We start from the raw sequence: 57,671 nt of genomic DNA, 5'->3' as shown, positions 1-57,671 counted from the left end.
AGCTCTATTTTCTGTAATATTTATTTTTTCGCCAGCAAACATTTGATGGATCTTTTGCTTAAGATTTGAGTCATTCGCCAACTTTACTAGTTTATCAAAGATAATTTTATTTATGAGGTTTTTAGAATAATCAAAATATATCCCTTCATAAGCTAGAGAAAATTTTTCCACTCTTTTAGAGTCTTTCTCAAATTCTGATTTTAAATTAATATTCTCACTAGTATTTTTTTTTAAACTATCACAAAACATCTATTTTTCCCTTATATTCCCCATGTGATATAAACAATAAAATATCTCCTGTAGAGTAAGATATCTTTACAATATCTTCCACAGCGTAATTTCTTGTACCCATCATTGCGCCTAATGATAAACTTTCGCCATTAAGAGGATATTTTAAACCATTATAATATATATTAACTGCCGAGCCAAAAGGCATAACTGAAAACATCCTGCCCAAAACTCCACTGATAGTAAATTCTTTTGATATAAAAAAGTAACGCGAGTAAATATCAATAAATTCAATCTCTATTTTTTTCTTATAACTTTTAGCTGTAGAAATGTTACCTAAAAAATGATCCATTTCTCCCTCTGAAGCACCAAAAACGTAAACTTTGGTGAAATGATTCTCTAATAAAAAATCTAGACATTTCTCAAAATCTGTAGAATACTGGTCGTCCTTGATTAAAAACAAATCATTATCTATTACATTGTATGAGTCAAAATCTCCTATAACTTTTTCTATTTTTTTATTTATACTATAAGAACCTTTAACTTTAAGATACGCTCCATCAGCACAAAATATAGGCAAGTTAAGTTGATTATCAGCAATATACTTCTGACAAAAAGATAAATCAATTTTACCATCTAAAAATAAAATAGCATTTGACATTAGGAATTTCTCCTATTTATTCAGGGGTGCCGTAATTATAACTTTTTTTGCTAGATCAATATAGAATTAAGACTGGTAATTAGGGGGTTCTTTTGTAATAGTTATATTATGCACATGAGATTCATTAAATCCAGCCCCTGTTATTTGCACAAACTTTGGCTCTGTACGCATTGTAATTATATCTTTTGAACCGGTATATCCCATACTTGATCTTAAACCACCTATCAACTGATGAATAACAGCTGAAAGTAAACCTTTGTATGGTACACGCCCTTCAACCCCTTCTGGAACAAATTTTTTAGCTTCTGTGTTTCCTTGAAAATATCTATCAGATGAACCTTTTTCCATAGCTCCAAGAGAACCCATACCACGATAAGATTTATAAGAGCGACCTTGAAACAACTCAACCTCTCCAGGAGACTCTTCTGTTCCTGCAAATAAGCCTCCTATCATGACTACTGAGGCGCCTGCAACTATTGCCTTAGCAATATCTCCTGAATACCTAATACCTCCATCTGCTATCACAGGAACACCTGTATCTTTCAACGCCTCTGCCACGTTTGCAATAGCTGTTATTTGCGGGACACCAACACCTGCTACAATCCTAGTAGTGCAAATTGAACCAGGACCAATACCTACTTTTACAGCATCAGCTCCTGCTTTAATTAAATCTTTAGCAGCTTCTGCTGTAGCAATATTACCACCTATTACTTGGATGTGTGGGTATGTGTCTTTAATCCACTTAACCATGTCAAGTACACCTTGAGAATGCCCATGAGCAGTATCTACCACTATAATATCAACGTCTTCTTTAGCTAAAGCTGCTACTCTTTGTTTAGTATCAGCTGCTGTACCAACTGCAGCGCCAACTCTAAGACGTCCTAAAGAGTCTTTACATGCATTTGGTTTATTTTGTGATCTTTCAATATCCTTAGTCGTTATTAAACCTACTAATACACCATCATCATTAACTACGAGTAGTTTTTCTATTTTGTGCTCATGGAGTTTTTTCTTGATTGATCCTTGTGATGAGTTTTCAGGCACTGTTACTAACTTTTCTTTAGGTGTCATTATTGAACTAACTGGTTCATCAAGGTCCTTAGCGAATCTAAAATCACGCTTAGTGACTATACCGACCGTCTGGTTATTCTCATCAACTACAGGAAACCCAGAAAAGTTGTATTCTTTTGCTAGCTGCATGATTTGCTTAATTGAGTCTTGTGATTTTATCGTGATAGGGTCAATCACCATACCATTTTCAAACCTTTTTACCTTTTTAACTTCTTGGGCTTGTGCCTCTATAGACATATTTTTATGTACTATACCAATACCACCTTCTTGAGCTATCGCTATAGCTAATCGAGATTCTGTAACTGTATCCATAGCAGCTGATACAAGTGGTATATTTAACTGAATATCTCTAGTTATGTTTGTTCTTAAATCTACTTGGTGAGGAAGTACATTTGAGTATCTAGGTGAAAGCAATACATCATCAAAAGTAATTGCTTGTTGAGTAATTCTTAACATTAATGATCTCCGTAATTAAAATCTAAAGGTTTTGAATTTAATTACATCAAAATTGTATCACAGAATAAAAAATTTGCTATAGATGTTAAAAATTTAATTTAAAAGGACAAGAAGTTATTTTGCTTGAGATAATAAATAATGAGTCAAAAGTGGTACAGGACGTCCACTTGCTTTACAATTTGTAAAATCTCCCATTGCTGAGCCTGCTATATCCAGATGCGCCCATTCATAATCTTCTGTAAACTTAGACAAAAATAAAGCCGCTACAATAGACCCTGCTGATCTATCTCTATTACAGTTATCTATATCTGCTACCTTACTTTTAATTTTATCTAGATAAGGCTTATGTAAAGGCAACCTCCATACCAAATCATTAGAAGCTTGCGCTGCTTGCTGTAAACTATTTGCCAGCTTATCACTATTAGAAAATAAACCAGAAAAAGCATCGCCTAAAGATATAACCATAGCTCCCGTTAAAGTCGCCATATCTATAACTGCTTTTGGCTTGTATTTACCAATGTAAGTTAATGTATCACATAAGACAAGTCTACCTTCTGCATCTGTGTTACTAACCTCTACTGTTATACCTTTCATACTTTTAAGTACATCACCTGGACGATAAGATCTAGAATCTACCGCATTCTCTGCTAAAGCCATCACACCTACCACATTGATAGGAAGATTAAGCATTGCTAGAGTTTTCATAGTCCCCATGACGACAGCAGCGCCACCCATATCCATTTTCATAGTATCCATACCAGCAGCAGGCTTTATACATACCCCACCATTATCAAACACTAAACCCTTACCTACTAACACTATAGGAGCTTGATCCGCAGCGCCACCATTGTATTTCATAGATACAGTATAATTTGGCATATCTGAACCTCTACCAACAGCTAAAGCACAACCCATGCCCAGCTCTGCCATTGCATCTTGACCCAAATACTCCAAATCAAATTTGTCATATTTAGAGGTAAGCTCCCTAGCTTCATTAAGCATATAATCAGTATTACAAATATTAGCTGGTAAGTTCTGTAAATCCTTAGCATAATTTTGCCCACATGCTATAGCAGAACCTATTTGAGCAGCTTGCTTAAGGTCTTGATTACCTGAATAAACTAACTCTATATGGTTTAAACTATAATTTTCTTTTGTTGTTTTTAGCTCATCAAAAACATAACTTTCTGATACTAAAGCCCTAATGGTTTCAGACGCAAACTGCCTTATATCAAAGCTTTCAAATACATAATTTATATTGATTGCAACTTCTTCTATACTTAGTTTCTTCAAAAAATCACATGCTTTAGTAATAGCTTTATCATACTCTGAACTTAAAAAATCTTGTCTTAAACCAATTCCTAAAAGTATTACTGTTTTTTCACCATGTAATAAGGGAAGAGCTTCCCCAAACTTAGCCTTAAAAACTCTTTTTTCCAGTATTTTTTTTGAATTTGGACACTTAGTTTGAGCCACCAATTTTTGTAAATTTTCTTGAGCAACAATTATCACTTCTGAACTTAAGCTAACATTATCAGTTATAGTCAATTTCATATATTCTTATCTTTACTTTACTAGTTATTCGAATATAATACCAAAAAATGCTTATTAACGCATCCAATTTAAGAATGAAGCTTATTATTAGTTGCTGACTTTTATTGATAAAAATTATAGAATTATAAATAGCTTAATAAAAATTACCTGTGATAAATTTTGATTCTAGAAAAATACTATAACAGAGACATTGTAAACACTTTTACTTCCATAACCTTATTTATCATATCTATAGTATCTGCTAACTTACTTATTAGGCTTTTCCAAAAAGCTTATTCACAAGGCTTGGGTATGGATACTATCATAAAGTTTGTAATTTTAACATTACCTCAGAACGTAACTTTTGTTATTCCAGTAGCTATGTTCTTAGCTATAATTCTGTGTTTTGGTAAATATTTCTCAAACAATGAAATGTTTGTAACCTTAGCTGGTGGAGTTACATGGCTACAAATAGCTTTAAATACTTTAAAACCTACTATTGTTTTAACAATAGCTGCTTTTTTTTCATCTATGTATCTGATACCTTTAGCTAACCAAACGACTGATGTATTTCAAACCTCATTATCAGCACGTGCCTTAATATCCTCAATAACAGACGGAAAAGTACTTACTATACCAAACGGTAGAGTGTTATACATCAATAATAAATCTGGAAACAAACTAAATGACTTGTTTTTATACCAGCAAACTTTAAGGGATAAAGATTATAAAATTATTACCGCGCCGCAAGCTACAGTTAAAACAGATAAAACAGCCGCTTTTTTAAACTTCACAGATGTAAACATATACACACGTGAGTTAAACTCATTTAAAGCTACTTATGGTACTGCTGATAAAGCAATATATACGATTTATGATAACTCTATTCGTGATTATAATCACTATAGGATGGATAGATTATATTTTGGAGAATTAGTGACAAACTCTTTAAAAGGAAAAAATAGGTTTACTGCTGAACTTTTCTCAAGATTTAACAACTGTATCAGCATAATAATCGCTAGCTTACTTGCACTTTCACTATGTAGATTATATCCACGCCAGAACAAGTACGCCAAGCTTCTTCCGTCTGTGATAGTTTTAGCCTTATATTTGTGTTCGGTAATGTTTACTAACACACTGATGGCAAAAGGTAATATCCCAGCTTGGGTAGGAATTTGGCTACCACACATTTTCTTTGCAGTGTTTGCAATAAGAACTATCAAAAAACAAAATGGGACATCCAATAAAAGGTAAAAAGATATGTTTTTAAATCGCATTGATCGCTATGTCTTTAAAACAGTATTAAACAGTTTTTTGATTGTTACTACTATTTTTTGTATTTTATTTTTTATTTTTACATATTTAGCACAAGTTAGTAATAGCCATAACAACGCTAGTAACTGGGAGCTGATTGTAAATACCTTATACCAATTACCAGGAATCTTATATACCCTACTACCTGCTTGTGCTATGGTAGGCGCACTTATGGGCCTTAGCTTACTAGCAAATAACTCTGAAATTATTGTTCTTAGGTCTTCAGGACGTTCAACTTTTCAAATTGCTAAAGGAGTTATTATCGTTGGATTAATTGGTGCTTTTATTGCCGTAGTATTTGGAGGTTACGTAGCTCCTGTATTACAAAAACTTGCTGATACTAACACCGTACAATACAACAGTAATAATATATGGCTAAAAACATCTGATGGAATCACTCATATACAACATATCAATCCAGAAAAAAGGTCTGCTACTGCAATTAGTAAATTCATAATAGATGACAACCAACTAAAAGAAGTTCGTTTTGCAGCTACAGCAAAATACGCTACGGATAATGTAGCAAATGCTTACAATATTAACAAAATTATTTACCCAACCTCAGATAAGCAAAAACAACTCGACATTGTAAAAAATATAAGTCAAGACAAATGGACAAATCCTCTACCTTTATCTGTAGCTAGAATTATAACAATTAATGACAATGATTATTTAAGCTTAACGCAATTAACAAAATTTATGGTTTCCAACACTCAGGCTAACGATAATACTTTGTCTTTAAAATTCTGGCAAGAAGTGTTTCAACCTGTATCTTTAATGGTCTTAATACTAATTTCCGTACCCCTTAGTATCGGTTCTAACAGATCATCCACCCTTATTATCAAACTTATCTTGGGTGCGCTTTTTGGCTTTTCATTTTTTATAATCAATCAAATTTTTGGACCTATAGCACTTATACTACGTATACCGCCTATTTTTGGTGCAGCTGGACCAACCATAATTGCATTAGCTCTGCTAATATACTTATTTATCAAATCAAAAGAAACTTAAAATATGCAAATATACACATACTCCCTTAATAATGGCCTAAATATATATATAAAACCCAATAAACGAGCACCTGTTGTTTTATCCCAAATATGGTATAAAGTTGGGTCAACTTATGAGCCTCAAAAGTTAACTGGCATTTCCCATATGCTCGAGCATATGATGTTCAAAGGTACAGATAAATATTCTAAAAAAGATATGAACAGCTTAGTGGAAAATAATGGAGGTATTCAAAATGCTTTTACTAGCTTTGACTATACTGCTTATTACCAATTTTGGCATAAGAGAAACTTAGAATTAAGTTTATCATTAGAATCTTCTCGTATGAGTAACCTTATTTTTGATGAAAATGAGTTTATTCCAGAAAAAAAAGTAGTTTTAGAGGAACGTAACCTTAGGGTTGATGATAAACCTTTTAGCTATGCTTTTGAACAATTTATGAAACTAGCATACCAAACAAATTCTCGTCATACACCAATAATAGGTTGGCGTGAAGATATTGAAAATTACACTTTAAGTAGTCTAAAGAAATGGTACCAGAAGCACTATGCTCCAAATAATGCCAGTATAGTGATAGTTGGAGACGTTGATAAAGATTCAGCGCATTCTATGATAAGAGATTATTTTGATAGTATACCTTGCTCTACTATTTCAAAGCCTAAAGAAGAATATAGTTTAATCAATTTTGGTTACAGACAATTAGAAGTTAAAAAACCACCTAATGACACATCTGCTGTAATAATGGGTTATATAACCCCTTCTTTAACTACTGAATACCAAAAAAATGATCCTTTTGCGCTAATGATTTTAAACAGTATTTTAGGTAGTTCTGATGCTTCTATCCTCCAGCAAAAATTAGTTAGAGATGAAACTTTGTGCTGTCATATAGACAGTGAATATTCACCTTTTATAAAGGGTGAAGATATATTTATTATTACAGCAATAGCGAATCATGATCAAAGCTTAGAAAACATTCAAAATAAAATTGAAAAGACTATTCATGATTTAAAAACTAATGGTATAACACAAGAACAGCTTACACGTGCTAAAGTTACTATTAAAGCAGATAAAATATTTGCTATGGATTCATTAGAAACACAAGCAAACCTTATTGGTTCATTAGCTAGTATCAATTTGGATATTGATTATTATAAGCACCTTAACAAACTTTATGATGTAACCATTGAAGATGTAAATAGAGTGCTTAACGAATACTTTGACAAACCAAATCTTACATCTGTACATTTACTAAAGGATTAAAAAAATGATCCAAAAATTTAACATCAATGACACAAACATATACTTCCAAAAAGATACTAACCTACCTATGGTAGATATTCAGCTTAATTTTAGAGCTGGTTCTGCATTTGATGGCAAACTAAATGGTTTAGCTGACTTAGCAGTAGGCTTATTTGCCACAAAAACAAAGCTTTCTAGCGAACAAGAACTTATAAATAAAATTACAGATATAGGTGCATCGATTCATGCTGAAACTAGTAAAGAATTTTTTTGTATTAAGGTTAGAGTTTTAAGTGAGTCCAATATATTAAAACAGATAGTAGCTATTCTTAGAGAAATCTTTACAGATCCAGATTTTGATGAAAGTATCCTTGAAAGAGAAAAAATACAAACACTTACACATATTGACTATTTACATAAGCAACCTAACTACCTAGCATCATTAGAATTTTCTAAACAACTTTTTGCTAAAAACCCTTACAGTCATCCTACTATAGGTTATAAGAGTAGTATACAAAAAATAACTATCAAAGATATTACCAATTTCTATGATAAATATATATGTGCTAATAATGCTAATATTTGTATAGTTGGTGATATATGTGAATCTGACACTCAAAATTTAGCTAAAGAAATTATAAGCTCTCTACCCAAAGGTCAAACAAACACGCAAAATTTTATCCAGTTACCAGCTGAGCCTGCTATTATAAAAAAACAATTTAATAGTAATCAAACTTCAATTTTAGTGGGTCACCAACTTCTGCTGGATATATTAGATCCTTTATATTTCCCATTAAAACTTGGTAACGAAATACTTGGTGGTAGTGGTCTAAACTCTCTATTATTTAACAAAGTTAGAGAAGAGCTCGGATTAGTTTACAACATTGGAAGTGATGTAAATATTAACCCTGATTATGGTAGCTTTATGATATCAGCTCAAACAAGTAATCCAAATTTAGCTTTAAATACCATAAAAGAAGTGTATGAAGAGTTTATTCATAAAAAAATAGATGATGAGATAGTTGAAAATACAAAAAAGAATATAGAAGGTACACATTTATTAACTTCAGTAAAAAATAGCTCAAAACTTAATATGTTGTCATCTATCGCAAACAAAAAATTACCTTTAGATTTTTTTGATAAATATGTTGAAAATATAAACTCTATAACGCCAGCACAAATTAGTCAAGCTTTCCAGCAAATCCAAAAAAATGCTGTTGTAACGGTGATAGTTGGAGATGTCAAATAGTGAAAACTAACACTGTTCGTGTGATAGCTGGTAAATATAAAAACCGTAGACTTAAATTTCCTGACATCAGTGGTCTTCGTCCCACTTCAGACCAATTAAAAGAAACTATTTTTAATTGGTTAGCTCCATATATAGATAACAGTATCTGTATAGATGCTTTTGCAGGAAGTGGTAGTTTAGGAATAGAGGGTTTATCAAGAGGTGCTACAAAAGCTATATTCTATGAACTTAATATCAAAGCTATAAACCAACTAAAACAAAACTTACAAAACCTAGAAATTTCAAATTTTGAATTATATAAAACCGATAGTGTAAAAGCTCTTGGCACACTTAATATGCCTAACTCTCGCCTAATTATTTTTCTAGATCCACCTTTTAATAAAAACATTATTCCTAAAACACTTAATACTATACTTGAAAATAGCTTTATTCCTCAAGGAACTATCATCTATGTAGAAACTGAAAAACAAACTAATTTTAGCCTTGAAGGCTTTGAGATATTAAAAGAAAAAGAGACCTCTAACATCAAAGCTAAATTAATAATAAAAAATAATTTAAATTCTTAAAATAATCTCTACAATATATCCAAATCGAGCTTGCTCAAAATCAAGGAACAATATGCACAATTACCACATAGGAATAACGGGCCCTTTTATTTTTAGCATTATGTTTATGTTTGGAATAATCGCTGAGAGTATGACTGGTGTTATATCTTCTTCAAGACGCAATATGGATGCTTTTGGTGTAGTTGCTATAGCTCTAATCACAGCTTTAGGTGGTGGTGTAGTCAGAGATTTACTATTAGGAAACTTACCTGTAACAATTATATTGCATCCTTATTATATAGTCATATGTCTAGTTTTTTCAGTTATAGCTATCTTTACCCAAAAATATATAAATAAATTTTATAATATCTTTCTAATTCTTGACTCTATCGGTTTAATAGCTTTTGCATACATTGGTAGCAGTATTGCTTACCAAATTTGTTATGAAGTTTTTGAAATGAGCTTTGTAAGTGTACTGGTAGTTAGCACAGTCATAGCTATAGTTAATGGGGTTGCTGGTGGAATAATGCGAGATATGATTTGTAATGACATTCCTGTAGCTTTTAAATCAGAGCTATACGCCTCTGTTGCAGCTATTGTTGGTTTTTTAAACGCTGCTTTTATCTACTTTAATGTAGATTTATATGTTAGTACTGTAGTTATTATTAGCACAGGACTAACTATCAGAATTATGACGATACTTTATAAATGGAAATTGCCTATTATTTAAGCTTATAAAATTCCACCATGAAAACGAAATTCTGTGTCTGGAGATATAGCTAAATTAATATATTTTAGTTATAATATCTTTCATTTATAATTATGACTTACTCCTTAGATTTTCGTAAGAAAGTATTATCAATAAAAGAGTCTCAAGATTTAACCTTTGAAGCTACAGCCAATAGATTTGGCATAGGTAAAAATACAGTATACCTCTGGAGTAAAGAAATAAGCCCTAAAAAAGGTAAGTCAAGACCAGATATAAAGTTAAATAAACCAGAACTATTACAAGATATTAAAGCTAATCCTGATGCATATCAGTATGAACGAGCTAAAAAGTTTGGTGTAAGCCAAAGTTGTATATGTTATGCATTGAAGAAGCTTGAGATAACATATAAAAAAAGACTTATAGCCACCCTAAAGCAGATCCTATTAAGCAAAAGCAATTTAAACAAAAGTTAGAAGCTTATATTGCAGCAGGCAAAAATATAGTTTATGGTGATGAAAGTGGCTTTGCATATAGCATGCCTAGAACTCATGGCTATACTCTTAAAGGTGAAAAATGCTATGGAGTTAAAGATTTTGGTAATAAAAATAGAACCAATGCTATTGGTGCTTTATATAACGGTAATTTAATATGCGTGGGGTTATTTAATTGTAATGTTGATACTAGCTTATACACTCAATGGGTTAAAGATGAACTATTAAATCAATTACCTGATAACTCTGTTTACGTTATTGATAATGCTAGCTTTCATAAGGAAAGTGAAATTAAACCATTATTGGAATCTAAGGGGCATATACTTTTATATTTACCTCCATATTCTCCCGAATATAATAAAATTGAAAATAAATGGGCTCAAGCTAAGCATCTCAAAAGAAAATATAATTGTGATATCGATACTCTATTTAAACAATATATGTAACTAAAATATATTGATTTAACTATAATATCAAATCCCTCTCAACTTCGCCTATTCTTTTAATATCATTATAGATATCGCTAGATGAATACTTTTGAGCAAATTCTAAATAAATAGTAAAATGTCGCCTTTCAGACTCTAGTAAACCATTATAAAATTTTTGTAGCTCATTATCTAAAAAAGGAGCTATTTTGGCAAATCTCTCACAGGATCGAGCCTCAATATATGCGCCTATTATTAAAGCGTCTATAAAACGACCTTCTTTATCAGTACGCGCTGTTTTTATCAATTGGCTAGCATACCTAGATGCTGATATTGGTTCGTATTTAATATTGCGTTTTTTCAAAAGTCTCATAACTTGTTCAAAATGGACAAGCTCTTCTCTTGCAATTTTAGACATTCTAATAACCAAATCATGCTTATCTGGATACTTGTAAATATATGTCATAGCTGAAGAAGCTGCCTTCATCTCACAGTAGGCATGATCTAATAGCATAAGCTCTATATTCTCTAGGGCTACATTCACCCAAGTGTCAGGAGTTTCACATAAAAGAAATTTTTCTATAGTATTGTAATTTGCATACTTTTGACTCATATTAAATTTTAAAAGTAAGAAGACCTAAGCCGATATTATAAAGCATAGAAACACTAAAGAAATACTAGAATATCTTTTATTAACTAAATATTCGCTATATACTTTTATTTAAACATAACTACCCGTGAGAACAAAATATCTATGCCGAACCTTAATATTAGTAATAAAAGAGTTGATTCTAAAGAAATAATGTATCATACAAACCTGAACGAAAGCAACATACATAGTGCCAAAATCGCTATACTGCCAGGTGACCCAAACCGTGTTGAAATGCTAGCTAAAATGCTTGATGAAAATGCTTATTATTTAACATCAAATAGAGAATACACTTCCTGGCTAGCTAAAGTTGATAATGAGAATGTTCTTGTAATCTCTACAGGAATGGGGGGGCCTTCTGCTGCTATAGGTATAGAAGAGTTAGCTATGATCGGCATCAAAAAATTTATCCGAGTTGGAACTTGCGGCACAATTCAAGAAAATATAGAAGTTGGCGACCTGATTTTAACCACAGCATCTGTAAGGTTAGATGGTACATCTTATCATTATGCTCCTATAGAATATCCTGCTGTTGCTAGCTTTTTACTGAACCAATCATTACACAACTCTGCCAAAAAATTAAATATAAAATTACATACCGGAATAACAGCTTCATCTGATACTTTTTACCCAGGGCAAGAAAGGAAAGATAGCTACAGTGGCTACGTACGTAAAAGTTTTCAAGGTTCCGTAGAAGAATGGCGCAAGCTAAACGTCTTAAACTTAGAAATGGAATCCTCTGCTATATTAACAGTATGTGCAACGTTTGGTCTAGATGCTAGCTGTATATGTACAGTTATGGCAAAAAGAACCATGACTGAAACTATAGACAAAACCAAATATTTTGAAGGTATGACTGATATAATGGCTATAATAAAAGAATCTATTAAAAATAATTTTTATCAAGAAGATTAACAAGAATATGGAAAACACAAAGCTAATTGACATAGCAATTCAAGCATCTGAAAAGGCTTATGCTCCTTACTCAAAGTTTAAAGTTGGAGCTGCTGTGTTACTTAAAAATGGTAAAGTAATAACAGGTACTAATATCGAAAATGCTTCTTTTAGCTTAACTAATTGTGCTGAAAGATCGGCCTTGTTTTATGTATATAGCCAAGGTTACCGTAAAACTGACATCGCTAAAATAGTTGTTATCGCAGATACAAAAAGCGCAGTTTCACCATGCGGTGCATGTCGTCAAGTTATGTCAGAACTATTAGATTTAGATTGCCCTATAGTATTAGCAAATAAGGCTAAAACTGATATCAAAGAAACTAATATCCAAGAACTTCTACCATATATGTTTGTTCTATAACAAAAGTTATAAACAATTTTCTTTTTTACAAAGTATTATCATAAAACTTGCTCGAGTTGCGAAGAAAATAAATAATATAGCAATCGATAGAATTTAGATCCACTTAAGGATTTATATAGATTATGGTTAACTAGGAGATAATATTATTAAAGTGCTATAACGTCGTATGCTTCTTTACCTTTATTACCATCTTTGACTTGGAAGCTAACTTGTTGACCATCTGCAAGAGTACCATTTCTAATATTTGAAACGTGTACGAATACATCTTTGCTTAAAGACTCACAGTTGATAAAACCAAAACCTTTTGCATCATTGAAGAACTTAACTGTTCCTTGTAATTTATTATTCATTATTATTCTCTTTTTGTTTGTTTAATTGATATTCGCAGATATTCTTAATTATAAAATTAATATTTAAAGCCTTACGATTACTCAGAAAAACTAAAAAGAAGAATTTAAATGTATTGAGATAAATCTACAATGATAAGAGTACCATAGAAAAACCTAGAAAGATACTAATATGTTTTCTTTACACAGTATTTTTTCAGTTACTTGAATATGCCGCACATAAGATAGCTGAATTTTAAAAATTTCGCACCCTGCAAAGTAGACCCCACCCCTATCACAATTTTTGTAAAAACAGGTTTAAGGTTCTTAATCTTAGTGTTTGTAATAGCCCTAGCTATGATTTCCACACCAAAAATATTGAGGCTGCACCACTTAACATATTAAGTTGCAAGTAATATTCTGGTATCTTCTTGGTACAAATTTAAATTAAAAAATATTGGCGGTCAAGATTTAAATTATTGTTGTATAAACTGGTGGGTTGTACAGGATTCGAACCTGTGACCAACTGGTTAAAAGCCAGCTGCTCTACCGACTGAGCTAACAACCCAACAATGAGGACTATTATACTTATCAAAATTATGATGTCAACGCTTTCTGTGATTTTTTTCTATTTAATTCTAAAATTTCTATAGGATGCTTAATCGTATGCCCCTCTAACCTCTTAACTTGGCAGCGACAAGAAAAACCTGTTGCTATAGAATTTCTAATTCCCACTTCTTTAATTTTACTTTTCCAACTCAAATCATAGATTTGCTTAGAGGTTTTTAAATTTTTAACTGCATGACCAAAATCACCAGACATACCACAACAACCTGTTTCAACAAGCTTAATATCAACGCCAAAATGTTCAAATATTTTTTGCCAATAAGTAGCGGAAACTGCTACCAATGATTTTTCTGTACAGTGTACGAATAAACTGAATTCCTTAGCAAGCTGTCCTTGCATCTTTGGCAGAGAGTCCAGTTTCGTTACTAACCACTCTTGTATCATCTTTATTTCAAATTTTATCTCACTTTCAAGAGCTTTAGGATACTCGTCCCTGTAAACTAAAGTCATCGCAGGATCAACACCAACCATATCAATACCCATGCTAGCTACCTCATTATACAGTTGAGTCGCTTTTAAAGCTTGTTTTTTAAAATACTTCAAAAATCCCTTCACATGAGCTGGCTTTCCATTGATTCTAAATGGTGCTACATAAACATCAAAACCCATCCCAGTAAGAAAATCATAAAGAGCTAAAACTACATGGGTCTCATATAATGAAGTAAAAATATCTTGAACAATACAGACTGTTTTTGATTTTTGTTCATTTGTAAGTTTGTCTAACTTTTTTAAACTAAATTCTGGTGCATTTCGCTTTCTAAGCTCTGATTTTAAATTTAAAGAGCTTACCAGGGGAGTATCAGCAAATCCAACTATACTACCCAAACTTGCTCTTACAAACTGAATATTGAAAATGTCGTTAAATATCTTTGGCATATGTAAATTAAAGCTTAGCATAGCTTCACTATATTTAACAAAATAGTCTAAAGCTGGTCGACGGTATCTTGAGTGATAGTTTGCTAAAAATTGTGATTTCATCGCTGGAATATTTACCTTTATAGGACATCCTGTAACACAAGCCTTACAACCAAGACACTTTTCTAAAGAGTCATAAACTTGATGCGAGAAATCATCAGGAAAATCTTTTGGATTATCTAAACCCATTTTTTCTACATTTCCAACAGTTGTATAACCTTCTGCGGATAGTTGGTTTAACCACTCTCTTAAAACTGCTGATCTACCTTTAGGTGAATAAAGCCAGTTTCTACTAACTTTAGCAGAAGGACAAATTACAGTATCTAGATTATAATTCAAGCATTGAGAATTGCCATTACAATCATATGCTCCTGAAAATTGCTGTCTCATTTGCTTAGGCACTTGAGTATCTGAGTACCCTCTAAACGGCCCATCTACTGGCACTAATTTATCTTTACTTCCATCTGGTACTGTGATTTTACCAGGGTTAAGCTGATTATGAGGATCAAATACTTTTTTGATACACCCTAATGAGTGATAAAGCTCATCACCAAAATAGTCTTTTAAATACTCACTTCTAAAACCATGACCATGTTCAGCACAAAGTATCCCACCGTATTTTTGAACTAATTGACTAACTTTTTTTGTTATTTCTGCAAGCTTTTGAGAATCGTCTGGGGAGCTCATATCTAAGGCTGGTCTTACATGTAAGCAACCAACATCAACATGTCCAAACATACCGTATTTCACACCATACGAATCTAAAAGCTTAGTTAATTCTTTAATATAGTCTGCTAATCTTTCAGGTGCTACAGCTGTATCTTCTATAAACGGTATTGGTTTACGATCACCTTTCATCGCTCCGAGTAGCCCCACTCCTTTTTTACGCAACTCCCATAGGCTATCCATCTCATTTGGATCTTCTGTAAGGTGAAAAACAGCCATTTTATCTAACAATAATTTTTCTAATTTTGCTGTTTTAGCATCTAAATCATGTCTTGAATCTGCTATAAACTCGACAAAATTTACAGCTGCTAGATTGAATGAAGTTTCTTTTTCTAACATATGCTTAATCTTATAATAAACTTCATCTTCTTTGGCTATCTCTACTATATTACTATCAACTGTTTCTATAGCTGATGGATCATAAGATAATAGTTCTCTTGCTGCTCGAAGTGCTTTATCGAAATTATCATAAGATATAGCAAACAAAGCTTTAAATTTAGGTTTTTTAGTGAGCTTAAGAGTTAATTCTGTAACAAATGCTAGTGTTCCTTCTGACCCTGATATCAAATAGCTAAGGTTAACAGTATTATTTTGCTTATCATATGTTTTAGCTAGATTATAACCTGTTAAAAATCTACTTAATTTTGGTAACTTTTCCTCTATTAATTGATACTTGTCAATAATATGCTCAACTACACAACTATAAATATTTTTCTCACTATCACTTAAGTGTTCTTCTTTTAAATCAGCTAAAGTTATTTTCTTAGTAGTTAAATTTTCACCATTAATTAATGCGCATTCCAGCTCTAAAATATGCTGGCTTGTTCGCCCATAAATCCTAGAACCTTTACCACATGCATCAGTATTTACCATACCACCAAGTGTTGCTCTATTACTAGGTGAAAGATTAGGAGCAAAAAAATACCCCGTATCTACTAGAGCATCGTTTAACTGGTCAAGCACCACGCCTGGTTGTACTTTAACATAACCCTTTTGTATATTTATTTCTAGAATATTATTCATATAACGACTAGCATCTATAATAACACCAGCACACAAAGAATGTCCTGCTGTAGCCGTGCCACCCCCACGTGGAGAAAATTTAAGATCACGATATTCAGGTTTACTTGCTAGACTAAAGGTCTTTGCTATATCTTGTTTATCTTTTGGAAAAACTACCAACTCTGGAACTACAAAATATACGCTATTATCCATAGAAGTAGATATCCTAGAAGCATAATCTGGGTGTATATCTCCCAAAAAATGAAGTTTTTTTAACTCTTGTATAAATTTGTTGATAAGAGTATTTAATTTATTTGTTTTATCAAGTGTTGGAAGTTCTGGTTGCTTCATCTATAGCTACATAAATTGTAAAAATTTGCAGAAATTATATAAGAAAAACGCAAGAGCATAAACATGTTTATTTTTTAATGTTTTTTTATGCTTTCAGCTGTAGGTGTTACAAAAATAACTTTTGCTTACCAAACAAAACAAGACAAACCCCAAATATAAAGCTATAATTATCGCAATAAACTGATATTTTGAAAAAACCATTTTAAGGATTAATATGAAACAGACAACTCTTTTGGTCATATTAGATGGATGGGGATATAGCGAAAATGATTATTTTAACGCTATAAGAAACGCTAACACTCCTACTTGGGACAGTATTTGGCAAGGTTTTCCAAAAACTTTAATCAATGCCTCTAGTTTAGATGTTGGCCTACCAAGAGGTCAAATGGGCAACTCAGAAGTTGGTCATGTTAATATTGGTTCAGGTAGAGTTGTTTACCAAGAGCTCACGAAGATAGATAAAGCTATAGAAGAAAATACTTTTGGTAAAAATCATGCCATTTGTGAAGCTATAGATAATGTCCTTAAAAATGGCTCAAACTTGCATATATTAGGTTTACTTTCTGAAGGTGGAGTACACTCTCATCAAGAACATATCTTTCAAATAATAAAAATAGCAAAGCAAAAAGGTGTTAAAAGAGTTTTCTTACATGCCTTTTTAGACGGTAGGGATACTCCGCCACGCTCTGCTAAAGAATCTATAGAAAAAGCTGATAAATTACTAAGTAGCTTAGGGCTTGGCTATATAGCTAGTGTTTCTGGCAGATACTATGCTATGGATAGAGATAACCGCTGGGATAGAGTTGAAAAAGCTTATAATACTATAGTAAATGCTGATTCTGAGTATATATGCGATTCTGCTATCGAAGCTTTAGAGCAGTCATATATGCGTAACCAGTCTGATGAATTTGTAATTCCAACTAGTATTAAAAAGAATGATGAACTAGTAACTATTGAAGATAACGATAGTGTTATATTTATGAACTTTAGGGCTGATAGAGCTAGAGAGCTTAGTCATGCTTTTGTAGATAGTGAGTTTACTAGTTTTGAAAGAGATAAACTTTTGAAAATAAACTTTACTACACTTACAGAATATGACTCTAAACTAAAGTGTAACGTTGCATTTCCTCCTGAGCAGCCTATAAATACTCTAGGTGAAGTGTTAGCTAAAAATCACAAGACACAACTAAGAATAGCTGAAACTGAAAAATACCCACATGTAACATTCTTTTTTAATGGCGGCAAAGAAGATGAATTTGAAGGAGAAGATAGGATTTTAATACCATCTCCTAAAGTTCCCACCTATGACCTACAACCAGAAATGTCAGCCCCAGAAGTTACAAATAAACTAGTGGATGCTATTAACAGTGGTAAATATGACTGTATAGTATGTAACTATGCAAACTCTGACATGGTTGGTCACACAGGTAATTATGAAGCTACAATACAGGCTATCGAATACCTTGATAAATGCTTAACTAGACTTAAAGATGCAATCTTAGATACAAATAGTAATATGTTTATAACAGCAGACCATGGTAATGCTGATATGATGGTAAACCCAGAAACACATAAACCACATACTGCTCATACTACAAACCTTGTGCCGTTTGTTTATGTGGGGCACAAAGAAGCTACTTTAAATATAGAAAATGGAAAGCTCTCTGATATTGCTCCAACTATTCTAGAAGTAATGGGAATACCACAACCCTCTGAAATGACAGGTAAAGCTATTTTCAAATTTAAAAAATAAGGATTAATTAACTGATGCTTGACGCTAAATATATAAAGGATAATTTACAAGAAGCTGCTCAAAAATTAGCTACTAGAGGATACCTTTTAGATTTAAATTATTTTGAAACCCAAGAAGCTAAAAGAAAACAATTACAAGAGAAAACTCAAGACTTACAAGCTAAGCGTAATTCTATCTCAAAAGAAATTGGTAAAAGAAAAGCTAAAGGTGAAGATGCTAATGACATTTTTGCTGAAGTTAACAATATCAATGAAGAATTAAAAACAGTTGAAAAAGAATTAAAAGCTATACTGGATTCTATCAACCAAACTTTGTTATCAATGCCGAACATACCAGCTGATGATGTTCCTATTGGTAAAGATGAAAGCCAAAATATTGAAATCAGAAAATGGGGAACCCCTCGTAATTTTCACCCAGAAGCACAACCTAAAGACCATGCCGACATAGGTGAAACTCTAAAGATGATAGATTTTGAAGCTGCTGCTAAAATAACAGGCAGTCGCTTTGTAATCCTAAAGAGCAAAATTGCTAGACTACATAGAGCTTTAATCCAATTTATGCTAGATACACATACTGAAAATCACGGCTATGAAGAAGTGTATGTCCCTTATATGGTCAATGATGATAGTCTATATGGTACAGGTCAACTACCAAAGTTTAGTGAGGATTTGTTTAAGCTAGAAGGTGACTTCAAATATAGCTTAATACCTACTGCTGAAGTACCTCTTACAAACCTAGTAAGAGATGAAATAGTCGAAACAAACTCATTGCCAAGGTACTACACAGCTCATACTCCTTGTTTTAGAAGCGAGGCAGGATCTTATGGTAAAGATACTAAAGGTATGATACGCCAACATCAGTTTGAAAAAGTTGAGCTTGTACACATCACTACAGCAGAAAAAGGTGAAGAATCTTTAGAGTTACTAACTTCACACGCTGAAAAGATACTACAAAAACTTAATTTACCATACCGCGTCATGAAACTATGTACTGGCGATATGGGCTTTAGTGCAAAAAAAACTTATGACCTTGAGGTATGGCTACCTTCACAAAACACATATAGGGAAATTTCATCATGTAGTTGGTGTGGAGATTTCCAAGCTCGTAGAATGAAAGCTAGGCATAAAAACCCTTCTATGAAAAAGCCCGAGCTAGTCCATACTTTAAACGGTTCTGGACTTGCTGTTGGCAGAACATTACTAGCGATAATTGAAAACAATCAACAAGAAGATGGCTCTATTATGGTTCCGGAAGCTTTGATCAGCTATATGGGTGGAATATCAGTTATTAAGTAATCCGTAAGAGATAATCAAGTTTTTTTAATCAGACATAATAACCAGACTATTTTTTATAATATCTAATTTGTAATATCTTATCATCGCCACTGAGCATAAATTCCTAGATACCTCGATATATAAATTTTTAAATTAGTCGCAATATAAATTTTATAAAAAATTAATTATTAACTTGAATTTAAACTATTTTTTATGTTATAAATATTAGACTTCCTCGGAAACTAGATTTTATGTAAACTTTAATATAAAAAAGCTTTGTAAGTGTGTATGAAATACGAACAGATTAAATACTTAGGAGAAGAAAAATTTCGCAGGTTAACTGGTATTAAAAAAAGTACATACGATAAGATGATAGATATTCTGCAAGAAGCAGATATTAAGAAGAAAGCAAAAGGAGGTAGAAAGAACAAGCTTGGCATAGAAGATCGGCTTCTTATATGGCGCTTGAATATATTCGTGAATACCGCACCTACTTTCACGTTAGTCAAAGTTATGGAGTGAGCGAGAGTACTGCTTATGATACGATAAGATGGATAGAAGATACGCTGATCAAGCATCCAGACTTCTCTTTGCCTGGAAGAAAAGCTTTGCTTAAAAGCGATATGGACTATGAAGTTGTGCTCATAGACGCAACTGAAACACCTTGCCAGCGCCCAAAAAAAGGGTAAAAAATAACCAGCGGGTCAAGAATCGAAATAATAAGCAAAGGCATTTTTACTCTGGCAAGAAGAGAAGGCACACCTTAAAAACCCAAGTTGTTGTTGATAAAAGAACTAAACAAGTGATATGTACGGCATTTTCAAATGGCAAGCGTCATGATTTTAGGCTGTTTAAAGAATCCAAAACCAAAATACATGCTGATATAAAAGCCATTACTGATACTGGATATCAAGGTATACAAAAGTTGCATAACAAATCTCAGTTACCAAAAAAGAAGACTAAGAAAAATCCTTTGACAAAAGAGGATAAAAAGAAAAACCAAGAACTTGCTAGTCAAAGAGTCGTCAATGAAAATGTCATTGGCATGATTAAACGTTTTAAAATCGTATCTGATAAATATAGAAATAGACGAAAAAGATTTGGGCTTAGATTCAATTTAATAGCTGGTATTTATAATATGGAGTTAGCAAAATGACAGTTTCCGAAGAGGTCTATTTTATTGCCATATATTTAGGTTTTATGAAATGAATTTTTACGAATATAGAGATGGTAATGATGGTATAGTTAGATACAATTACAAAAATGAGATACTTACCCACCTACCAGATAAAGACGCTAGTATTCTTTGTGAATTGGTGTATGAAAGTAGATTACTTAATACGTTTAGTAACCAAAAAAATATATCTCTATCAAATTTGATATATAAAGATAATAAGAAAACCCTAAAAGATGGCGTAGAAACTCTTTTATCTTCAGATGTAAAAGATGCTTTAGAACAATACCCTCATCATTACTATCCAGTATTAGCAAAATATAAGTTGGTGGCTACAAGTTTAGATTTTGTATCAAGGAGCCAATCAAATTTTTTTGGTACAGCACCAAGTTATTATGCAATTGTAGTGGCGAATGTTAATGATAAAGAGAATAAAGGTATTTATGTTATTAATAGAGGTACTGACAAAGCCTGGGATTATTGGTCGGATTTAAAAATGGGTCACGGTAAATTAATACCAAGTCCTGAAATCATTCCGCATATGATAGCAGGTATAAAATTTACAGAGGAGGTATTAGCTAAATACCAAGTAAGAAGTATCGGTTTTAGCGGTCATAGTTTAGGTGGCTCAATAGCGCAAATCCAAAGCATAAGATTTTTTGATTATAAAAAAGGCTTAAGCTTAGCTCCGACTAAGTGTTTTGAGCCTTTTGGAACCAAGTCAGAGGTTGATCCAAGTTTTGGCTTTAGGTTTAAAAATAAATATTATTATTCTGATATTAACTTATGGAAGGGTTTTCGTTCTCAAGTATGTAATGTGGGTATAGATTGGAAATGTAATAGTTGGCAAGAACTAAGTGATAGATTAATCCATAAGTATCAAAGAAATGCTAAATTTATAGCAAACAATATTAAGAATTTTATAAGGCAAGGCGATATAATAGCTGAGTTGTCAGCGCAAATAGGTGATTCAATAAAATTAGCAACAAACATTAATAACAATTACTATAACTATATACCACAGCAAACAAGTGGTTTAATAGCTGTACCACAGTTTTTATTTGAGTTGTTAAGAAGATTGACTATACATAAGATAAGTTGGTATAGATATAATGCATATGCTGAGAACGGTGACTTAATTCCTAATCAGATCGATAAGAAAAATGTAAAAATATTTAAGCTTTCAGCAAATTATAAAGATATACAAAGTTTTAGAGAGGCATTTAAGGATGATAACTAAGATTTCAAAAAAGTTTTTTATTTTAACTTTGTTGTTAAGTATTATGTTGCTCACATCATGTGCCAAATCATTATGGCTAGGTAATAAGCTTAGTGATAAAGCAACAAAACAGCAACAAGAACAAGTTAAGCAAGAAGTTATGCAACTTCTTGAAAAAGAATATAATCAGCCATTTAAATTATTAAATTATAAGTATGAATATAAAAAACATTATGATTTGGGTGGTAATTGTCACTATTGTGATGTTGTGAAATATGGTACATATTATTTCAAAATACAAGCTCTAGATAATCCAATTATAGTTATGAATTTTAGAATTGATGATATTAATAAATCATCAACCAATGAATTGTTAGAGGATTTTAAAAATAAAAAATTAAGTACAGAGTATTGCGTAACTTTAAGCAAAATATATATGTATCAAAAACAGAAAACTGTAGATCAAAGCAATCTAGAAAGAGCAAAAAAATATTGTAATAATAGAGATCAAAATGGTTATAAAGACTGGGAAAATTTGAGCCTTTCCACTTAACTGTGTAAATTCACTTACATGAATCTCTGAATTCTATGCTCAAACTCGATAGCGAAATAAGGCATAGCCTCATTCCAATATTTAACAGGCATAGACCATTTTTTAGTCAAATAATCTATAGCCAAGTACAAAGATTTGAAAACAGAGTCATCTTTAGGAAATAGCTTTTTATTCTTAATGACTTTCCTAAACTGGCTATTAAGCGATTCAATCGCATTAGTAGTGTAAATAACTTTACGAATTTTTGGAGGATATTGCAAGAATACAGTTAAATTATCCCAATTATTTATCCATGACTTTGAAATTAAAGGATATTTAGTATCATATTTATTTGCAAAGTTATCAAGCTCAGATTGAGCTATTGCAATGGTATCAGCATCATATATTTTCTTTAACTCTCTAGCTACCTCTTTCTTGTCTTTATATGGCACATACTTAAGACTATTACGAATTTGATGAACGATACAAAGCTGATGCTTTGTCTCAGGGTATATAGCTTGTATAGCATCAGACATGCCTTTTAAATTATCAGTACATGCTATAAATATATCCTGTAAGCCTCTATTCTTTAATTCAGTAAAAACACTAAGCCAATATTTAGCACCTTCATTTTGACTGATCCAAAGACCTAATACATCCTTATGACCAGTTAACGATATGCCAAGAGCCACATACACAGCTTTATTAATAATATGCTTGTCTTCTCTAACTTTAACGACTATACAGTCAAAAAACACTATTGGATAAACTGACTCTAAAGGTCTATTTTGCCATGCTTTAACATCATCAATAATAGCTTCTGTAACATCACTTATAAAGCTTGTACTTATCTTTGTATCATATAACTCAAATAACTGTTGTTGGATATCTGTAGTACTCATACCTTTAGCATACAAAGATATAATTTTTTGGTCTAAGCCGTTTATCTTGGTGACTCTTTTGGGAACTATTTGAGGTTCAAAGTCACTATCTCTATCTCGTGGAACTGATATTTCCAAATTACCTGTGTCTGTAGCTAATGTCTTGTTACTATAGCCATTCCTAGCATTTGATGAATTAGTCCTTTGGTGTTTTGAATAACCAAGATGACTATTCATTTCTGCATCTAGTGCTTTTTCTAATAATCGTTTTGTTAGTTGCTTTAGCAAACCATCTTTCTCAAACATTTGATTAATATCAACACCTGAATCTATTATTTGATCTGCAATAGCTGTGTAAATATCTTCTGACTTCTTATTCTTAGACATTGTTTCTATCCTTAATATTTCGCTAGAAATAATCTAGCAGGTTAATTAAGAATTTACACATTTATTTGGAAAGTCCCAAATTTGTTTAGCTCCAATTAATTGCTTTGCGCTATTTGAAACCAAGTCAGAGGTTGGCTTAACTCTTGCTTTAGGTACTAAAAATCTATACAAGCTCAGAAATGTTTTAAAATCCTAATAACTCTTTAGCATGCTTTAAAGTATTTTCTGATATATCTACACCACCAACTATCTTTGCTATTTCTTGCACTCTTTGGTCTACTGTTAGCTCTATAATTTTCGATTCTGTAGCGTCTTTAAGATACTTTTTATTAACATGTAAATGCGTATCACCTTGAGCTGCTACTTGGGCTTGATGCGTTATACACAAAACCTGTAATTTTTCTGATAATTTTTTAAGAAGTCTGCCGACTATTTCAGCTGTAGCTCCTGAAATACCAACGTCAACCTCATCAAACACTAAAGTTGGATATGATCTTTTTGCAGCCGATACTGCTTGTATTGATAGTCCAATACGGCTTAATTCACCACCTGAAGCTACTTTTTTGACAGCAGCAAGTTGCTCACCAAGGTTAAAATTTATTTTAAACTCACATGTATCTAGTCCCTTTGAAGTTTTATTTTCACTAGAGGATAATTCAACTACAAAACTACCTTTAGGGATATTCAAAGAACGAATATTTTTCTCGACTTGTATTGAGAAAATTTTGGCTGCTCTATGGCGAGCTTGAGTTAGGTTTTTTGCACACTCGTTATATACTTCCTCGAGTTTTTGCCTTTCTATGATTAGTGATTCTAGTTTGCTGTTTTCTTGTGAAAAGTTATCTAATTCTGTTTGTAATTCTACAATATACTCATATAGATAACTAGGTTCTACCTTGTGCTTACGTGCAAGATCATAGATTTCACTCATTCTTTGCTCTACTTTAGCTAACTCTTCAGGGTTTTGTTCTAAAGATTCTAGTTTATTTTGTGCTTCCTCATAACTTTCTTGAGCGTATACTTTTGTTTGTGATATTAGCTCTTGTAAGTTTGAAAAACCTTCACTTTCTAGTTTACCAACCTCTTTTTCAAGCTCCGCTAACATTGCTATAATATTTTGGTCATTATCATACAAAGCACTAGTGATATAGCTTAAACTATAGTTTATTTGATCTACATTAGATAAGTTCTTTTGGCGTTGTGACAGTTCTTCAAACTCATTTTCCGCTAACTCTAAAGAAATAAGTTCTCTAAGCTTATATTCTAATAATTCTCTTTGGCTATTTTGGCTATTTACAACCTCTTTTAACTCTCTAATCTGTAAATCAGTTTTTTGTAGGTTATAATAAGCTTTTGAAACTTTACCAACAAGCTCATCATTATTAGCAAAACTATCTAGTAAACTTAATTGGGACTTTGGATCAAGTAAATCCTGATGAGAATTTTGGCTATATATATTTATCAGTTTATCTGATATTTTTTTTACATCACTAGCTTTTGCAACACTACCATTGATAAAAAGTCGGCTTTGCTTAGATTTATTGACCACTCTGCGAAATGTACACTCATCATTTTCATTTTCAATAAACAGCTCTTCAAACATTTTTTTTACTTTTTGGTTCTCCTTGATGCAGAAAGTAGCAGAGACTTCTGTGATTTCATTATCCTGTAAAAAATTCTTTTCTAACCTTGCTCCTAATACAAAACTAAGTGCATCAAGTAGGATTGATTTACCAGCGCCTGTTTCACCTGTGAGCACAGTCATACCTTTTCTAAAATCAATATCAGTAGACTTTATAATCGCAAAATTTTTTATTGATAAATGTAATAACATAAAAATTAATTAAATTAGTTCTAACCTAGATAAATATATCTGTTCTTGTAGATTTATACAATACAGTCACATCTATAAAATTACTATAATAAAGAGACTGCTATTAGCTGGAATTAGACGAGTGATAACAAGACAAAAATATTCTAAAAAGCACAGTTTAATACCATTAAAGTCATATAATTTAGGTTATATTAACTTCGTAAACTAAAGGCTTATAGAAATCTTTAGTTTATTCTGTGGCAATGCTCTTTCATATTCACGCTGTAATCTAGTTTTAAATTGCAGTATTTTTTGAGTATCAACAATCTTAGGTAAATCTAAATATAAATCAACAAATATAAAACGTCCTGACTGTGTTATTTTAATATTATTTATTGGTAAATTATAACCTTCACTTGCTACTACCCTTGCTACTTTAAAAATCTGTTTCCTAAGCTCAGAAGAAGGTGCAGCATCTAATAAATGTTGGTATGCTTCTTTGATAAGCCTAATAGGATTAATCACAATATAAAACCCGATCAAAATTGCTACTATTGGATCAACGTAAACTGCTAATTTATCAAATCCTGATTTTTCTAAAACAAACCCTATCGTTATATTAAAGATAACTCCCAAGCCTAATAAAGCATCAGCTTTCCACATTTGGGCATCAGTAAGTAAAATCTTTGACCCTGTTTGGTTAGCTCTTTTATTAACAAAGAAAAACATATAAACGCATAACGCTGTACCTACCATTTCTGACAACAGTGCTACACCATAGTTTGGTTTAATCGTGTGAGTAAACATATTAAATATAGCCATCAAAATCACACTAAGTGCCACTAATAGCACAAACCAAGATTCTAGAATTATAAATACTGGCTCTAAACGATAATACCCATAGTTATAACGTTTATTTGCCGGTTGATTAAGTTTTCTTAAAACATATATCGAAATAGCATAAATCAAAATAGAAATAACTGAGTAGCTTGTATCTAATAAAACCGTTAATGATTGTGCAAAATAGACTATTATTATACTAAAAAAAGCGTAGCCAATCGCTATAATAAAATTGGTTTCTAAGGTTTTTTTCTCTAATTGTTTATCAAAAATCATTATGTTAAAAAATTGGTTGATTTATAAATGTATAAACTAAGGATACTATAAATAAAATTTGTTTAATTATTTATTTTATACACTTTTTCACAGAAGATTACAAGTATTTAAATCACTTACCTTCCAGTAAATTAAGTATTTTTTACTTATAAAAAATATATTATAATTTCCCCGACCAATAAATATGTATGATACAAAATTGAAAGGAATTTTAAAATGCAATTATCAAGAAGAGTTCAAGCTATGCAAGCTTCTCCTGTGCGTAAATTAGTGCCGTATGCTCAACAAGCAGAGAAAGCTGGGAAAAAAGTTTACCATCTAAATATTGGTCAACCTGATATAAAAACTCCTAATGAGTTTATGGATGCAATTAGAAACTTTAACCAAGAAACTATAGCATATTCAGTATCAACAGGTGAGCCGAGTTTGATAAAAGCAATTTCAAAATACTATAAAAGGTTTGATATAGACTTCGCTGAAGATGAAATCTTGATAACTAATGGTGGATCTGAAGCTCTTATCTTTGCAGCTATTGCTACTTGTAATGCTGGTGATGAAATACTAGTACCAGAACCATTTTATACAAACTATAATGGTTTTACTATGGCTGTTGATGTAGTTATAAAGCCTATTACCACCAAAGCCGAAGAAGGTTTTCATCTACCCAATAAAGAAGAGATTTTAGCTTGTGTAACTAGCAAAACAAAAGCTATTATGTTATCTAATCCAGGTAACCCTACAGGCGTTGTATACTCCAAGGAAGAATTAGAGCTACTTGCTGAAGTTGCTAAAGAAAAAGACTTATTTATAATAAGTGACGAAGTATATCGTGAATTTACTTACGATGGTTTAACTTGTACTTCATTTGGCAATATCAAAGGTGTTGAAGATAGAGTAATAATAGTTGATTCGGTATCTAAACGCTATAGTGCTTGTGGCGCTAGAATTGGCTCAATTTGCTCCAAAAATAAAGAGTTTATAAAACAAACCATCAAACTATGTCAATCCAGATTATGCGTAGCAACTTTAGAACAAATTGGTGCAGCTGCTCTTTATGAAGTGGATGAGCAGTATCTAAAAGAAGTAAATCAAGAGTATATGAAAAGAAGAGATATAACATATACCGCTTTGTCAAAAATGGAAGAAGTAATCTGTGAAAAGCCTACAGGCGCTTTTTATGTGATTGCAAAACTTCCTATTGATGATACTGAAAAATTTGCTCTATGGATGTTAACTGATTTTGAAGATAACAAAGAAACAGTTATGTTTTCTCCAGCTGCTGATTTTTATGCCACTAAAGGTCTTGGTAAAGATGAAATCAGAATAGCATATATTCTTGAAGAAAAAGCACTAAAAAGAGCTTTAGAACTTCTAGAAAAAGGTATTAAAGCTTATAACAGTAGAAAAATCTAAAAGGATAAACCTTTTACAAAAACTAAACTCTAAAGAGTGTTAAAATTATTAGCATAAATTTTTCTAAAAAAGCGAGTCGTTGTATGTATTTATTAGGGATTGAAGCTGGTGGCACTAAGTTTTTTACCACTGTAGGTGATATACAAGGTAATGTTATAGAACGTCACCGCACCAATACTACAACTCCTGAGCAGACCATGGCTGAGGTTTTGGAAGTTTTTAGAAGTTACCAAACTAAATATAACATAAAAGCTGTAGGGCTAGCATGCTTTGGTCCAATTGATATTAACACTAAGTCAAAAACTTATGGTTATATAACAAACACACCAAAAACATCATGGAAAAATTTTGATATCCTTAGTTCAATTAAATCTAACTACAGTGGCTCTATTGGATTTAACACAGATGTTAATGCGGCAGCAATTTGTGAGCAACTTTGGGGAGCTGGTAAGGATGTCAACAACCTTCTATATCTAACAATTGGTACTGGCATTGGTGGTGGTATCATTTGTAATAAAAAGCTTGTACAAGGTGCAATGCACCCTGAAATTGGTCATATATTTATATCTCAAAACCCTAAAGATAATTTTAAAGGTTCTTGTCCCTTTCATGGTAATTGCCTAGAAGGTCTAGCATCTGGGACAGCACTAAAACAAAGGTATAATGTCACCTCAGCTGGGGTAATACCAGATGATCATGAAGCTTGGATATTTGAAGCTGAATACTTAGCAAAAGCTATTGTAAACTATATTTATGCATTCTCTCCTGAGAAGGTTATCCTAGGTGGTGGCGTAATGCATAAGACTATATTGTTTGATATGATACGTGAAAATGTTGTTAGATATCTAAATAACTACCTTGACTACCCTGCCTTAAAAAATATGTCTGAGTTTATTGTACCAGCATCGTTTGGAGATAATACTGGTGTTAAAGGCTCTCTTGCTTTAGCTCTAGATGCTTATAAAAACTAAAGTCATACCTGCCAGACGGGTATTCTATGGTTAATAAAGCTGTCATCTTCGTGCTCGACAAATCGATCTCTTAAATATCAGATAAAAGCCAAAAAATTTGCGTTTACGCTGGTGGACCAACTTTAGCTTCGAGTGTAGTAGTTGCTGTGTAGCTAACTCCACCAGCTATAAATGATATTGTAATATCTGCTGAATAATTACCTTGATTAGCGGCGCCACAATCTAATCCCCCCAATGCAGAATCACCACCAGTATCAAATGAAACTGTTGTAGCAGTGAGACCTGAAGTTATTGTGCTCAAATCAGCAGCAAGTAGGGAACATTTAGCAGCACGTGCTGCTTCAGCACCACCTGAGTAAGTTACAGTAACTTGTGTATAAGGACTTCCACTACTGCTGTTCTCAAATCCAGGAATAGCTGTATTACTTATACTCACAAATTGATAGACCTGCCCTGCTGCTGACTTTAAAAGAGAGTTCTGTAATAAAGCATCATTGTTATCACTAGGATTTGTGCAACCAGCTAGTATAACTACACTGGATAAAACGACCATACTTAATATTTTATTATACACCAACATAAAAATTCATACAATTAATTTAATACACAATAAATAATAATATAAATAAAAAATAAAGTAAAGTTATTTCAATAAAAAAATATGTTAATTTATAATTTTTATTAATTGCATTTTTACGCAACTACCACAATTACTATTTTCTCACTTATATTATTTAAATATTACTGTTAAAATCTTTACTAAACCAATTGAAACTTAGATATATCCTTGCTAAAACGAATTTTTTCTAATCATATACTGTCAAAATCTTTGTTGACTATGTTTGTTCAAGCACTTGGTCAAGGTTGTGCTTTTATTACTGCTATACTTTTAGCTAGGCATCTTGATATTAACGAATATGGTTACTACATATTTGGTGTAACAGTCGCAACAATTTTAGCTGTAATAGCAACTATGGGAGCTGGTGGAATACTAGCACGTACGTGGGGTAAATCTAATCTATTTGACTATCAAAGAGATAAAGAAACCTTTCTAGTACAAAACTGGTATTTTAAAAGAGGTATATCAATTATCTTTGCTACTCTTTTACTAATATTTTTTTATAGTTACTTTAGAGGTTCGGTTAACTATATTGAGATATTTGCACTTTTTTTTGCAATCCCATTTTTTGTAGCTAATATTTTACAATCTTTTTTTGTTGCAAAGAGGATTGTAGTTTTAGCAAACCTACTACAGCTTGGTTTGCGTGTTATTATGTTGTTTATAACTGTTTTTTTTATTGTTTGGTATTTAAACAGTACTATAACTTTAGTCGCTAGTATGGCTGCTATTATGCTTATATACATAACTCTAATATGGCTAAGCCAGCTTAAAAAATACTCCTTTAAAAGTTCTAAGCCTAGTGGCAGTAACTTATCGTTTGCACTTATGCAGTGGGGACTTTTACTTCTATCTCAAATAGATATTTTGATATTAAAAGGAATATCAGATACCAAAAGTATAGCTTTGTTTGGTGTGGCATTACAGTTAAGTGCTTTGGTAAGTTTTGTGCTAAACGCTGTAAACTCAAATGTCCTCTCACAAATTGCTGATGACTATAAAAACTGTTCTCTTATAGAGTTTCAAAAACGTGTGACATCTTACACAAAAATTATTTTCTTTTTATCAATTTTTGCTATCGCAGGGCTTTTAGTGTGTGGTTATCCTATTACATTATTATATGGAGAGCAATACACTGTTTCTTATTATATCTTCTCTATCTTGATGGTTGGACAAATTATAAATATATTATCCGGTTGTGTCGCAACTATTCTAAATATGGCAGGATATGAGAAAAAGACTTGTATAGCTTTTTATATCGCTTTACTTATAAATATAGTTTTAGGAATTATATTTACAGAAATCTGGGGGGTATACGGCCTAGCAGTAGCTTCTAGTTTATCTATGACATATTGGAATATACATCTATTATATCAAGTGGTTACAAAACTCAAAATTAACCCTACTATCTTCATAAAAATATAAACATACTAAATAAAAAGCTTACTTATCAGGTTGAAGCTTATTATTACTCTCTTGTGCAACATCATTGAGCTTTTTAGAAACGTCATTAACTGCTTTATCAACAGCATGTTTAGCTTGATCAACGGATTTACTTTCAAGATTAGGGATAAAAAGTAGTATTAAAATTAATACGACAGAAACTATAAAAGAAATGATTCGTTTATTTCTTAATTTTTTAAATTTATTTTTCATTATAAACCTAAAACCTCTCGCGTTTAGAATAAAAGGATACTATGGCTAGTATAACGCTTTAAATAATTAGGTTTTAGTATTATTTAGCAATCATTATCTGCTGTTAGCTTACTAACGCAGTTTGTAGATCCATCTGCCATATTACCTAAACTTTCTGCCATTGCTATCTGGCCATCATCAAGATTATTTGCTATAACAGCCATAATATCATATGTTCCATCTCCTATAGCTTTTATGACGCTGTAAATACCATTACCAAGGAACTTAACAACATTTATAATACCATGCCCAGTAGCGCTAACAGTAGTTTGCAAAACATGCTTTGAACTATCTAAAAAACTCTCATCGGATGATACTTGGACTTCAGGTATTGTCTTAGTGTCCGCTAGTGCTGGTAAAGCGTATCCTAGAGATATAAATATTGTTATTAACAATACTAGTTTTTTCATATTTTGTTTCCTTTTTTATGTAGTTAACAAACTAAATAACTAATAGCTATACTAATATAGTTGATATTTGTAATCAAAGGAATTCTTAAAAATGAAAAGTATACTAATTAGTACAAACCCCTGTACATAATAAACAAGTTACAAACTTTTGCATTTACACTTGTATTTTTTAAAGCACATTGGCGTTTAGCAGTTGTTAAGCCATTGAAATAGCAACTAAAACTGTTTGAGCACCGTGAGTTTTGTAGTTGCCAATGGCGTACAACTAAGCGATAGCATGTGCTAGCATTTTTGCATACTTTTTTTGCAATGAAAAAAGTATGTCGCTATAACTTACGTAGTAAGTAGCGAAACCAATCACTCTACCCAATAAAAAAATAAACACTTTCTAGGGTTCATAAAACTTAAATACTATATAATATTACTCATATCTTTTTTACTACAAATATTTTTAAAATCTTATGCAAAGCTCAGAAGTATCAAAACAAGATAAGAAATCAGCTCGCAAATGGTTAAATGAAATATCTTTACCAGCAAAACTATGGATACAATTAACTGTAATAGTTAGTTTTGTTAGTGGTTTACTACTTATCGGACAACTCTACCTATTAGCCCATATTTCATATGATGCTTATCTACAAAAACAGTCTTTTGATCAGTTGAAGATGTATTTTTTTGCCATAATAATAATAGTAATTTTTAGAGCTAGTTTAAGCTGGTTACGTGAAATAGTAAGCTACAAAGCTGCCGTTATAGTAAAAAAACAGCTCCGTGAGGATATCATGACTCATATTAATAAACTTGGACCTATTGGTATTAGTCAAACATCAAATGCTAATATTATAAGTAGTGCTATGGAACAAGTCGAAGGATTAACAGGCTTTTTAACTAAATTTTTACCTCAGGTAACTTTGTCTGGTCTATTACCATTAGCTATTTTAGCTTTTGTATTCCCACAAAGCTTTGTAGCTGGAATTATCTTATTAATTTGTGCTCCTTTGATACCGTTATTCATGATAATCGTTGGTCTAGGTGCTGAGTCTGAAAGCCAAAAGCACTTTAAAAGTTTAACCCGTATGAGTCTAACATTTTTAGATACTTTAAAAGGCTTAACAACTTTAAAACTTTTTAATAAAAGTAAATCTCAAAGTGACAAGATCTTCCAAGCTTCGGATAACTATAGAATCCGCACTATGAAAGTCTTAAAGATTGCCTTTTTATCGTCTGCTGTTTTAGAACTATTTGCAGCTGCTTCAATAGCACTGGTAGCAATATATTTAGGTATGGGTTTTATAAATGCTGGAGCTGGGAATAATATCTGGTGGTCTTTGCATAATTTAAACCTTCAAGGTGCTTTATTTATACTTTTGCTTGCTCCTGAATTTTTTATGCCTTTACGTGAACTAAGCACTCATTATCATGCAAAAGCCGAAGCTGTGGGAGCAGCTATAGAGATAGCAAAAATATTTGATATGCAGCCACACTCTCAAACTAAAGATATAGAGCTAGTAGATACTATAAAAACTATCGATATACAAAATTTGACAGTAAAATACGGTGATAGAATCGCTATTAATAATGTATCTTTAGAAATACAAAATAAACAAAAAATCGCTATAGTTGGAGCTAGCGGTGCTGGTAAGACCACGCTTATCAACACAATCCTTGGCTTTATAGGATACCAGGGAAATATAATTATTAATGATTCTATAGAGCTTAAAAAAATACAAGAAAAATCTTGGCTTAGAAATATTTCTTGGCTAGGTCAAAATGCCTCCTTATTTAAAGGCTCAATCAAAGATAATCTAATTCTTGCAAATAACATCGCTTCGGATAAAGGGTTAGCCAAAATTATAGAGCAAGCAAGTTTAAGCAATTTTATACAATCACTACCCAATAAACTTGACACTCAAATAGGTGAGCAAAACTTTGGTATATCAGGTGGACAAGCTCAAAGATTAGCACTAGCAAGAGCTTACCTAAAACCACATAATTTACTGATACTTGATGAGCCAACAGCCAGTCTAGATAAAGAAACTGAAACTAAAGTTATAGAGTCACTTAAATCTAATTGGCAAGATAAAACAGTTATTATGCTAACTCATAAATTAAGCTTTCTTGAGTGTGTAGACCTAATTTACGTATTAGATAATGGCAAACTTGTTCAGCAAGGTAGCTTTAAAGAATTAATTGAAAAAGAAAGTGGAGAGTTTTACAACTTTTATAAAAATGAGGTGACTGTATGAGAGACCTAATACCTTTTATAAAACTCTTTAAAAACCAATCTAAATGGATGCTTTTAGGAACCTTATTAGCATGGTCAGCTATACTAATGGGTGTTGGACTTATGTCGTTATCAGGCTGGTTTATATCATATACAGGGTACCTAGCTACAACAGCTTATGCTATAGCCACTTCATTTAATTACTTTTACCCTTCTGCTGGAGTGAGAACATTTTCTTTAGGTAGAATTGTTAGTAGATATGGTGAAAGGATACTTACTCATGAGGCTACCTTTAAAATTATCACAGACATACGCGTGTGGTTTTACCAAAAGCTTGAACCCCTTGCACCATCACATTTATACAAATATAAAAGTGGCGATCTACTGACTAGGTTAGTAAACGATATTGCAGCTTTAGATAATTTATATATCCGTATACTTTCACCGACCGTTGTTTTTGTGTTAGCAACTCTGGTTATAGCGGTATTATTTAGCTTTTTCAGTTTCACATTAGCTATTTTTACAACCTTAGCTTTATTATTTACTGGCTTTGTAATACCTTTATTTAATAGTGTTTTAGCTTTTAAGAAATCACTCTCTTTAAATAACAAAAGTGGTGAATTAAAAATTGATATAGTTGAGCATATTAACTCTCTTACTGAACTAAAAATATTTGACTTAGGAAATAAACATTTTGAGAAGATAAAACAACATAACCTAGAGTTATTACAACAAGAAGCTAAGCTAAGTATTATTAGCGGTTTTGGTAGTGCTCTTATGACTTTAGCTCTTGGTTTAATTATAGTCATGGTGACGATATTTGCAGTTAAACTAACAAATGAAGGTTCAATAAACGGAGCTTTTATTGCTCTAATATTTTTAGCTATTATGGCGATGTTTGAAGCAATTATGCCTTTACCACTTGCATACCAATATCTTGGTAAAACCCTATCTGCAGCTAGAAGGATTTTAAATATTACAAACTCTAAGCCTGATATTAACTATTTAGGTGAATACAAGCCTATAAGCAACTATAATATAAAATTTGATCAAGTGTCATTCGGCTATATTGATAACCAACTAGTATTTAACAATTTTTCACTTGAGGTAAAAACTGGTGAAAAGATAGCTTTACTGGCTCCAACAGGTAGTGGTAAATCTACTCTTATAAATCTTCTAGCAAGGTTCTGGGATGTCAAGCAAGGTGGTATATCTGTAGGCGGCACAAATATCCGAGAATTTAGTGAAAATCAGCTAAGAAACCTAATGACTATTATAAATCAATCTCCACATATCTTTAACACTACGATTAGAGAAAACTTACTATTAGCGAAGGATAACGCTACAGATGATGAACTTTACCAAGCTTTGGAAGACGTTTTATTAGCTGATTATGTAAAATCTTTACCTAAAGGTTTAGACACTTGGACAGGCGAACTTGGCAAGCATCTTTCAGGAGGCCAACAAAAACGCCTTGCCTTAGCACGAGCTTTTTTACAAGATAAGCCTATATTAATTCTAGACGAGCCAACTGAAGGATTAGATAAAGAAACTGAAAGAGTTGTTTTTAATAACTTATGTAAACTAATGGAAAATAAGACTGTTATTTTTATCACCCATAATATTAAGCTATTAGAAACTTTTGATAAGGTGGTTAAGCTATAAAAATACTCATTATCAACTAATTCGAAACTTTCAGACTACAATCTAGCTTTTAAAACTAACCTCGCTTGATTAACATCAAGCTTGCCTTGCCAATTTGAAATTATAATAGTACCCACAGCATTCCCTATCATATTGGTAATAGATCGGCCTTCTGACATAAATCTATCTATACCTAATATAATCACTATACCAGCTACAGGCACAACTCCTAAAGCGCTTAAAGTTGTTGCTAGTATTATAAAACCACTACCAGTCACACCTGCTGCTCCTTTAGAGCTAATAATCATAATTACTAACATAAATATCTGTTGCTGTAATGTAAGATCCACACCTAAAGCTTGTGCTATGAAAATAGCTGCTAATGAAAGGTATATAGCTGTACCATCAAGGTTAAACGAATATCCAGTAGGAACAACTAAACTTACTATCGCTTTATCACACCCTACCTGTTCTAATTTTTCCATTAGGTTAGGTAGCACAGATTCAGATGATGATGTACCTAAGACTATAAAAATTTCTGTCTTTATGTAATTTAACAACTTAAATACACTAATTTTACAGTAAAGCCGCAATATTAAGCCCAAAAATACCAATAAAAACAATAAACAAGTAATATAAAAACACAGCAATAAGCCTAATAGCCCAAGCAATGTACTAGCTCCATACATCCCTACAGTATAGCCCATAGCTGCAAAAGCCGCTATTGGTGAATAATGCATGACAATATGAATCATTTTAAAAAATACCTTTGATAAAGATTGGATACCTTCTAAGATTGGTTGTCCTTTATCTCCATAAAGTATAAGACCAGCTGCAAACAATATAGACACAAATAAAACCTGAAGAATATCACCATTACTAAATGCTCCAACAAAAGAGTTAGGTATGATATTCATAAGAAAATCTTTCATACCCTCAACATGTTCAACATTACCCATATAAGCTTTAGCACTATTTATATTTAGAGAGTTAGGATCTATATTTAAACTAATACCTGGTTTAAATATATTAGCTACAACCATACCTATTGTTAAAGCAACAACCGTTGCTGTAAAAAAATATAGCAATGCTACTCCCCCTATCTTACCAACTGCTTTTAGGTCTTTCATAGCAGCAATACCAGAAACCAAAGTTAGAAATATAATAGGTGTAATCATAAGCTTGATAAGCCTGATAAAAACATCAGCCAATGGTTTAAGAGTAACAGCTATATTTGGGGCACAAATACCTAATATCACACCTATAAAAATACCAATTAGAACCTGGGTATATAAATGACGAAATATTTTCATTTTTAACAAATTTCCTTAAGCAAAAGTAGACTAATAAAGTTACAAATATCTAGCTAGAAATCAAAGCATAGCTATTGTTTCGATCTCGATTTTTACATCTTTTGGTAGTCTTGATACTTCCACACATGATCGAGCTGGATAATTACTACCCAAAAATGAGCTATAAATCTCATTAATAACACTAAACTCATTCATATCTTTTATAAAAATAGTAACTTTTACTAGTTTATCTAAACATGAGCCAGCTGCTTCTAATATAGCTTTTAAGTTTTTCATAACTTGAGTAGTTTGCTCTTTTATACACTCACTAATTAAATTACCATCTGGTTTTAAGCCTATCTGTCCTGAAGTATAAACAAAATTTCCTGCAACAATTGCTTGCTCATAGGCTCCTATCGCTCGTGGGGCGTTAACCGTGTTAATTTTATTTTTTTGCATATATTACATCCGCTTATTTTTATAAACACATATATTACGTACTAAAATCCAAAATAACTAAGATTTGTTAGCAAAATATATAATATTTTTTTATTGACAAGTTAAAAAAATAATTGTTTAAGCTATAAATTTACCCTAAACTAAGAAGATATTTTAGAGTTAGAAAATAGAAAATGAAGTTTTTAAAACCTGCTAAGCCATTGCCTTTATTAGATGATAAAAAAATAGCTATTAAATACCCCCAATGGCGTTTAAGAATGTTTCTTGTGGCATATATTGGCTACTTTACATACTACTTTGGACGTAGCAGTTTTGATGTATCTAAACAATACATAACTACCCTTTCACCAGATGAGCTAGGTTTAATTGGAGCTGGACTTGGCGTAGCTTATGGAGTAAGTAAGTTTCTCATGGGAAACATAGCAGATAGAAGTAATGCCAAAGTCTTTCTTGCACTAGGATTATTAATAAGTGGTCTATTGAACCTAATCATTCCGAGTGTGCTTTCTTTAGGTGTTTTACTAATGTTTGTAATCATGCTTGTAAATGGCTGGGCTCAAGGTATGGGCTGGCCAGCTTGTGCTAGAATCATGACACATTGGTTTTGCGCGCATGAACGTGGTACAAAAATGGGAATTTGGAATACTGCTCATAACGTTGGAGCTGGTTTTTTAGCAATTGCAGTTGTACCTATAGGACTATATTTATTTAATAATGACTGGCATGGGCTTTTTTACGTTGCTGGTATTTTGTGTATATCTATCGCTATTTTAATACTAATATTTGGTGCAGATACTCCACAATCTGTAGGCCTACCAGCTATAGAAGTCTATAAAGGCTATGTCAACCAATCTAGCTATCAAGAAAAAGAATTCACTGCCAAAGAGATTTTCTTTAAATATGTACTAAATAATAAATGGGTATGGCTAATAGCTATAGCAAATGCCTTTGTGTATTGTGCAAGATATGGCTTGTTACCTGCAATTCCCGGAACTATAGTTATTGGTTGGATTACAGACAGATTCTTTAATAGCCGCAGGGCTCCAGTGAGCGTTATTTGTATGATTTTATTTATAGCTGTATTATTTATCTACTGGTATAGTGATACAGCTTGGATATTGTTATTATCACTATCTGCCATGGGTGTACTTATATATGGCCCTGTCGCTTTAATAGGTATATTAGCTCTAGATTTAGTGCCTAAGAAAGCTGGTGGAACAGCTGCTGGTTTTACAGGTTTATTTGGATATTTTTTAGGAACAGTAGGAGCTCAAGCTGTTATAGGGATTATAGCAACGTACCTTGGCTGGAACGCTGTATTTATTTTTTTAATAAGCTCTTGTGTACTAGCGACTATACTTTTAAGTATTTGCTGGAATTTAAGTAGTGATAATAAATACTAATATTATTTAAACCTACTTTACTGTTAGTTTATCCCTTTAAACAAACATAATTATATACACATATTATTGCTAGATATTTCTAAAACTTTAGGGCCATTTTTTGCCGTACAATATTTGACACTTAGTTTTATAGTATTTACAGTGTATAGTGTTAAACAAAAGGAGATAAATCATGAATAAGAAAAATATACCTTTATTACTATTATCTACATTATTAATATCCACTTCTTTAGCTGGACCAGCAGCAGCTGTAGGTGAAAAATTGGATAATGCAGGCCAATATGTAGCTGAAAAAACTGGAGATGCCTGGGAAGCTACTAAACAGGGGGCTAAAAATACTGGCGGATTTATCAGTGACAAATCTAGTGCTGGTTGGGAAGCTACTAAAAAAGGGGCTAAAAATACTGGTGAATTTATTAGTGATAAATCTAGTGATGCTTGGGAAGCTACTAAAAAAGGGGCTAAAAACGTTAAAGAGGCATTAGATCCAAGAGGCCCAGCTGAAAAAGCTGGCTCTGCTGTTGACGATGCTGCTAAAAAAACAAAAAAATAGCAGAGGCATAAACGTTCTTTCTCATAACTTAAATCATGTTTTTCGTCTGTTTTTTTTAAAAAAATGAGCTATTTTACTTTTTATACTTATAGAACTTTCTTGTGCGTTCCCCTTGTTAAAATCTGTCTTTAATTCATTCTGCTTGTTAAATTTTGACAGTTACTTTCTAACAGAAATATTAACACCAACGAATAAAACAATATAAAATTGCTACTCGTAATAATCTTCAGTAAAAACAAAATTACTTTGTGGGTAAGTACTATGGCAAAAAAAATACATGAGCGTATAAAATCTAACTTAGGTTATGCCTTCTTAGGCGCCGATAGAAAAGGTGTCTGTTTCGGGTCAGTTGTTACTTTCTTTCACGAGACAATCGTAAATAATAATTATTTTTTAAAAAGCGATGGTGTACATATTAGCTTAGTTAGATCAGAAACTCTACAAATGAAATTCCAGAAAAAAAACTTTGATGTTGATGCGATTTTAGAAGAACAATTTCTACAAAGAATCAAAATAAGTGAAGATCAAGTATATAAACCTTCCAAATTTTTAAATGAAATTTATTCTAGATACTCAAATTCACATGTAGGAGGATATCTTTTAGAACTAACAGGAGATAACTCTGGTCACGCTGTTGCTTTTTTCATAACAAGAGATAATAATTTATTATATTTAAATTCTAATTATGGTCTTTATTTACTTGACGACGTTGAAAATGATTTAAAAGACTTAAAAACAAACTTTTTTGATATTAAAAAAAATAAATATGATTTATATTCCCTATATCATGTGATTGAAACTCCTAAAAATTTTTTCAATTAAGAACGTTTATCGCAAAACCAAAAAACCTATAGCTAACTCGCTAAAAAAGAGTACATCATTCAGTTAGAATTGACCACGTAATCCACAGGAATAGTTTGATTTTAAGCTATTCCAGTTAATACTACTTTATAACTAGTAGGCTATATTTGTTATCATTATGTATGCTAAAAATTGGTTTTCTATAAAACGACTATTTAAGGCCTAGATAATAAGTTACTTTTTATACCAACTCCCAGTTTGTTGGTCTTTGTAATACTTTTGTTTAACTGCTGTCCAAGCTACCTGATGTGATACTGTTTCTCTATCTTCATCGGTTCTTCTTTTTGATTCATCCTTATACTCATCCCAAGCGTTATTAAAAGCTTCTTTATAAATTTCTTGAGCATGTTTTGGAAGGACATTCTGTACCCCTTTTGGTAATTCACTTAATGCATTATAGGGCATCTCACTCCTCCCTTAACCATTTACGATCTCTCCACCATTAGGATGAAGCACTTGACCGATGAAATATTTACTCTCTACCTCGTTAGCAAGAAATACATAAGCAGGAGCTATATCCGCAGGTTGCGCTAGCTCATCTAGCAAAGTACTTTCTCCAAAATTTTTGACTTTTTCTTTGCTAAAACTTGAGGGTATTAAAGGAGTCCACACCGGTCCTGGAGCTACTGCGTTTACTCTTATACCATTTTTAATTATATTTTTAGCTAAAGAACGTGTAAGTGCTACAATAGCTCCTTTTGTAGAAGAATAGTCGATTAAGTCAGGCCTGCCTTTATAAGCAGTAACAGAGGTAGTATTTATTATGCTAGCTCCTTTTTGCATATGCTTTAAGGCTGCTTTTATCATATACACATAGTGATAAAAGTTAGTTTCAAAAGTTTCTTTTAACTGCTCTTCTGATATATCAAGGAAATCGTTTTGAGGAAATTGTACAGCTGCATTATTCACTAGCACATCAATACTTCCAAAATGTTCGTATGATTTTTCAACAAACTCATAGCATTGGCTACTATCTTTAACATCAATTTCTACTGCTAATATATCATCTTTAGCGTTAGCTATCTTTCTTAGTTCTTCTAAAGTCTTTCTAGCATCATCTTCTTCTCGAGTGTGATAAGTAAAAGCAACTTTTGCGCCCTCCTTTACAAAATGTAATGCCACAGCTTTCCCTATCCCACTATCACCACCTGTAATAAGAGCAACTTTACCTTTAAGCTTATTTGCAGAACTATAGCCTTTATAGATATGTACAGGTTTAATCTTCATCTTAGAAGTTAAACCGGGCTGCTCTTCTTGAATATTTTCTTCAGATTGTTTCATGTTATTCCCCTTTTTTAAAAAAAATAAGATTTTAAATTTGTAGAAAATGCCTTAGAGAAGTTAGTAAGCCTTCTAGGATATTAGAGATTATAAAATTCTGCTAAGGTATCTCCTGTCCAATAAGAAGAGTCAGGTTTTGGCCAATTATTTTTATCAAAACCAGGAGCTTTTTCTAAATCTTCTTTTGACTTATCAAGCTTAAACTGTTTATTAGCTGTATCTATTTCAAAAGCTGTTAGAGGAATAGCAAACAATTTATCTCCTATTCCTAAGAACCCGCCAAATGATACGACTATATAAGCTACTTCTCCTGTTTCAAGATTTAGCATAATTTCTTTTACATCGCCTAAATCTTCTCCATCATAATTAACTACTTTATCACCTATCAATGTGCTTGCTGATAATGTTAAGTTTCCCATTATTTATCTCCTTCTTTTTTATTTATATTGCTTACCTTTTGTTGTCAAAAGGTAACTTCATATTAACGTGTCAAAAAATAATTTCAAATTTATACAGCAAAAAATATCACCAAGGTTGCAGTGTTTTTGTTATAAAAATCAGGAAATTTCATAACGTATGTGGCTAGTGGCTAAAAAACCGTTTGGAAATGAATTTTTAAGATCTTTCTAAAAAATGGTCTCTATAATTAATAAACCTATAGAAAGAATATTTAACACAATTAGAGTATTACTAATATCTTTGATTTTACCTACAAGTGCTCTAAAGAAACTCCATAGTAATAAACCTAAAATCATCCCATGGGTAATTGAACTAGTAAGAGGAATAATTAATATTGTTATAAGTGCAGGTATAGCCTCTTCGATTTGTTGCCATTTAATATTTCCAATAAGTTTCATCATATAGATACCAACGATAAATAATACTGGTGCTGTTGCCACCGATGGAACTAGTGATAATAAAGGTGAAAGAAATAAAAAAGGTAAAAATAAAAAACCTATTATTATTGCACTTACACCAGTTCTCGCCCCACTTTTTATTCCTGTTGCTGATTCAATATATGAAATAGCTGAACTTGTACCAAAGATACCGGAAAATACTCCTGCTAACCCATCAACTGTTAATATTTCTTTTAAATTTTTAGGGTCGCCCTTTTCATCTAATAAATTACCTACCTCACATACTCCGATGATACCGGCCAAACTATCAAACATAGTAGTAAATAAAAATGCAAATATTGCTGGCCAAAAAGCAATAGAAAGTGAATTTACTAAATCTAACTGACCAAACGTTGAAAAATCTGGCATAGCTATAAAACCATTAAATTTAGCTTGCAACCCCAAACTAGGGAATAAAAAGCTTAAGCTAAAATAAATTACTGTTACTCCAATTATCCCAATAATAAGGGCTCCTGTGTAACCATAATAAATCAATACACCTGTAACTAACAGTCCTACTAAAAATAGTATAAAAGAAACATTTAGGTCTGCCATTTCTATAAGGTTTTCAGGGTTAGGTGCTAAAACATTTGCAGCTTTTAACCCCACTACAGCTATTAACAAACCAATACCACAAACCACAGCATAGCGTACTTGGCAAGGAATTGCTTTAACGATCAAAGCTCTTAAGTTTATCATTGATAAAAATGTAAAAATTATTCCTGACCAAAATACAATACCTAAAGCGATCTGCCAGCTAACCTGCATATTTTGCACGATCGCGTAGGTGAAAAAAGCATTTATTCCCATACCAGGTGCGACAGCTATAGGACTATTACTAAAAATTCCCATCAGTAAACAACTTACAAAGGACACTAGTACTGTTGCTGTAAGTGCTCCACTAAAAGGTATACCCGCATGTGATAATATAATTGGGTTAACTACTACTATGTACAACATAGACAAAAAAGTAGTCACCCCTCCTATTATTTCATATTTTAATGAAAAATTATCACTTTGATATATTTCAAAAATTTTTAATTGCATACTTACTCCTAAAATGCATAATTAGGTTTTGTAACACTCTCTGCAAATTGATACTTCGTTATTAAATTATATTTTAAAATAAATTTATTTTTAATTTGCATAATAAACTATAAGGATTAGATTATAATATAACCAATAAACACTTGGTAGCTAATATTTGCAATTAATAGAGATAAAAGTTCAAAAGGTATATAATTACTACACAATTTAGCTAATCCTCAAAAAATATGGAAGCTGTAAATCTATATCATAAAAACGATTATCTAAGACAAGATAATAATGTATCTTATAAAGAACATTTCTCCCCATTTAGAAGAGATTATGCTAGAGTCGTGCACTCATCATCATTTAGAAGACTACAAGCGAAAACACAAATTTTTCCAAACTTTGAAAATGATTTTTTTAGAAATAGGTTAACTCACTCTCTAGAGGTTGCTCAAATAGCAAAATCTATAGCAGTTAAACTAAATTCTGAACATGGTCTGAATTTAGACTACGATCTCATAGAAACGGCTGCTCTTTGTCATGATATAGGTCATCCACCATTTGGTCATAATGGAGAAATAGCCCTAAATAAAAAAATGCAGAATTTCGGTGGCTTTGAAAGCAATGCCCAAACACTTAGATTAATCTCCCATACAGCAAAAAAAGATGTAGACCAAAAACAAAGCTTTGGCTTAAATCTAACGTATAGGACTCTAGCTGCTACTATAAAATATGACTGTTTAATACCTCCTATTAGTGAATTAGGTGTTCTAACTAAAGGATACTATAACGAAGAAGTTAAGTTAGTTGAGGATATAAAGCAAAAACTCCTAGAACCATATACCACTGAACTAAACCAACCTTTTAAAACCATAGAATGCTATATAATGGATGTTGCCGATGATATTGCTTACTCAACTTATGATGTTGAAGATGCACTTAAAGGCGGCTTTATTGACCCACTATCTATGGCTAGCATCGATGATAAACTGCTACAAAAAATCCTAGCTGCAATGCCTGAAGATTTAGAAATTACAGCCAGTGAAATTAAGGAAATATTAAAAGATATTTTTTCAAATTATATTGACTTTAAAGCAGATAGTAGAGATATCTACAGGATTTCTAAAAATATAGCAAACAATAGTCTTCTACGAACAAAATTAACATCAAAGCTAGTGAATAACTGCATTCAAAATATCAAATTAGATTTAAACAAAAGTATTCCTATTATTTCAAAAGTTTATTTGGATGATCAAGTTAGAAAACAAGTTGAAGTGCTTAAAAAATATATTTTATTTAAAATAATAAAATCACCAAAGCTAAATATCCTACGTTATAGAGGTAGAGAAATAATTTCAGAAATTTTTGATATTCTGATTGAGTCAACTCCTAACGATAGTCTATTGCCTGACGATATCGGAGCTATTTTCTACAACGCAAAAAGCACTCACCAAAAGGCTAGAATTATAAGCGACTATATATCATCTATGACAGATAGATATATTATAGAACTTTATAACCAGTTCAAATCTGACCCTTCTGCGATGATATTTAAACCTTTTTGATAAATTTACTTGAAGCTACTAAGCCTATAAGCGAAACTACACCTGCAAAAACTATTAAGTATGCTGGTATCAATAATAATTTTGTCTCGGAGATTAGAAATATCGTAAAAGCTGGGATCCCCGCAGAAAATACTAAATACCCAAGGTTATAAGCTAAACCAAGTCCTCTACCTCTATAATCAAAATTAAAATAATTAACAATTATCACATTATATGTAGAGGCAAAAAATCCCATAACAATTGATAAAATTATAAAACATAAATATATACTCTTACCATCAAGTATGTTTTTATAAAAAATAGGAGCAAGGGATATGCTTATAATGATCAATATACCCATTAGTTTTTCTTTTGACATATAGTCACTTATAAAACCACCTACTATACAGCTAATAGTCATTATGATAGAACCTATTAGAAGTAAGTTTGCCAGCTCTACTTTTGAAGTTAAATACATTTGGTAAAATGACGGTAAAAACATATAAAGCTGTGTTGTTAACATAGCAATACACGCTACCAGCATCATACCTACTACAACCTTAGCAACAAATGATAGTAAGCTAGTATTTTGGTTATTTAAATTTATAGTAAGCTTTGGTAAATGATCATCGACTATACCTTTTCTTAGAAAGAACAAAGTAAACGTAAATATTGCTCCTATTAAAAATCCTATTCGCCAGCCATATTCTTTTACAAAATGATCACTTGTGTAGTTAGTTACTATAAAGAGAACTACTGTTGTCATCATAATACCAAAGCTTAGGCAAGAAAAAATAATTCCTGTTACTAAACCTTGTCTCTTAGGGTAATTCTCTATACTAAATATTATAGCTACTGGAATTTCTGCACCTATAGCCATAGCTTGGATACATCGTAATGTAACAAAAAATAATGTCGCCCAAATTCCTATACTTTGAACTCCTGGTAAAATAGCTAATAATAAAGTTGAGCAAAATAATAAAATCATGTTTAACTTTAAAATAAAAGCTCTGCCTCTTTTATCTGCTATATAACCAAATATCCAAGCACCAAATGGTCTTACCAAATAGCCTACTACGTAAACTAAAAACACCATTAGTGTGCTACTAATAGTATTATCTTTATCAAAAAATTTCTCCCCTATTGCAACTGCAAAAACGGAATATATAGCCAAATCATAATACTCGAAAGCAGAACCAAGGCTTGAAAAAAGTAATTTTTTATATTTATTCATAGTATAAACTAAAATCTAGCATTAAAAAATCATATTAATCCATTAGAGGGTATAAAGAAACTCCTAAATAACCTAAATTGTTCAAGTTAACTAACGTAGGCTGGAGGAAGTTCTAAGATTTCAATGGTCAGAGTATAATTCTTAATTCCTAGACTTATTGCGTCTAAGTATTTAACTAACAGCAACCTTAATTGATTTGCTATATTGACTAAATGCTCTTGTTTACGTCCAGATAGAACCTTTATGGTCAAATGTATTAGTTCTTCAGAAGCTAAACCTCCAACCATACAACTATCATAAACATAAACTCTATTTTTAAAAGTTTCTAGTTTAGTAGGTAGACTATTTATCAAATATTCTTGTGCTTTTTGAATAATGTTATTAACAATTTGTTTATCAAATTTTTGCGAAACTTCTACTATTATATGTGGCATACACCTAAACTCCTTTACAAAATATTTTCTTAGTTAGGCTTTAAATTTTTTTAGCTTGTACTGTTTTATTATATTATACCAATTCCAACATAAATTGGTGCATTTATCACAAAGGAGTTTATGACTAATTTAAGTTTTTGATGTGCAGGCTATAACAGTGGCTATTGGTAAATATTAAAGGATTAAATTAGGTATGAAATACAAAGTTAGAAAGTAATAATATGTATTGGAATTGGTATTATTTTCTAACAACCCAAATATTACTAATTAATTTTAACTAGTGACTATTAATTACACACCTACCAAATCTATTGACTTATAGTTATAATCATAGTCAGTAAACATAATTGTTTATGTTAAAACTAAGGAGAAAAATATGAATATAAAAAGAAAATTAATCTCAATAGTAACCTTAAGCCTAATGGGGTCTTCAGCTTTTGCTACTGAAGCTTGGTCTACTTCTGACCTAAGTAGCTACTCTGCAGGTACTATTGTAACTGATCAAGGCAAAACTTATAAATGTAAACCTTGGCCATATGAAGGTTGGTGTAAATCAGCTGCGTATAGACCTTCTGGTATATATGGTGCTGATGCTTGGGATGAGACAGGTCCTGGTCCAAGTCCAACTCCAGCTGAAAAGGTTACAGCAAATGTTTCTATTCAAGGTCAACTTCCTACTACGGCTGATATCGATTTTGTAAGTCCAAAAGGTACTTTTACTGTTTCAAATGGTAAAGTTACTTTAGAATATCCAAAAGATGGCTCAGAAACTTATACTGTTAAACTTAAAGGTGATGAAGGTACTATTTCTCCTTCTACAGTAACAGTTTCTGCTACAACTACAACTATTGCGTTAACTTATACCGCAAAACCTGCTCCTGAACCTACTCCAGGTATAAAAGCCTGGGATCCTTCTGCTGTTTATACTGCAGGTGACCAAGTAACATATAACAACTCTATATACGAGGCTAAATGGTGGACGCAAGGTAACAACCCTGAAACTTCTGGAGAATGGGGACCTTGGAAACTAGTAGGTGAAGATCCTGCTAAAGAAAAAGCTACTCTTACTATTACTATACCAGCAAAGCCTGCCTTTGTTACTGACTCTTCTTTACCTACTGTAACTGTATTTGATAAAAATAACACTAAAGTAGCTGAGAAAAATGTTAATTGGAACTCTTCTGTTGACCTTAAAGTCCCTGCAGGAGAATTAAAAGTTTCTGTTAGCTCTATCGGTTCCAGCCGTGGTACTGCAACTCCTAATAACTTCTCTATAGCTAAAGGTGAAACTAAAAACATCGCAATAAGTTATGAACAAGCACAAGTAGGATCTATAAACTTAATAGCCTCTGCAGACAGAAGCGTTTCAAAAGCTGTAGATTATGTAGTTAAGGATGAAGCTGGAAATGTCGCTTCAGAAGGTACCGTAAATTTCACTTCTCCAACAGTTATTGATGACTTACCTGCATCTACTGAAGGTGTTAAATATACAATTACGGCTAAAGACTTTACTTATGATGGCAGAGCGTACGTATCAGAACCTACTGAAGTAGTAGTCTATAGCTTTAATAAGTCAGAAGCACAATTACAATTTACATCAGAAGAAATCCCAACAGAAGCTGTAAATATTACTGTTACTGATCTACCAAAAGGTAAAGAGACTACTTTAAAATTCACAAGTAGTAATGGTGATTCTCAACAACTAAAGGTTAACGCTAGTGGTGTTTATACTGAGCAATTACCAAAAGATGGTAATACTTGGACTGTAACTGCTGATAAAATCTCTGGATATAAGGCTAATATAAGTCCTAACTCTTTTGTGGCTGATCAGGATAGTCTGGATATAACTATAAAATATTCTGAGGCTCCAACGTCAGAATGGCCTGATCGAGTAATAGTCGGTTACGTTAGAGGTTATGATGCACCATGGTATAGTCAGCCAGATACAACAAATGAAATGATTACAGAAGCAATGAAACGTGGATATAATGTTATAGTTTATGCATTTGCAGGACAAGATTTTCATGGCACTGTTGAAGGAAAACAAATCGATATTAATGGGGTTGGATACACACAATTCACTGATGATATGAAAGCTAGAATTCCTGAGCAACAAAAAATTATTCATGACAATGGGGGCATATCTTTACTTTCTATTGGTGGTGGAGTAAATTACTTTACGCCTGATATGAATAATGATGCGGCAGGAACTGGTAAAGCTATGGGTAAATTCTTAGCAGACAATGGTTTTGACGGTCTTGATGTCGATGTTGAGCATCCTACAAATGGAGCTGAGAAAGAGGCTAACTTTATAGCGTATATTAATGCCATGAAAGCTGAATATATGTCTATAACAGGTAAAACGCCATTTTTAACTGCTGCACCCCAAATTAACGGATGGTACGGTACTGGCCAATGGGCAAGTGGTAGTGCAAAATTTGCTGAAGCCATGTATACCCAACAATTCATGGATGACGCCCAATTTGATGCTGTGTTTATACAAACGTATAATCAATATGGTGGTGCAAACTTTGGTGGTAAAAAAGGATATGATGTTGGTTTCTTAAGCATGACGTTTAATTTACTAAGTCCAGAAACTCGTGATAAAATGCCTGGAATCACAGAAGATGCTTTCTATGTACCAAAAGAAACAAAAATAGTCCTTGGTGTTCCAGATTATAAAGATCCATCTGTTACAGAGGCTGCTTATATACAAGGCGCTTGTTTAGCTGATGCATCATGTTCTGGTGTAGGTTTGTATAACCCTGCTGATATCACTAAAGATATAACAGATGGGGATCTTGAAAAATACAACCAGTACGGTGGCGTGATGACCTGGATCCTAAATTCAGACTCTTACCAAGGATGGACTTGGGTTGATGGCGTTAAAGACGTAGCTTATAACTAAGCTTAACTAGCTTTGAATCTATTATCTAAAACTAAAATTTATCTTATATTCTTAAAAATGTTCTAAAATATTTCTTTTATGAAATTAATCTAGATATTGCAACCATACAACCAGTTTGCTATAAAACTATTGATTATACGTTTTTAACAGATTATTTTTACACTAAAATGTATCAACGACCGGTATCTTCATTATGTTTAAAAAAATCCTGTTAACGTTGCCTTTAATTTTAGTTCCTTACTTATGTAATGCAACAATAGCATATGTGGTATACTTATCTCCTGTATTACAACAGCAATATTATATAGGTAAGGCATTTCAGCCTCATGGAGGAAGTGGAAATTGCAGAACTGGCGACTCGGACAGCATTCACCTTGTTGTGCAATGTAACACACTTTTTACTGATGAGAAAGTTCAGTTTCCAATATTAAATAAAACAACCCAAGAAAAAGAAGCAGAGATAGATGTTTTTGACCCTGCGATTGGATATAGCTACTTATTTTTTAAGGTACGTGGCAAAAAAGTAGCTTTATGTTACACGGACAGTTGTGATGATAATAATAAATATTTTAATATTTTTCCAGTAGGCCCCATTAAATATGAAGGGCAAGATGCTGAATTTCAGTTAATAAAAATACAATGACCACATCAGTATAAAATTAACTCCAAAGAAACGACTTAATATCTTGAAATTTATTTATATCTTAACTTATTGCTAGCTTTTTACCTAGCTAAGGCTATTGAATTAATTTAACAAAGAATGTTGAAGTAGTTTTGATAGTAATTCTAGAATGAGGCAGTTGATAATTTCCACCCCTACTTGTTAATATACTTTATAGCAACTCATAGAAACGACTAGGGTATCTGCATTTTGGTTTCTATACTTTAGATATGTGCTAGTTGTAGTAGCTCAAACTTGACGGTGCCCGTGCGCTATAATAAGCTAAAACCTTTTTTATATAATCCTTTTCGCCAACTCCCTAGAGAAGTTTTCACCAACATAAGTCCGCTCGACCCCAGATATGAATTACCATTCTTATATTTCCCAATAAGGTCCATATTCAAAATAAAATTAAATTCCTTATAATATTTGTCATCATGTTCTACCAAAAAGTCGGTAACGTCTTCGTCCAGATTAAGATAACCAAGGTTATATAACGAATAACTTATAATTCCAACATTAGTAATAATGCCTGGGTATTTGCCGAGAGATGATAATGTAGGACCTTTATTAACTGTATCTATTGTTTTTCTGAGGCGCTTCAATTCTTCATTTTCATTTTCATTTTCATTTTCATCTTCATCTTCTTCTTCATCTTCTTCATCTTTTTGCTTACGCATTAATTCTTTAATTTCATAAAAACGTTCAAAGAGGCCATCTTGATGGCGGGTATTAATATATTTATCCCGCCACGAGTGACCAAAATTAGTATTCAGCTCTTTATTTAACAGCGCGTTGCTAGACATAATGATATACAATAAAACTGGATGGCGAGCATAATAAGATACCATCGCGTTAGAATCTAAGTTCACTGCAAGAAACTTATAATATTCGTAATCACTATTCTCAAAGCATGCATTCGCAGCTTCATAATAATCATAAACTCCAATAAACTTACCTTGATCGACCTTGCGACAAATCGGCACACAACCCTTCGATTGACCGATAAATTTCAAATTATTCGCACTAAACCATGGTTTAATTACATCCTTTTCACAAGACTCGGTTAAATGCTGTTTGATAGAATTCTTATTTGTTGGAAGCTGAACTTCTGGACTAACTGGCGCGTAACCATAGTCTAAGTATATACCTCCATATAGATACAGAATAACAAATCTCAAGATATCAGCAGATAGGGCTGGTGTTACTGATTGAAAGTTTGATGCAAAAGTAAGCTGCTCGGTAAGGAGACGTTTTAAAGTAAGCTTCCTTTTCTTGTCAGCATGCCTGCTCAATACAATTTCAAGATCCTGGTTTAAGTCCGGTTCTTCAAGAAGACTTGAAATATCTCGTATTTCAAAAGAATTTTGTCTGGACATTGGAATAGTACCGATGGCACTTTTTTGATGCCATAAAACATATTTTATATCGTGCTTGAGCTGGCTACTGAGGTTTCCCCAAGTTCTCTCAAAGTGTGATGTGACTTTGAGCGCTAGTTCGTTAAAATCTTTAGGTAGATTTCCCAGGTATACCGAATGCACGTATATCAATCGTCTTCCAAACCGTCCGCGTGGTTGTTTACCATTTGGCATTTCTAGCTGATAACCCATCTCGATCATAAAATTAGATGCGGCACGTAAAATTTTGCGTAAAAGATTATACTGGTTGATTCTGTCATCGAGCTGATCGATACAAAAACGTAAATTCCGAATGCAATCTTGCATTTGTTTTAATTCGAGCTCACTTACGTAGATTGAGATAGGGTTGGTGGTATAGGTTTTATCTAATGCTGGCATCGTGCAGATGTAATCAAAACCTCGGACCATCGTGTATGGATTTTTCGTTACTTTAATATAAGTTTCCAATGTGCTTTTTGCCTTAGAACAAAACATAGAATACTCGTTATTAGTCAAGCATTTAAAAAGACTTTGTTTTATTTCGGAGAGATTTTTTATAGCTGGCATTTCGAAAGTCCTGTTAGTTTATAAAAGCGATCTTACTATATACAATATATCAAATATACAAGCTAATTGAAAAAATAGGGTTTATTTTAGAATTTTTTACCATTATCTAGCATGAAGAAATCTACTACTTTAAATTTTAATTTTTTAGATAGTCCTCTATGTACTCTTATCCTATTTTTGAGGTCAGAAAACTTTCAGTCATCAAGATAAATTGTAGTATTTGGGATAAATAAACCTGGAAGATTCTTATAGGTAAATAAGTAGTCTAAATTTGAACATAAACTAGCATACGCAGCTCTAAGTTTATCGTGAATATATGTAGCTTCACCAGTCTCATAATTTACAGTCTTTTCATTTATTTTAGTCTTTTTTTTAGAGACATTTGTAAATAATCCTTTTTAAAACCTTAGTCTACAACATTTACAGCTATGTTTTAGACCCTATTTTTTTCAATTAGCTCTAGTATTTTAGTTACAAAATGATTTAAATATAATACTTTGACATGATTTTAACAGAGATAAAAGTAGTTAAGTACATTTAATATGGTGCCCGGGGCCGGACTCGAACCGGCACGGAGGTTAAGCTCCGAGGGATTTTAAGTCCCTTGTGTCTACCAATTTCACCACCCGGGCAATGTTTGGAGGTCGAGGCCGGAATCGAACCGGCGTCCAAGGCTTTGCAGGCCTCTGCATAACCATTTTGCTACTCGACCACACATACAAAGAAGAGTGTGGAGCGGGAAACGAGGCTCGAACTCGCGACCCCAACCTTGGCAAGGTTGTGCTCTACCACTGAGCTATTCCCGCTTTTATAAAGTCATATATTACCTTATTTTGAAACATTGTCAATACCGATATGGTCTTTAATTAAAAGAAAATATTACTTACACTTACTTATTAACCTCAAAACTAATCTTAAATAGGTTTTGAATATTATCAAGAATTTTTAAATTAGTGTTATTACTTAAATTTACTTTTCCATTTTTCACCGAATTATTATTACTTATGTTTTCTAGATCTTCTGTCAAACTTACTAATAATACATTTTGGTTCAATGGCTTATTTGCTTTTGCATGCATCCTAATACTTTGTGGATTCTGTAAAAACATAGCAAGAGATGATAATACTTTCTGCAAAAATACATCTTTTTGTTGAGACGCCATAAGCTGTAACAAAGCACCATAAGAAGCTAATATTTGCTGAGGCGTGGTATTAGGATCTTTATTGGTGTATCTAGCAAGTATTTCTAGTAATCCATGGTTAGCAAAACTAACATCTATATTAGAAATGCACAGCTGACTCTTACATTTATAAAGGCTATTCATGTCCTGAGAACCAGATGCCCCTATATATGGCAATATGTTAAGCTTACCGTTTACTATTCCTTGGTAGCTAGTGTTTAACTCAGCTAAATCTTTACTTACTAAGTTTAAGCTTGAATTATAAGTTAAGCCAGTACTATAGTTTTTCTTAGAAGCTACATTTAAATAAATACTCTGTCTTCCCAAGGTTTTAAAAATAGCTTGAAAAGGTGAATTTTTGTCAAATAAATTACTGTCAAACCTCAAAGCTATTTTGGTGTTATCATTTATTGAGGTAATATAAGCATTTTCTAATAGATGTTCATAATTTGTAGAGAAATCTTTTAACTTAATATCTGCTAGATTAATACCATCTATAACCAAACCAAAATTTATATAGTTACTTGAATCTAACTTACCATTTACATTCAAACTAAACTGTCCTTTTTTCTCTGACAAAGCTCCTTTAGTTTCAAAGGTTACTTTTTTATCATAATCTTTACCTAGATATTGAACTGAAACTGCTCTTATAAGCTCTGAGAGATTCATATCAAACTCAAGCTCTTTTAAGCTTGCCTGTTGCACAGCATCCTCTACGCTAGCTAAGAAATCTGAATCTACAACTATATTTGACAAATCAATGTCATCTAGCTCAACTTCACTTTGTATAAATTCTTTCTTATTATTTGTAGAATCAAGTTTAAGATCTAAAGTTTTCTCGTAGTTATTATAAACCATTTCCAGGTCATATATGCTCTGACCGAGATTATTCATTATAACACTAAATAGACCTTTATTTTCTACCAGGTTTTTTGGATCTGTCTGAGCGCTAACAACATTACTATTTGCAACTGAAGTAGCCAAATTAGTTATACTAAGTCCTTTAACTTTTATAACGTAATCATGCGTTACATTTTTCCCGAAATTTAGATCCTTTGTGATTATTTCATTGATAGAAAGATTTGGGTTTTTATCCCCGCTAATAACTAAGACATCTTCTATTATAATCTGACCATCACTCCCACGCTTAATATCACCTACTGTTATTTGGGTTTGGTATGGAAATAATGAATCTATATTATCTATTACTATTTTTTCGATATTTTTATATTCACTGCTAGAATACTGAATTTGTGTACCATTATTAATATCCGTTGCATACAAACCAACTGCACCTAACGTTATTATACAAACTGATGTTAATAAAAATATTTTCTTTAACTTCATACTTTTCCTTTTGTGTTTTTTTAACTTAGTTTTTCCAACTTCAAAAATTCTAAATCTTTTTTTCGCAATGAGAATGTACCACAACTTGTCTCAAAAGCTATAGGACCACCCAGGATCGATTTATTTATAACTTTCATTTGTTGACCTTCTATCACACCCATTGCTATTATCTTATCTTTAAATGCTTTCGGACAATCATCACTAAACCCACAAACTATAAGCTTATCATTTTTCTTAAAACTCATACAAAACTCTATATATTTTTATGCAACTATTAATTATAATCATTTTTAGTATAACATTAATAGCTTAAACGCAAAGTTAGTTTGATAAAATTTTATAGCTTATGAAAGATCTCTCTAGACTGAATATTCCCAAAAAACCAAAAGACTCTTCAGAGCAAACACAAAAACCTATTACTTCTAACACGAGAAGAAAAAAAATCATTGTCTTGTTTATTGTTGGCTTACTAAGTATTGCTGTTGCATCTAAGATTATAAACAAACACTTAAAGAAACAAAAAGCTCAGGAAAAAGTTCAGATTGAGACTAACAATAACACCTCTACTATGGAAAAAAGCTCTAGCAAACAAGCAGATAGTAAGCAAAAAAACCACTCGAAAGATAACGATAACAAAATGGTTTTTACATTTTACGATAACCTGAAAAATGAGAGCGTTATTGTAGATGCTAAACCTCAAGCACAAAGAGCTCAATACAAATATACCTACGTATATCAAATTGCTTCCTTTAGAAACATGAATGAAACTACTTATTACGTTAGTAAAATAAAAGAAGCTGGTCTTGAACCTAAATTCGAGTATGTAGGAAATTGGATCAGGATGTACATCGGACCTTATGACAGTACTAGAGCTATGGCACCGGATATTATTAAACTCCAACGAATTGGTTTAAACGGTGGCTTTACTAGAGAGATCAGTAAAACAAAAATTGAACCTACAGAAGATAACAATAATAAATCTAAATAAGCCACAGAACTGGGCTAAAAGTTATTTTTTAACTCTCTTAACCTTACAAACATCTCTCTACCTAATTTATACTTTGGTAGTGCTTTTAAAAGTGTTTTATCATCTATAGATCTAATAAAAATATTAAGTTTACTCTCTTCTGCTAAATCTACAATTGGTTTATCTTCTGCTTCTAATTCTACAATATGATTTTTATAATAATTTAAATAACTATCATCTGGAAGAACACTTAGTGCAAAATCTAAATTATTTTTCCAATAATCATGAGCTGGATATAGTTTTATATTACTATTTAAATTGGTTATTTTTACAATAGAATCATATAACTGATTAACATCTGCTGTTTGAGCGTGTACACCACCAACCCCTGCATTAAATAACGTATCACCACAAAAAAGGGCTTTTTCTTCGTCAAATAAAAAACTTACATGGTCAGATATGTGTCCTGGTGTATATAATACCCCAAACTTAGTAAACCCAAAATCTATACGGTCATCATCCTTGACATAAACATCTGGCTCAAATAAATCATTGTTTGCATAAGCATATATTTTAGCAGTTGGAAAATCTTGTTTAAGCTTTTTGACACCTGCTATATGATCACCGTGTTTATGAGTCACCAAGATTGCTTTTAGGCTAAGTTGTTTACCAATAATGAAATCCCTAAAAATATCTGACTTTAAAGGGTCAATTACTATAGCATTTTGTTGGTCATACAACAAGTATTGATAATTTCGTAGACTATTATTTAGAAACCATCTTTTGATTAACATAGATTTCCCTAATATTTACTATAAACAAGTCTAGCTTCCGATAAATCAATTCCAGCTACACTGCCATTTTTTATATAAAATCTACATAATATATGCTGGTATTTTTCTAGCTCATACTGTGATAAAAATGCTTTAATATTGGTCTCAATATATTGATAAATCATCTTGAAACTTTGAGTATCTGACTTTATCATAGCTAAACTTAACAAAGTAAGGACGCTATCATAATTTTTATTAGCTTCATTGCAAACTCTTGAATATAGCTTAGGAATTTCTATATTAAAAGCGTTAACGTACATATAAAGCATCTTTGAATCAATCTGTACTTTGCCCAATTGTTTTTTCATAAATCTCTGAGCTGTAGAAGTGTCGTTAAATTTTAAAAGTTGCTCAACGTATACCCTACTTAGCATTGCAGTAGCATCACACTTGTTGTATATATTTGTCAATTGACTAGCATCTTTTGCTTCTTTTAATGCTAATATTATTAAAGCTTCTTCATTTTGTGTTTCTAAATAAGAATTATATTTCTCTAAAATATATAATGCAAAATCTTTATCACTATTAGCTAAAGCTGTTTTTGCTGCCAAATTAACTATATGTGGTAAAAATTTACTATTACGCGCAGTTAAAAGTCCTTTCACGCTAGCTTGAGCATCTGAAATTTTATTCGTTAAATATTGCAAATACACTTCAAAAAACTTATAAGCAAAGCTTTGCGGGTCAAGCTGCTTAATCGCAAGCTCGAGGGCTTTTATATCATTTTTTTTAACAAAAATACTTAGCTTTTTAAATATCACATAATCTTGTAAATATTTAGGCGTAAATTTAATAAGCTTGGTTAAGCCTAATTTAGATATAAGCTCGTTATGTTCTAATAAAATATCTGCCATAAG

52 protein-coding genes, 4 tRNA genes and 1 pseudogene (2 of these 57 running past the window's edge) are annotated in these 57,671 nt (G+C 32.1%); 27 read left to right on the top strand and 30 right to left on the bottom strand.

The genetic code is table 11. From position 1 onward, the window contains the following. The 4 genes from pgi to E3E15_RS02425 form a co-directional block, all read right to left on the bottom strand. Positions 1–249 carry the 5' end (the start) of a glucose-6-phosphate isomerase gene (gene pgi / locus E3E15_RS02440; protein WP_172106455.1) on the bottom strand. The gene continues 1,365 nt to the left of window position 1, outside the view, so 249 of the gene's 1,614 nt are visible here — the first part of the coding sequence; the start codon lies at positions 247–249; its stop codon lies beyond the left edge, outside the window. Further along, a complete protein-coding gene (locus E3E15_RS02435; protein ID WP_172106454.1) occupies positions 239–889 on the bottom strand; it encodes a thiamine diphosphokinase in 651 nt (216 codons plus the stop codon). The genes pgi and E3E15_RS02435 overlap by 11 nt, the downstream gene beginning before the upstream one ends. A gap of 66 nt (positions 890–955) precedes the next feature. Beyond that, positions 956–2,416: an IMP dehydrogenase gene (gene guaB / locus E3E15_RS02430; protein ID WP_172106453.1), complete on the bottom strand. Its 1,461-nt coding sequence runs from the start codon at positions 2,414–2,416 to the stop codon at positions 956–958. 114 nt (positions 2,417–2,530) lie between these two features. Beyond that, entirely contained in the window at positions 2,531–3,970 is a 1,440-nt protein-coding gene (locus E3E15_RS02425; RefSeq protein ID WP_035721692.1) for a leucyl aminopeptidase, read from the bottom strand. 159 nt (positions 3,971–4,129) lie between these two features. On the opposite strand from E3E15_RS02425, the gene lptF reads away from it, so the two are divergent. From lptF to E3E15_RS02385, 8 genes are all read left to right on the top strand, one after another. Continuing rightward, entirely contained in the window at positions 4,130–5,203 is a 1,074-nt protein-coding gene (gene lptF / locus E3E15_RS02420; RefSeq protein ID WP_172106452.1) for an LPS export ABC transporter permease LptF, read from the top strand. A gap of 6 nt (positions 5,204–5,209) precedes the next feature. Further along, positions 5,210–6,274, top strand: a complete 1,065-nt coding sequence (gene lptG, locus E3E15_RS02415) for an LPS export ABC transporter permease LptG (RefSeq protein WP_172106451.1) — start codon at positions 5,210–5,212, stop codon at positions 6,272–6,274. 3 nt (positions 6,275–6,277) lie between these two features. Further along, positions 6,278–7,531 (top strand): M16 family metallopeptidase, encoded by a 1,254-nt coding sequence (locus E3E15_RS02410; RefSeq protein WP_172106450.1) that lies wholly within the window; start codon positions 6,278–6,280, stop codon positions 7,529–7,531. A gap of 4 nt (positions 7,532–7,535) precedes the next feature. Further along, positions 7,536–8,759, top strand: coding sequence for a M16 family metallopeptidase (locus tag E3E15_RS02405; RefSeq protein ID WP_172106449.1), 1,224 nt, complete (start codon positions 7,536–7,538; stop codon positions 8,757–8,759). Continuing rightward, positions 8,759–9,325, top strand: coding sequence for a 16S rRNA (guanine(966)-N(2))-methyltransferase RsmD (gene rsmD / locus E3E15_RS02400; protein ID WP_172106448.1), 567 nt, complete (start codon positions 8,759–8,761; stop codon positions 9,323–9,325). Before E3E15_RS02405 ends, rsmD begins: the two co-directional genes overlap by 1 nt. A gap of 52 nt (positions 9,326–9,377) precedes the next feature. Beyond that, positions 9,378–10,034, top strand: a complete 657-nt coding sequence (locus E3E15_RS02395; RefSeq protein WP_035721673.1) for a trimeric intracellular cation channel family protein — start codon at positions 9,378–9,380, stop codon at positions 10,032–10,034. A 92-nt stretch (positions 10,035–10,126) separates the two neighbouring features. After that, positions 10,127–10,486, top strand: coding sequence for an IS630 transposase-related protein (locus tag E3E15_RS02390; RefSeq protein ID WP_172106447.1), 360 nt, complete (start codon positions 10,127–10,129; stop codon positions 10,484–10,486). Positions 10,487–10,548: 62 nt separating this feature from the next. Next, on the top strand, positions 10,549–10,950 hold the full coding sequence (locus tag E3E15_RS02385; protein ID WP_172106446.1) for a transposase: 402 nt from the start codon (positions 10,549–10,551) through the stop codon (positions 10,948–10,950). Between the two features lie 19 nt (positions 10,951–10,969). Here the strand turns inward: E3E15_RS02385 and E3E15_RS02380 are convergent, their stop codons facing one another. After that, a complete protein-coding gene (locus E3E15_RS02380; RefSeq protein WP_172106445.1) occupies positions 10,970–11,542 on the bottom strand; it encodes a MiaE family protein in 573 nt (190 codons plus the stop codon). A 141-nt stretch (positions 11,543–11,683) separates the two neighbouring features. Here E3E15_RS02380 and udp point away from each other — a divergent pair, with 141 nt between their 5' ends. Both udp and cdd read left to right on the top strand, forming a co-directional pair. Beyond that, positions 11,684–12,493, top strand: a complete 810-nt coding sequence (udp, locus tag E3E15_RS02375; RefSeq protein ID WP_035721667.1) for a uridine phosphorylase — start codon at positions 11,684–11,686, stop codon at positions 12,491–12,493. Positions 12,494–12,500: 7 nt separating this feature from the next. Beyond that, complete coding sequence (cdd, locus tag E3E15_RS02370; RefSeq protein ID WP_035721664.1) at positions 12,501–12,893, top strand: cytidine deaminase; 393 nt, start codon at positions 12,501–12,503, stop codon at positions 12,891–12,893. A 146-nt stretch (positions 12,894–13,039) separates the two neighbouring features. Here the strand turns inward: cdd and E3E15_RS02365 are convergent, their stop codons facing one another. The 3 genes from E3E15_RS02365 to E3E15_RS02355 form a co-directional block, all read right to left on the bottom strand. Further along, positions 13,040–13,243, bottom strand: a complete 204-nt coding sequence (locus E3E15_RS02365; protein ID WP_035721660.1) for a cold-shock protein — start codon at positions 13,241–13,243, stop codon at positions 13,040–13,042. Between the two features lie 468 nt (positions 13,244–13,711). Further along, a tRNA-Lys gene (locus E3E15_RS02360) sits at positions 13,712–13,787 on the bottom strand. Positions 13,788–13,816: 29 nt separating this feature from the next. Beyond that, entirely contained in the window at positions 13,817–16,840 is a 3,024-nt protein-coding gene (locus E3E15_RS02355) for an FAD-binding and (Fe-S)-binding domain-containing protein (protein ID WP_172106444.1), read from the bottom strand. Between the two features lie 214 nt (positions 16,841–17,054). Between E3E15_RS02355 and gpmI the strand changes: the two genes are divergently transcribed. The 5 genes and pseudogenes from gpmI (at position 17,055) to E3E15_RS02330 (ending at position 22,813) form a co-directional block, all read left to right on the top strand. Next, positions 17,055–18,593, top strand: a complete 1,539-nt coding sequence (gene gpmI, locus E3E15_RS02350) for a 2,3-bisphosphoglycerate-independent phosphoglycerate mutase (RefSeq protein ID WP_172106443.1) — start codon at positions 17,055–17,057, stop codon at positions 18,591–18,593. Positions 18,594–18,607: 14 nt separating this feature from the next. Then, positions 18,608–19,888: a serine--tRNA ligase gene (gene serS / locus E3E15_RS02345; RefSeq protein WP_172106442.1), complete on the top strand. Its 1,281-nt coding sequence runs from the start codon at positions 18,608–18,610 to the stop codon at positions 19,886–19,888. A gap of 267 nt (positions 19,889–20,155) precedes the next feature. Continuing rightward, positions 20,156–21,023: pseudogene (locus tag E3E15_RS02340) on the top strand (IS5 family transposase). 49 nt (positions 21,024–21,072) lie between these two features. Continuing rightward, positions 21,073–22,281: a lipase family protein gene (locus tag E3E15_RS02335; protein ID WP_172106441.1), complete on the top strand. Its 1,209-nt coding sequence runs from the start codon at positions 21,073–21,075 to the stop codon at positions 22,279–22,281. Next, positions 22,271–22,813: a hypothetical protein gene (locus E3E15_RS02330; protein WP_172106440.1), complete on the top strand. Its 543-nt coding sequence runs from the start codon at positions 22,271–22,273 to the stop codon at positions 22,811–22,813. Before E3E15_RS02335 ends, E3E15_RS02330 begins: the two co-directional genes overlap by 11 nt. Positions 22,814–22,827: 14 nt before the next feature. On the opposite strand, the gene E3E15_RS02325 is transcribed toward E3E15_RS02330, so the two are convergent. The 3 genes from E3E15_RS02325 to E3E15_RS02315 form a co-directional block, all read right to left on the bottom strand. After that, positions 22,828–24,060, bottom strand: coding sequence for an IS256 family transposase (locus tag E3E15_RS02325; protein WP_172106156.1), 1,233 nt, complete (start codon positions 24,058–24,060; stop codon positions 22,828–22,830). Positions 24,061–24,244: 184 nt separating this feature from the next. After that, entirely contained in the window at positions 24,245–25,894 is a 1,650-nt protein-coding gene (gene recN, locus E3E15_RS02320; protein WP_172106439.1) for a DNA repair protein RecN, read from the bottom strand. Between the two features lie 204 nt (positions 25,895–26,098). Beyond that, positions 26,099–26,989: a cation diffusion facilitator family transporter gene (locus E3E15_RS02315; RefSeq protein ID WP_035721618.1), complete on the bottom strand. Its 891-nt coding sequence runs from the start codon at positions 26,987–26,989 to the stop codon at positions 26,099–26,101. A gap of 216 nt (positions 26,990–27,205) precedes the next feature. On the opposite strand from E3E15_RS02315, the gene E3E15_RS02310 reads away from it, so the two are divergent. Beyond that, positions 27,206–28,402: a pyridoxal phosphate-dependent aminotransferase gene (locus E3E15_RS02310; RefSeq protein ID WP_035721617.1), complete on the top strand. Its 1,197-nt coding sequence runs from the start codon at positions 27,206–27,208 to the stop codon at positions 28,400–28,402. An 83-nt stretch (positions 28,403–28,485) separates the two neighbouring features. Then, positions 28,486–29,373 carry an ROK family protein gene (locus E3E15_RS02305; protein WP_172106438.1) on the top strand — a complete coding sequence of 296 codons (888 nt, stop codon included), beginning with the start codon at positions 28,486–28,488 and terminating at the stop codon, positions 29,371–29,373. 103 nt (positions 29,374–29,476) lie between these two features. Here the strand turns inward: E3E15_RS02305 and E3E15_RS02300 are convergent, their stop codons facing one another. Beyond that, positions 29,477–29,926, bottom strand: coding sequence for a hypothetical protein (locus tag E3E15_RS02300; protein ID WP_035721612.1), 450 nt, complete (start codon positions 29,924–29,926; stop codon positions 29,477–29,479). Positions 29,927–30,160: 234 nt separating this feature from the next. Here E3E15_RS02300 and E3E15_RS02295 point away from each other — a divergent pair, with 234 nt between their 5' ends. Beyond that, entirely contained in the window at positions 30,161–31,417 is a 1,257-nt protein-coding gene (locus E3E15_RS02295; RefSeq protein ID WP_035721609.1) for a lipopolysaccharide biosynthesis protein, read from the top strand. Positions 31,418–31,435: 18 nt separating this feature from the next. On the opposite strand, the gene E3E15_RS02290 is transcribed toward E3E15_RS02295, so the two are convergent. Next, the gene (locus tag E3E15_RS02290) at positions 31,436–31,648 is read right to left on the bottom strand and encodes a hypothetical protein (RefSeq protein WP_035721606.1); all 213 of its coding nucleotides are present in this window, start codon (positions 31,646–31,648) and stop codon (positions 31,436–31,438) included. An 83-nt stretch (positions 31,649–31,731) separates the two neighbouring features. Continuing rightward, the gene (locus E3E15_RS02285; protein WP_172106437.1) at positions 31,732–32,097 is read right to left on the bottom strand and encodes a hypothetical protein; all 366 of its coding nucleotides are present in this window, start codon (positions 32,095–32,097) and stop codon (positions 31,732–31,734) included. Positions 32,098–32,558: 461 nt separating this feature from the next. Here E3E15_RS02285 and cydD point away from each other — a divergent pair, with 461 nt between their 5' ends. Together cydD and cydC are read left to right on the top strand one after the other, a co-directional pair. Then, positions 32,559–34,343 carry a heme ABC transporter permease/ATP-binding protein CydD gene (gene cydD, locus E3E15_RS02280; RefSeq protein WP_172106436.1) on the top strand — a complete coding sequence of 595 codons (1,785 nt, stop codon included), beginning with the start codon at positions 32,559–32,561 and terminating at the stop codon, positions 34,341–34,343. Beyond that, positions 34,340–35,986 (top strand): heme ABC transporter ATP-binding protein/permease CydC, encoded by a 1,647-nt coding sequence (cydC, locus tag E3E15_RS02275; protein WP_172106435.1) that lies wholly within the window; start codon positions 34,340–34,342, stop codon positions 35,984–35,986. Before cydD ends, cydC begins: the two co-directional genes overlap by 4 nt. A 35-nt stretch (positions 35,987–36,021) precedes the next feature. Here cydC and dctA read toward each other — a convergent pair whose 3' ends face one another. After that, a complete protein-coding gene (gene dctA / locus E3E15_RS02270; protein ID WP_172106434.1) occupies positions 36,022–37,278 on the bottom strand; it encodes a C4-dicarboxylate transporter DctA in 1,257 nt (418 codons plus the stop codon). Positions 37,279–37,338: 60 nt separating this feature from the next. Continuing rightward, positions 37,339–37,716: a RidA family protein gene (locus E3E15_RS02265; protein ID WP_172106433.1), complete on the bottom strand. Its 378-nt coding sequence runs from the start codon at positions 37,714–37,716 to the stop codon at positions 37,339–37,341. A 173-nt stretch (positions 37,717–37,889) separates the two neighbouring features. On the opposite strand from E3E15_RS02265, the gene E3E15_RS02260 reads away from it, so the two are divergent. The 3 genes from E3E15_RS02260 to E3E15_RS02250 all read left to right on the top strand — a co-directional run bounded on the left by E3E15_RS02260 (position 37,890) and on the right by E3E15_RS02250 (position 40,494). Continuing rightward, on the top strand, positions 37,890–39,119 hold the full coding sequence (locus E3E15_RS02260; RefSeq protein WP_172106432.1) for an MFS transporter: 1,230 nt from the start codon (positions 37,890–37,892) through the stop codon (positions 39,117–39,119). 172 nt (positions 39,120–39,291) lie between these two features. After that, positions 39,292–39,672 carry a hypothetical protein gene (locus tag E3E15_RS02255; RefSeq protein WP_172106431.1) on the top strand — a complete coding sequence of 127 codons (381 nt, stop codon included), beginning with the start codon at positions 39,292–39,294 and terminating at the stop codon, positions 39,670–39,672. A 261-nt stretch (positions 39,673–39,933) separates the two neighbouring features. Then, a complete protein-coding gene (locus tag E3E15_RS02250; RefSeq protein ID WP_172106430.1) occupies positions 39,934–40,494 on the top strand; it encodes a hypothetical protein in 561 nt (186 codons plus the stop codon). A 213-nt stretch (positions 40,495–40,707) separates the two neighbouring features. Here the strand turns inward: E3E15_RS02250 and E3E15_RS02245 are convergent, their stop codons facing one another. The 4 genes from E3E15_RS02245 to E3E15_RS02230 form a co-directional block, all read right to left on the bottom strand. Next, a complete protein-coding gene (locus E3E15_RS02245) occupies positions 40,708–40,938 on the bottom strand; it encodes a ChaB family protein (RefSeq protein ID WP_172106429.1) in 231 nt (76 codons plus the stop codon). A gap of 12 nt (positions 40,939–40,950) precedes the next feature. Beyond that, positions 40,951–41,814, bottom strand: coding sequence for an SDR family oxidoreductase (locus E3E15_RS02240; protein ID WP_172106428.1), 864 nt, complete (start codon positions 41,812–41,814; stop codon positions 40,951–40,953). 80 nt (positions 41,815–41,894) lie between these two features. After that, positions 41,895–42,233, bottom strand: coding sequence for a PRC-barrel domain-containing protein (locus E3E15_RS02235; RefSeq protein WP_172106427.1), 339 nt, complete (start codon positions 42,231–42,233; stop codon positions 41,895–41,897). Between the two features lie 207 nt (positions 42,234–42,440). Next, a complete protein-coding gene (locus E3E15_RS02230) occupies positions 42,441–43,757 on the bottom strand; it encodes an NCS2 family permease (RefSeq protein ID WP_172106426.1) in 1,317 nt (438 codons plus the stop codon). A 227-nt stretch (positions 43,758–43,984) separates the two neighbouring features. Between E3E15_RS02230 and E3E15_RS02225 the strand changes: the two genes are divergently transcribed. After that, positions 43,985–45,307 (top strand): deoxyguanosinetriphosphate triphosphohydrolase family protein, encoded by a 1,323-nt coding sequence (locus tag E3E15_RS02225; protein ID WP_172106425.1) that lies wholly within the window; start codon positions 43,985–43,987, stop codon positions 45,305–45,307. Here the strand turns inward: E3E15_RS02225 and E3E15_RS02220 are convergent. Then, positions 45,294–46,520 (bottom strand): MFS transporter, encoded by a 1,227-nt coding sequence (locus E3E15_RS02220; RefSeq protein ID WP_172106424.1) that lies wholly within the window; start codon positions 46,518–46,520, stop codon positions 45,294–45,296. The genes E3E15_RS02225 and E3E15_RS02220 overlap by 14 nt on opposite strands. 86 nt (positions 46,521–46,606) lie before the next feature. Continuing rightward, complete coding sequence (locus E3E15_RS02215) at positions 46,607–46,954, bottom strand: 5-carboxymethyl-2-hydroxymuconate Delta-isomerase (RefSeq protein ID WP_172106423.1); 348 nt, start codon at positions 46,952–46,954, stop codon at positions 46,607–46,609. A 376-nt stretch (positions 46,955–47,330) separates the two neighbouring features. On the opposite strand from E3E15_RS02215, the gene E3E15_RS02210 reads away from it, so the two are divergent. Further along, the gene (locus E3E15_RS02210) at positions 47,331–49,862 is read left to right on the top strand and encodes a carbohydrate-binding protein (RefSeq protein ID WP_172106422.1); all 2,532 of its coding nucleotides are present in this window, start codon (positions 47,331–47,333) and stop codon (positions 49,860–49,862) included. A gap of 193 nt (positions 49,863–50,055) precedes the next feature. Beyond that, positions 50,056–50,505 carry a hypothetical protein gene (locus E3E15_RS02205; protein WP_172106421.1) on the top strand — a complete coding sequence of 150 codons (450 nt, stop codon included), beginning with the start codon at positions 50,056–50,058 and terminating at the stop codon, positions 50,503–50,505. Between the two features lie 290 nt (positions 50,506–50,795). On the opposite strand, the gene E3E15_RS02200 is transcribed toward E3E15_RS02205, so the two are convergent. The 6 genes from E3E15_RS02200 to E3E15_RS02175 all read right to left on the bottom strand — a co-directional run bounded on the left by E3E15_RS02200 (position 50,796) and on the right by E3E15_RS02175 (position 55,259). Then, complete coding sequence (locus tag E3E15_RS02200; protein ID WP_172106420.1) at positions 50,796–52,487, bottom strand: glycosyltransferase; 1,692 nt, start codon at positions 52,485–52,487, stop codon at positions 50,796–50,798. 543 nt (positions 52,488–53,030) lie between these two features. Then, a tRNA-Leu gene (locus E3E15_RS02195) sits at positions 53,031–53,119 on the bottom strand. 6 nt (positions 53,120–53,125) lie between these two features. Further along, positions 53,126–53,199 (bottom strand) — tRNA-Cys (locus tag E3E15_RS02190). A gap of 19 nt (positions 53,200–53,218) precedes the next feature. After that, positions 53,219–53,293 (bottom strand) — tRNA-Gly (locus tag E3E15_RS02185). 83 nt (positions 53,294–53,376) lie between these two features. Further along, positions 53,377–55,014: a hypothetical protein gene (locus E3E15_RS02180; RefSeq protein WP_172106419.1), complete on the bottom strand. Its 1,638-nt coding sequence runs from the start codon at positions 55,012–55,014 to the stop codon at positions 53,377–53,379. Between the two features lie 20 nt (positions 55,015–55,034). Further along, a complete protein-coding gene (locus E3E15_RS02175) occupies positions 55,035–55,259 on the bottom strand; it encodes a FeoA domain-containing protein (RefSeq protein ID WP_035721563.1) in 225 nt (74 codons plus the stop codon). Positions 55,260–55,360: 101 nt separating this feature from the next. On the opposite strand from E3E15_RS02175, the gene E3E15_RS02170 reads away from it, so the two are divergent. Further along, positions 55,361–56,002, top strand: coding sequence for an SPOR domain-containing protein (locus tag E3E15_RS02170; protein ID WP_172106418.1), 642 nt, complete (start codon positions 55,361–55,363; stop codon positions 56,000–56,002). A gap of 14 nt (positions 56,003–56,016) precedes the next feature. On the opposite strand, the gene E3E15_RS02165 is transcribed toward E3E15_RS02170, so the two are convergent. Then, positions 56,017–56,775 (bottom strand): MBL fold metallo-hydrolase, encoded by a 759-nt coding sequence (locus E3E15_RS02165; protein WP_172106417.1) that lies wholly within the window; start codon positions 56,773–56,775, stop codon positions 56,017–56,019. A gap of 8 nt (positions 56,776–56,783) precedes the next feature. Continuing rightward, positions 56,784–57,671, bottom strand: the 3' portion of a protein-coding gene (locus E3E15_RS02160) for a heme biosynthesis protein HemY (RefSeq protein WP_172106416.1). 270 nt of this gene lie beyond the right edge of the window; the window shows 888 of its 1,158 coding nt (coding positions 271–1,158); its start codon lies off the right edge, out of view; the stop codon is at positions 56,784–56,786.

Origin of the sequence: Allofrancisella frigidaquae (assembly GCF_012222825.1) — a bacterium.
Classification (GTDB): domain Bacteria; phylum Pseudomonadota; class Gammaproteobacteria; order Francisellales; family Francisellaceae; genus Francisella; species Francisella frigidaquae.
The sequence above is the reverse complement of the archived record's forward strand: the minus strand, read 5'-3'. Positions and strand labels throughout refer to the sequence as shown.

What these genes read in the sequence shown, in the direction of transcription:
- E3E15_RS02435 (WP_172106454.1), bottom strand. Translation starts at nt 889, where the DNA reads ATGTCAAATGCTATTTTATTTTTAGATGGTAAAATTGATTTATCTTTT.
- guaB (WP_172106453.1), bottom strand. Translation starts at nt 2,416, where the DNA reads ATGTTAAGAATTACTCAACAAGCAATTACTTTTGATGATGTATTGCTT.
- E3E15_RS02425 (WP_035721692.1), bottom strand. Translation starts at nt 3,970, where the DNA reads ATGAAATTGACTATAACTGATAATGTTAGCTTAAGTTCAGAAGTGATA.
- lptG (WP_172106451.1), top strand. Translation starts at nt 5,210, where the DNA reads ATGTTTTTAAATCGCATTGATCGCTATGTCTTTAAAACAGTATTAAAC.
- E3E15_RS02410 (WP_172106450.1), top strand. Translation starts at nt 6,278, where the DNA reads ATGCAAATATACACATACTCCCTTAATAATGGCCTAAATATATATATA.
- E3E15_RS02405 (WP_172106449.1), top strand. Translation starts at nt 7,536, where the DNA reads ATGATCCAAAAATTTAACATCAATGACACAAACATATACTTCCAAAAA.
- E3E15_RS02395 (WP_035721673.1), top strand. Translation starts at nt 9,378, where the DNA reads ATGCACAATTACCACATAGGAATAACGGGCCCTTTTATTTTTAGCATT.
- E3E15_RS02390 (WP_172106447.1), top strand. Translation starts at nt 10,127, where the DNA reads ATGACTTACTCCTTAGATTTTCGTAAGAAAGTATTATCAATAAAAGAG.
- E3E15_RS02385 (WP_172106446.1), top strand. Translation starts at nt 10,549, where the DNA reads ATGCCTAGAACTCATGGCTATACTCTTAAAGGTGAAAAATGCTATGGA.
- E3E15_RS02380 (WP_172106445.1), bottom strand. Translation starts at nt 11,542, where the DNA reads ATGAGTCAAAAGTATGCAAATTACAATACTATAGAAAAATTTCTTTTA.
- udp (WP_035721667.1), top strand. Translation starts at nt 11,684, where the DNA reads ATGCCGAACCTTAATATTAGTAATAAAAGAGTTGATTCTAAAGAAATA.
- cdd (WP_035721664.1), top strand. Translation starts at nt 12,501, where the DNA reads ATGGAAAACACAAAGCTAATTGACATAGCAATTCAAGCATCTGAAAAG.
- E3E15_RS02365 (WP_035721660.1), bottom strand. Translation starts at nt 13,243, where the DNA reads ATGAATAATAAATTACAAGGAACAGTTAAGTTCTTCAATGATGCAAAA.
- E3E15_RS02355 (WP_172106444.1), bottom strand. Translation starts at nt 16,840, where the DNA reads ATGAAGCAACCAGAACTTCCAACACTTGATAAAACAAATAAATTAAAT.
- gpmI (WP_172106443.1), top strand. Translation starts at nt 17,055, where the DNA reads ATGAAACAGACAACTCTTTTGGTCATATTAGATGGATGGGGATATAGC.
- serS (WP_172106442.1), top strand. Translation starts at nt 18,608, where the DNA reads ATGCTTGACGCTAAATATATAAAGGATAATTTACAAGAAGCTGCTCAA.
- E3E15_RS02335 (WP_172106441.1), top strand. Translation starts at nt 21,073, where the DNA reads ATGAATTTTTACGAATATAGAGATGGTAATGATGGTATAGTTAGATAC.
- E3E15_RS02330 (WP_172106440.1), top strand. Translation starts at nt 22,271, where the DNA reads ATGATAACTAAGATTTCAAAAAAGTTTTTTATTTTAACTTTGTTGTTA.
- E3E15_RS02325 (WP_172106156.1), bottom strand. Translation starts at nt 24,060, where the DNA reads ATGTCTAAGAATAAGAAGTCAGAAGATATTTACACAGCTATTGCAGAT.
- recN (WP_172106439.1), bottom strand. Translation starts at nt 25,894, where the DNA reads ATGTTATTACATTTATCAATAAAAAATTTTGCGATTATAAAGTCTACT.
- E3E15_RS02315 (WP_035721618.1), bottom strand. Translation starts at nt 26,989, where the DNA reads ATGATTTTTGATAAACAATTAGAGAAAAAAACCTTAGAAACCAATTTT.
- E3E15_RS02310 (WP_035721617.1), top strand. Translation starts at nt 27,206, where the DNA reads ATGCAATTATCAAGAAGAGTTCAAGCTATGCAAGCTTCTCCTGTGCGT.
- E3E15_RS02305 (WP_172106438.1), top strand. Translation starts at nt 28,486, where the DNA reads ATGTATTTATTAGGGATTGAAGCTGGTGGCACTAAGTTTTTTACCACT.
- E3E15_RS02300 (WP_035721612.1), bottom strand. Translation starts at nt 29,926, where the DNA reads ATGGTCGTTTTATCCAGTGTAGTTATACTAGCTGGTTGCACAAATCCT.
- E3E15_RS02290 (WP_035721606.1), bottom strand. Translation starts at nt 31,648, where the DNA reads ATGAAAAATAAATTTAAAAAATTAAGAAATAAACGAATCATTTCTTTT.
- E3E15_RS02285 (WP_172106437.1), bottom strand. Translation starts at nt 32,097, where the DNA reads ATGAAAAAACTAGTATTGTTAATAACAATATTTATATCTCTAGGATAC.
- cydD (WP_172106436.1), top strand. Translation starts at nt 32,559, where the DNA reads ATGCAAAGCTCAGAAGTATCAAAACAAGATAAGAAATCAGCTCGCAAA.
- cydC (WP_172106435.1), top strand. Translation starts at nt 34,340, where the DNA reads ATGAGAGACCTAATACCTTTTATAAAACTCTTTAAAAACCAATCTAAA.
- dctA (WP_172106434.1), bottom strand. Translation starts at nt 37,278, where the DNA reads ATGAAAATATTTCGTCATTTATATACCCAGGTTCTAATTGGTATTTTT.
- E3E15_RS02265 (WP_172106433.1), bottom strand. Translation starts at nt 37,716, where the DNA reads ATGCAAAAAAATAAAATTAACACGGTTAACGCCCCACGAGCGATAGGA.
- E3E15_RS02260 (WP_172106432.1), top strand. Translation starts at nt 37,890, where the DNA reads ATGAAGTTTTTAAAACCTGCTAAGCCATTGCCTTTATTAGATGATAAA.
- E3E15_RS02255 (WP_172106431.1), top strand. Translation starts at nt 39,292, where the DNA reads ATGAATAAGAAAAATATACCTTTATTACTATTATCTACATTATTAATA.
- E3E15_RS02250 (WP_172106430.1), top strand. Translation starts at nt 39,934, where the DNA reads ATGGCAAAAAAAATACATGAGCGTATAAAATCTAACTTAGGTTATGCC.
- E3E15_RS02245 (WP_172106429.1), bottom strand. Translation starts at nt 40,938, where the DNA reads ATGCCCTATAATGCATTAAGTGAATTACCAAAAGGGGTACAGAATGTC.
- E3E15_RS02240 (WP_172106428.1), bottom strand. Translation starts at nt 41,814, where the DNA reads ATGAAACAATCTGAAGAAAATATTCAAGAAGAGCAGCCCGGTTTAACT.
- E3E15_RS02235 (WP_172106427.1), bottom strand. Translation starts at nt 42,233, where the DNA reads ATGGGAAACTTAACATTATCAGCAAGCACATTGATAGGTGATAAAGTA.
- E3E15_RS02230 (WP_172106426.1), bottom strand. Translation starts at nt 43,757, where the DNA reads ATGCAATTAAAAATTTTTGAAATATATCAAAGTGATAATTTTTCATTA.
- E3E15_RS02225 (WP_172106425.1), top strand. Translation starts at nt 43,985, where the DNA reads ATGGAAGCTGTAAATCTATATCATAAAAACGATTATCTAAGACAAGAT.
- E3E15_RS02220 (WP_172106424.1), bottom strand. Translation starts at nt 46,520, where the DNA reads ATGAATAAATATAAAAAATTACTTTTTTCAAGCCTTGGTTCTGCTTTC.
- E3E15_RS02215 (WP_172106423.1), bottom strand. Translation starts at nt 46,954, where the DNA reads ATGCCACATATAATAGTAGAAGTTTCGCAAAAATTTGATAAACAAATT.
- E3E15_RS02210 (WP_172106422.1), top strand. Translation starts at nt 47,331, where the DNA reads ATGAATATAAAAAGAAAATTAATCTCAATAGTAACCTTAAGCCTAATG.
- E3E15_RS02205 (WP_172106421.1), top strand. Translation starts at nt 50,056, where the DNA reads ATGTTTAAAAAAATCCTGTTAACGTTGCCTTTAATTTTAGTTCCTTAC.
- E3E15_RS02200 (WP_172106420.1), bottom strand. Translation starts at nt 52,487, where the DNA reads ATGCCAGCTATAAAAAATCTCTCCGAAATAAAACAAAGTCTTTTTAAA.
- E3E15_RS02180 (WP_172106419.1), bottom strand. Translation starts at nt 55,014, where the DNA reads ATGAAGTTAAAGAAAATATTTTTATTAACATCAGTTTGTATAATAACG.
- E3E15_RS02175 (WP_035721563.1), bottom strand. Translation starts at nt 55,259, where the DNA reads ATGAGTTTTAAGAAAAATGATAAGCTTATAGTTTGTGGGTTTAGTGAT.
- E3E15_RS02170 (WP_172106418.1), top strand. Translation starts at nt 55,361, where the DNA reads ATGAAAGATCTCTCTAGACTGAATATTCCCAAAAAACCAAAAGACTCT.
- E3E15_RS02165 (WP_172106417.1), bottom strand. Translation starts at nt 56,775, where the DNA reads ATGTTAATCAAAAGATGGTTTCTAAATAATAGTCTACGAAATTATCAA.